50 protein-coding genes (1 of these 50 cut by a window edge) are annotated in these 57429 nt (G+C 74.5%); 31 read left to right on the top strand and 19 right to left on the bottom strand.

Annotation, left to right across the window (positions count from 1 at the left end; translation table 11 throughout):
• Positions 1-28, bottom strand: partial view of a 5-dehydro-4-deoxyglucarate dehydratase gene (locus tag GBN72_RS01835; RefSeq protein WP_151769846.1) — the start only. It extends 965 nt beyond the left edge of the window; 28 of the gene's 993 nt are visible here — the first part of the coding sequence; the start codon lies at positions 26-28; its stop codon lies off the left edge, out of view.
• A 243-nt stretch (positions 29-271) separates the two neighbouring features.
• Here GBN72_RS01835 and GBN72_RS01830 point away from each other — a divergent pair, with 243 nt between their 5' ends.
• Entirely contained in the window at positions 272-1090 is an 819-nt protein-coding gene (locus GBN72_RS01830; protein WP_151769845.1) for an NAD-dependent epimerase/dehydratase family protein, read from the top strand.
• Positions 1091-1180: 90 nt separating this feature from the next.
• Here the strand turns inward: GBN72_RS01830 and GBN72_RS01825 are convergent, their stop codons facing one another.
• Positions 1181-2260 (bottom strand): LacI family DNA-binding transcriptional regulator, encoded by a 1080-nt coding sequence (locus GBN72_RS01825; protein WP_151769844.1) that lies wholly within the window; start codon positions 2258-2260, stop codon positions 1181-1183.
• A gap of 440 nt (positions 2261-2700) precedes the next feature.
• Between GBN72_RS01825 and GBN72_RS01820 the strand changes: the two genes are divergently transcribed.
• From GBN72_RS01820 to GBN72_RS01800, 5 genes are all read left to right on the top strand, one after another.
• On the top strand, positions 2701-3864 hold the full coding sequence (locus tag GBN72_RS01820; RefSeq protein ID WP_151769843.1) for a Gfo/Idh/MocA family protein: 1164 nt from the start codon (positions 2701-2703) through the stop codon (positions 3862-3864).
• Positions 3861-5021 carry a dihydrodipicolinate synthase family protein gene (locus GBN72_RS01815; RefSeq protein WP_151769842.1) on the top strand — a complete coding sequence of 387 codons (1161 nt, stop codon included), beginning with the start codon at positions 3861-3863 and terminating at the stop codon, positions 5019-5021. The genes GBN72_RS01820 and GBN72_RS01815 overlap by 4 nt, the downstream gene beginning before the upstream one ends.
• Complete coding sequence (locus GBN72_RS01810; RefSeq protein WP_151769841.1) at positions 5018-5869, top strand: sugar phosphate isomerase/epimerase family protein; 852 nt, start codon at positions 5018-5020, stop codon at positions 5867-5869. Before GBN72_RS01815 ends, GBN72_RS01810 begins: the two co-directional genes overlap by 4 nt.
• 375 nt (positions 5870-6244) lie before the next feature.
• Positions 6245-7267: a polysaccharide deacetylase family protein gene (locus GBN72_RS01805; RefSeq protein WP_151769840.1), complete on the top strand. Its 1023-nt coding sequence runs from the start codon at positions 6245-6247 to the stop codon at positions 7265-7267.
• An 827-nt stretch (positions 7268-8094) separates the two neighbouring features.
• Positions 8095-8466 (top strand): peptidase inhibitor family I36 protein, encoded by a 372-nt coding sequence (locus GBN72_RS01800; RefSeq protein WP_151769839.1) that lies wholly within the window; start codon positions 8095-8097, stop codon positions 8464-8466.
• A gap of 95 nt (positions 8467-8561) precedes the next feature.
• Here GBN72_RS01800 and GBN72_RS01795 read toward each other — a convergent pair whose 3' ends face one another.
• On the bottom strand, positions 8562-9239 hold the full coding sequence (locus GBN72_RS01795) for a DUF429 domain-containing protein (RefSeq protein WP_151769838.1): 678 nt from the start codon (positions 9237-9239) through the stop codon (positions 8562-8564).
• 331 nt (positions 9240-9570) lie between these two features.
• Between GBN72_RS01795 and GBN72_RS01790 the strand changes: the two genes are divergently transcribed.
• The 3 genes from GBN72_RS01790 (at position 9571) to GBN72_RS01780 (ending at position 13901) form a co-directional block, all read left to right on the top strand.
• Positions 9571-11121 (top strand): flavin-containing monooxygenase, encoded by a 1551-nt coding sequence (locus GBN72_RS01790; RefSeq protein ID WP_151769837.1) that lies wholly within the window; start codon positions 9571-9573, stop codon positions 11119-11121.
• A gap of 106 nt (positions 11122-11227) precedes the next feature.
• Positions 11228-12196, top strand: coding sequence for an AurF N-oxygenase family protein (locus GBN72_RS01785; protein ID WP_151769836.1), 969 nt, complete (start codon positions 11228-11230; stop codon positions 12194-12196).
• Positions 12197-12266: 70 nt separating this feature from the next.
• The gene (locus GBN72_RS01780) at positions 12267-13901 is read left to right on the top strand and encodes an FAD-dependent oxidoreductase (protein WP_151769835.1); all 1635 of its coding nucleotides are present in this window, start codon (positions 12267-12269) and stop codon (positions 13899-13901) included.
• On the opposite strand, the gene GBN72_RS01775 is transcribed toward GBN72_RS01780, so the two are convergent.
• Complete coding sequence (locus GBN72_RS01775) at positions 13892-14596, bottom strand: TetR/AcrR family transcriptional regulator (protein ID WP_151769834.1); 705 nt, start codon at positions 14594-14596, stop codon at positions 13892-13894. The two genes, GBN72_RS01780 and GBN72_RS01775, sit on opposite strands and share 10 nt — an antisense overlap.
• A gap of 196 nt (positions 14597-14792) precedes the next feature.
• On the opposite strand from GBN72_RS01775, the gene GBN72_RS01770 reads away from it, so the two are divergent.
• Entirely contained in the window at positions 14793-16631 is a 1839-nt protein-coding gene (locus tag GBN72_RS01770) for a cholesterol oxidase substrate-binding domain-containing protein (RefSeq protein WP_151769833.1), read from the top strand.
• A gap of 395 nt (positions 16632-17026) precedes the next feature.
• On the opposite strand, the gene GBN72_RS01765 is transcribed toward GBN72_RS01770, so the two are convergent.
• From GBN72_RS01765 to GBN72_RS01745, 5 genes are all read right to left on the bottom strand, one after another.
• Positions 17027-17269, bottom strand: coding sequence for a hypothetical protein (locus GBN72_RS01765; protein WP_174887057.1), 243 nt, complete (start codon positions 17267-17269; stop codon positions 17027-17029).
• Positions 17270-17490: 221 nt separating this feature from the next.
• On the bottom strand, positions 17491-17898 hold the full coding sequence (msrB, locus tag GBN72_RS01760; RefSeq protein ID WP_151769832.1) for a peptide-methionine (R)-S-oxide reductase MsrB: 408 nt from the start codon (positions 17896-17898) through the stop codon (positions 17491-17493).
• A gap of 17 nt (positions 17899-17915) precedes the next feature.
• Complete coding sequence (gene murC, locus GBN72_RS01755) at positions 17916-19319, bottom strand: UDP-N-acetylmuramate--L-alanine ligase (protein ID WP_151769831.1); 1404 nt, start codon at positions 19317-19319, stop codon at positions 17916-17918.
• A gap of 251 nt (positions 19320-19570) precedes the next feature.
• Positions 19571-20062, bottom strand: a complete 492-nt coding sequence (locus GBN72_RS01750; RefSeq protein WP_151769830.1) for an indole-3-glycerol phosphate synthase — start codon at positions 20060-20062, stop codon at positions 19571-19573.
• 231 nt (positions 20063-20293) lie between these two features.
• Positions 20294-21097 carry a pyrimidine reductase family protein gene (locus GBN72_RS01745; protein WP_151769829.1) on the bottom strand — a complete coding sequence of 268 codons (804 nt, stop codon included), beginning with the start codon at positions 21095-21097 and terminating at the stop codon, positions 20294-20296.
• A 37-nt stretch (positions 21098-21134) separates the two neighbouring features.
• On the opposite strand from GBN72_RS01745, the gene zapE reads away from it, so the two are divergent.
• The 7 genes from zapE (at position 21135) to GBN72_RS01710 (ending at position 29806) form a co-directional block, all read left to right on the top strand.
• A complete protein-coding gene (gene zapE / locus GBN72_RS01740) occupies positions 21135-22241 on the top strand; it encodes a cell division protein ZapE (RefSeq protein ID WP_151769828.1) in 1107 nt (368 codons plus the stop codon).
• 186 nt (positions 22242-22427) lie between these two features.
• A complete protein-coding gene (locus tag GBN72_RS01735) occupies positions 22428-23990 on the top strand; it encodes an FAD-dependent oxidoreductase (protein WP_151769827.1) in 1563 nt (520 codons plus the stop codon).
• 112 nt (positions 23991-24102) lie between these two features.
• Positions 24103-24798, top strand: coding sequence for an aminoacyl-tRNA hydrolase (locus GBN72_RS01730; protein WP_246212201.1), 696 nt, complete (start codon positions 24103-24105; stop codon positions 24796-24798).
• A 76-nt stretch (positions 24799-24874) separates the two neighbouring features.
• Positions 24875-25528 (top strand): hypothetical protein, encoded by a 654-nt coding sequence (locus tag GBN72_RS01725; protein ID WP_151769826.1) that lies wholly within the window; start codon positions 24875-24877, stop codon positions 25526-25528.
• 199 nt (positions 25529-25727) lie between these two features.
• Positions 25728-27047 carry an MbnB/TglH/ChrH family RiPP precursor modification enzyme gene (locus tag GBN72_RS01720; RefSeq protein WP_151769825.1) on the top strand — a complete coding sequence of 440 codons (1320 nt, stop codon included), beginning with the start codon at positions 25728-25730 and terminating at the stop codon, positions 27045-27047.
• A 76-nt stretch (positions 27048-27123) separates the two neighbouring features.
• The gene (locus GBN72_RS01715; protein WP_151769824.1) at positions 27124-27894 is read left to right on the top strand and encodes a TIGR04222 domain-containing membrane protein; all 771 of its coding nucleotides are present in this window, start codon (positions 27124-27126) and stop codon (positions 27892-27894) included.
• Between the two features lie 79 nt (positions 27895-27973).
• A complete protein-coding gene (locus tag GBN72_RS01710; protein WP_151769823.1) occupies positions 27974-29806 on the top strand; it encodes an alpha/beta hydrolase in 1833 nt (610 codons plus the stop codon).
• Here the strand turns inward: GBN72_RS01710 and hemQ are convergent.
• Both hemQ and hemG read right to left on the bottom strand, forming a co-directional pair.
• Positions 29755-30474, bottom strand: a complete 720-nt coding sequence (gene hemQ, locus GBN72_RS01705) for a hydrogen peroxide-dependent heme synthase (protein ID WP_151769822.1) — start codon at positions 30472-30474, stop codon at positions 29755-29757. The genes GBN72_RS01710 and hemQ overlap by 52 nt on opposite strands.
• Before the next feature lie 10 nt (positions 30475-30484).
• On the bottom strand, positions 30485-31918 hold the full coding sequence (hemG, locus tag GBN72_RS01700; RefSeq protein WP_151769821.1) for a protoporphyrinogen oxidase: 1434 nt from the start codon (positions 31916-31918) through the stop codon (positions 30485-30487).
• 205 nt (positions 31919-32123) lie between these two features.
• Here hemG and GBN72_RS01695 point away from each other — a divergent pair, with 205 nt between their 5' ends.
• The 3 genes from GBN72_RS01695 to GBN72_RS01685 all read left to right on the top strand — a co-directional run bounded on the left by GBN72_RS01695 (position 32124) and on the right by GBN72_RS01685 (position 35153).
• Positions 32124-33116, top strand: coding sequence for a DUF4349 domain-containing protein (locus tag GBN72_RS01695; protein ID WP_151769820.1), 993 nt, complete (start codon positions 32124-32126; stop codon positions 33114-33116).
• Between the two features lie 156 nt (positions 33117-33272).
• Positions 33273-34670, top strand: a complete 1398-nt coding sequence (locus GBN72_RS01690; protein ID WP_151769819.1) for an FAD-dependent oxidoreductase — start codon at positions 33273-33275, stop codon at positions 34668-34670.
• A 78-nt stretch (positions 34671-34748) separates the two neighbouring features.
• Complete coding sequence (locus GBN72_RS01685; protein ID WP_151769818.1) at positions 34749-35153, top strand: hypothetical protein; 405 nt, start codon at positions 34749-34751, stop codon at positions 35151-35153.
• 90 nt (positions 35154-35243) lie between these two features.
• On the opposite strand, the gene GBN72_RS01680 is transcribed toward GBN72_RS01685, so the two are convergent.
• The 5 genes from GBN72_RS01680 to GBN72_RS35990 form a co-directional block, all read right to left on the bottom strand.
• Positions 35244-36005 (bottom strand): ABC transporter ATP-binding protein, encoded by a 762-nt coding sequence (locus GBN72_RS01680; protein ID WP_151769817.1) that lies wholly within the window; start codon positions 36003-36005, stop codon positions 35244-35246.
• On the bottom strand, positions 35992-37020 hold the full coding sequence (locus tag GBN72_RS01675) for a taurine ABC transporter substrate-binding protein (protein WP_151769816.1): 1029 nt from the start codon (positions 37018-37020) through the stop codon (positions 35992-35994). Before GBN72_RS01675 ends, GBN72_RS01680 begins: the two co-directional genes overlap by 14 nt.
• A gap of 176 nt (positions 37021-37196) precedes the next feature.
• A complete protein-coding gene (locus tag GBN72_RS01670; protein WP_151769815.1) occupies positions 37197-38051 on the bottom strand; it encodes an ABC transporter permease in 855 nt (284 codons plus the stop codon).
• The gene (locus tag GBN72_RS01665) at positions 38048-39157 is read right to left on the bottom strand and encodes an LLM class flavin-dependent oxidoreductase (protein ID WP_151769814.1); all 1110 of its coding nucleotides are present in this window, start codon (positions 39155-39157) and stop codon (positions 38048-38050) included. Before GBN72_RS01665 ends, GBN72_RS01670 begins: the two co-directional genes overlap by 4 nt.
• 161 nt (positions 39158-39318) lie before the next feature.
• Positions 39319-39417, bottom strand: coding sequence for a putative leader peptide (locus tag GBN72_RS35990; RefSeq protein WP_369695866.1), 99 nt, complete (start codon positions 39415-39417; stop codon positions 39319-39321).
• A 447-nt stretch (positions 39418-39864) separates the two neighbouring features.
• Here GBN72_RS35990 and GBN72_RS01660 point away from each other — a divergent pair, with 447 nt between their 5' ends.
• The 6 genes from GBN72_RS01660 (at position 39865) to GBN72_RS01640 (ending at position 46038) form a co-directional block, all read left to right on the top strand.
• Positions 39865-41178, top strand: a complete 1314-nt coding sequence (locus tag GBN72_RS01660; RefSeq protein WP_151769813.1) for a sulfite oxidase — start codon at positions 39865-39867, stop codon at positions 41176-41178.
• A gap of 89 nt (positions 41179-41267) precedes the next feature.
• Entirely contained in the window at positions 41268-41726 is a 459-nt protein-coding gene (locus GBN72_RS01655; RefSeq protein WP_151769812.1) for an RrF2 family transcriptional regulator, read from the top strand.
• 141 nt (positions 41727-41867) lie between these two features.
• The gene (locus GBN72_RS35985) at positions 41868-41969 is read left to right on the top strand and encodes a putative leader peptide (RefSeq protein WP_369695865.1); all 102 of its coding nucleotides are present in this window, start codon (positions 41868-41870) and stop codon (positions 41967-41969) included.
• Positions 41970-42199: 230 nt separating this feature from the next.
• A complete protein-coding gene (locus tag GBN72_RS01650; protein WP_151769811.1) occupies positions 42200-43306 on the top strand; it encodes an ABC transporter substrate-binding protein in 1107 nt (368 codons plus the stop codon).
• Positions 43307-43762: 456 nt separating this feature from the next.
• A complete protein-coding gene (locus GBN72_RS01645) occupies positions 43763-44509 on the top strand; it encodes an SAM-dependent methyltransferase (RefSeq protein ID WP_151769810.1) in 747 nt (248 codons plus the stop codon).
• A 128-nt stretch (positions 44510-44637) separates the two neighbouring features.
• Positions 44638-46038, top strand: a complete 1401-nt coding sequence (locus GBN72_RS01640) for an SMI1/KNR4 family protein (RefSeq protein WP_151769809.1) — start codon at positions 44638-44640, stop codon at positions 46036-46038.
• A gap of 360 nt (positions 46039-46398) precedes the next feature.
• Here the strand turns inward: GBN72_RS01640 and GBN72_RS01635 are convergent, their stop codons facing one another.
• The 3 genes from GBN72_RS01635 to GBN72_RS01625 all read right to left on the bottom strand — a co-directional run bounded on the left by GBN72_RS01635 (position 46399) and on the right by GBN72_RS01625 (position 49452).
• Complete coding sequence (locus GBN72_RS01635) at positions 46399-47553, bottom strand: MFS transporter (protein WP_218042024.1); 1155 nt, start codon at positions 47551-47553, stop codon at positions 46399-46401.
• Between the two features lie 338 nt (positions 47554-47891).
• Complete coding sequence (locus GBN72_RS01630; RefSeq protein ID WP_151769807.1) at positions 47892-48884, bottom strand: Acg family FMN-binding oxidoreductase; 993 nt, start codon at positions 48882-48884, stop codon at positions 47892-47894.
• Between the two features lie 127 nt (positions 48885-49011).
• Positions 49012-49452 carry a hypothetical protein gene (locus tag GBN72_RS01625; RefSeq protein WP_151769806.1) on the bottom strand — a complete coding sequence of 147 codons (441 nt, stop codon included), beginning with the start codon at positions 49450-49452 and terminating at the stop codon, positions 49012-49014.
• A 188-nt stretch (positions 49453-49640) separates the two neighbouring features.
• Here GBN72_RS01625 and GBN72_RS01620 point away from each other — a divergent pair, with 188 nt between their 5' ends.
• The 5 genes from GBN72_RS01620 to GBN72_RS01600 all read left to right on the top strand — a co-directional run bounded on the left by GBN72_RS01620 (position 49641) and on the right by GBN72_RS01600 (position 57380).
• Positions 49641-53375, top strand: a complete 3735-nt coding sequence (locus GBN72_RS01620) for a nitrate reductase subunit alpha (RefSeq protein WP_151769805.1) — start codon at positions 49641-49643, stop codon at positions 53373-53375.
• A gap of 18 nt (positions 53376-53393) precedes the next feature.
• Entirely contained in the window at positions 53394-54956 is a 1563-nt protein-coding gene (gene narH, locus GBN72_RS01615) for a nitrate reductase subunit beta (RefSeq protein ID WP_151769804.1), read from the top strand.
• Positions 54953-55744 carry a nitrate reductase molybdenum cofactor assembly chaperone gene (gene narJ / locus GBN72_RS01610; RefSeq protein ID WP_151769803.1) on the top strand — a complete coding sequence of 264 codons (792 nt, stop codon included), beginning with the start codon at positions 54953-54955 and terminating at the stop codon, positions 55742-55744. The genes narH and narJ overlap by 4 nt, the downstream gene beginning before the upstream one ends.
• On the top strand, positions 55741-56430 hold the full coding sequence (narI, locus tag GBN72_RS01605; protein ID WP_151769802.1) for a respiratory nitrate reductase subunit gamma: 690 nt from the start codon (positions 55741-55743) through the stop codon (positions 56428-56430). Before narJ ends, narI begins: the two co-directional genes overlap by 4 nt.
• Positions 56431-56546: 116 nt before the next feature.
• Positions 56547-57380 (top strand): ribonuclease BN, encoded by an 834-nt coding sequence (locus tag GBN72_RS01600; protein ID WP_164540312.1) that lies wholly within the window; start codon positions 56547-56549, stop codon positions 57378-57380.
• The last annotated feature ends 49 nt before the right edge of the window (positions 57381-57429 follow it).

The following is a 57429-nucleotide window of genomic DNA, read 5'->3' as shown; positions in this document are numbered from 1 at the left end:
CGGGCGAGGTCGGTGAGGGTGAGGTCACGGGACTCCCTGGACGACGTACGGCGGCGCGACAGCGACGTACATGCACCTGACCGATGTTTACATTTCTGAACGCCGGTCACGCTAGGGCAGCCGCCATTCCCGGTCAAGGTACGTGAACACACACTTGACGCTGCGTCGGAGAACTCCCTAGCGTGCCCACGCACGTGAACTCCGTCCACGCATGCGGACCAGAGGTCCGCGCCCGCCGGCCCAGCGCCGCCCCCGACCCGAGGAGAACGCCATGCCCGCTCCCCGCTCCGTCCTGCTCACCGGCGCCGCGGGCGGACTCGGCACCCTGATGCGGGACCTGCTCCCCTCGTACGGGTACACCCTGCGGCTGTTCGACGTCATGCCCGTCGAGGGGGCGCGGGACACGGAGGAGGTCGTCACCGCCGACCTGGCGGACCGGGCGGCGCTGCGCGAGGCCGTGAGCGGCATGGACGCGGTGATCCACCTCGCGGGCATCTCGCTCGAGTCGTCCTTCGAGAAGATCCTGCGGGCCAACATCGAGGGCACCCACCACCTGTACGAGGCGGTCCGCGAGGAGGGCGTCCCGCGCGTCGTCCTCGCCTCCAGCAACCACGCCGTCGGCTTCACCCCGGCCCCGCGCGAGGGCGAACCCCTGATCCCCGTGGACACCCCGCGCCGGCCCGACACCTTCTACGGCCTGTCCAAGGCGTTCGGTGAGGACCTGGCGCAGCTCTACTGGGACCGGCACGGCGTGGAGACCGTCTCCGTCCGCATCGGCTCCTGCTTCCCCGAGCCGACCACGGTGCGGATGCTGTCGGTCTGGATGAGTCCGGCCGACGGCGCACGGCTCTTCCACGCGGCGCTGACCGCCGAGGACGTCGGCCACACCGTCGTCCACGGCAGCTCCGCCAACACCCGCCTGTGGTGGGACCTCTCCTCGGCGCGGGCGCTCGGGTACGAGCCCAAGGACGACTCCGAGCCCTACGCGGCCAAGCTCGTGGCCGAACAGGGCGAGCTGGACCCGTCCAACCCCGAACAGGGGCTCCTCGGCGGGCACTTCACCACCAACCCGCCGATCTGGCCGCACTGAGCGGCGACGCCGCCCGGAGCGCGGGGCGCGGCGCCCGCCCCGCGGCGCCGCCCACCGCGTCCGCGGCGCCGTTCACCGGCCCGGCGCCGCTCACCGCGCCGGCGGCGCGCCCGTCGAGGCCCGGACGACGAGCCGGGCGGAGACCGCGGCCACCCTCCCGGCGGGCGGCTCCTCCGTGCCGAGCGCCAGCCGCCCGGCACGCGCGCCCGCCTCGTGCAGCGGCAGCCGGACGGTCGTCAGGGCCGGGACGGCGTCCGCGCTGAACGGCAGGTCGTCGAAGCCGGCGACCGAGACGTCCTCGGGCACGCGCAGCCCGGCCTCGCGCAGGGCGGCGCAGACGCCGAGCGCCACCGTGTCGTTGGCCGCCACGATCGCCGTCAGCTCCGGGTCGCGGCGCAGCAGTTCGCGCGCGCCGTCGTACCCGGAGCGCCGGTCGTACGGGCCGTGCACGGTCAGCCGCCGGTGGGTGCGGTCGTCGCCGGCGCCCGCGGCGGCCAGCGCCGCCCGCAGGCCCTCCAGCCGGTGGCGGGTGGTGGTGCGCTCGGCGGGGCCCGCGACGTGGCCGATCCGCCGGTGGCCGAGCTCCAGCAGGTGCTCGGTGAGGGCACGCGCGCCGCCCCGGTTGTCGAAGGGGAGCGCGGCCACGACGGCGTCCGGGTGCGCGGCCAGCGGCGGGCGGCCGCAGAGCACCACACGGGTCCCCGCCTCCGCCAGTCTCGCCAGTTTCGCCGCGACCGCGGCCGAGTGGGCGGGGTCCTCGACGGCGTCGCCGGTCAGCAGGACGGCGGCGGCGCGCTGGCGCTGCAGGAGGGTGAGGTAGGTGAGTTCGCGCGTCGGGGAGCCGCCGGTGTTGCAGACGACGGCGAGCTTCTCCCCGCCCGCCCGGCCCGGCCCGGCCGCCTCCCCGCCCCCCATCTCGGACTGGGCGGCCGAGGCCATGATGCCGAAGAAGGGGTCGGCAATGTCGTTGACGAGGATGCCGACCAGGTCGGAGGTGGCGGCGGCGAGGGCGCTCGCGGGGCCGTTGAGCACGTAGTCCAGCTCGTCGACGGCGCGCAGCACGCGTTCCCTCGTCGCTGCGGCGACGGGGTAGTTGCCGTTCAGCACGCGGGAGACCGTGGCGGGCGAGACCTTGGCACGGTTCGCCACGTCCGACAAGGTCACTGGCATGGGGCCCTCCAGGCGCCGGGGGTCACGGTGGTCGGTGGGAAGCGGGGCTCGGGGTCCGCCCCCGCCCGGACCACCGGCATCGTCCCATCATCGCGGCTCCCGGCGGTGCGGGCCCTCGGTCCCGCGGCCCCTGCCCGCCCTCGCCCGTGCCCTCGCCCGTGCCCCCGCACGGCCCTTGCCGCAGCCCCTGCCGCCCCGCCGCCGTCCCGGCCCTCACCCCTGTCCGTGCCCGCGGCCTCTGTACAAGGCACCGCGCGATCGCTAGCGTGCGTCGGCAGAAAGCGCTTTCTACGGCGCTTCCGCGGATCCGGCCACCGGCTCCGCCCGATCCGCGCGCCCGGCGGACGGCCCCGCGACCACAGCCAACGGCCCCGGCCCGCGGCCTGCGGCCCGCGGCCCGCCGGGAAGCGAACCGCCCGCCACTCCTCGAAGGGAAGCACGTGACACGCAGAACAGTGCGCATCGCCATGAACGGCGTCACCGGACGGATGGGATACCGCCAGCACCTGGTCCGCTCCGTCCTGGCCCTGCGCGAACAGGGCGGCCTCGACCTCGGCGACGGCACGGTGCTGTGGCCCGAGCCCGTCCTGGTCGGCCGCCGTGAGGACGCCCTGCGCGAGATCGCCGGACGGCACGGCCTGACCGAGTGGTCCACCGACCTGGACGCCGTCCTCGCCGACGACACCGTCGACGTCTACTTCGACGCCCAGATCACCTCCGCCCGCGTGGAGGCCGTCCGCAAGGCCGTCGCCGCGGGCAAGCACCTGTACGTCGAGAAGCCCACCGCGACCTCCCTGGACGCCGCGCTGGAGCTGGCCCGGCTGGCGCGCGACGCCGGCGTCAAGCACGGCGTCGTCCAGGACAAGATCTTCCTGCCGGGCCTGCTCAAGCTGAAGCGCCTCGTCGACGGCGGCTTCTTCGGGGAGATCCTCTCGGTACGCGGCGAGTTCGGCTACTGGGTCTTCGAGGGCGACTGGCAGGAGGCCCAGCGTCCGAGCTGGAACTACCGCGCCGAGGACGGCGGCGGCATCGTCACCGACATGTTCCCGCACTGGGAGTACGTGCTCCACGAGCTCTTCGGCCGGGTCACCTCCGTCCAGGCCCTGGCCACCACCCACGTCCCGCGGCGCTGGGACGAGAACGGCAAGCCCTACTCCGCCACCGCCGACGACGCCGCGTACGGCGTCTTCCAGCTGGAGGGCGGGGCCGTGGCCCAGATCAACTCCTCCTGGGCGGTGCGGGTCCACCGCGACGAGCTGGTCGAGTTCCAGGTCGACGGCACGCACGGCTCCGCCGTCGCGGGGCTGCGGAACTGCCGCGTCCAGCACCGCTCCGCCACACCCAAGCCCGTGTGGAACCCCGACCTGCCGGTCACCGAGGCCTTCCGCGACCAGTGGCAGGAGGTGCCCGACAACCTCGCGCCGGGGGCCGGGTTCGACAACGGCTTCAAGGCCCAGTGGGAACTGTTCCTGCGGCACGTGTTCCTCGACGAGCCGTACACCTGGGACCTGCTGGCCGGCGCGCGCGGCGTGCAGCTCGCCGAACTCGGGCTGCGCTCCTCGGCCGAGGGCCGCCGCCTGGACGTCCCGGAGCTGACGCTGTGACGATCCTGCTGCCCCGCCCGGACGGGGGGACCGCCCCCTACACGCCGCGCACGACGCCCGCGGACCTCACGGCGGACGGCACGCCGCTCGTCTCCCGCACGGTCCTCGCCGCGGCCCACGTGGTCGCCGACCCGTACGCCGACACCACCCCGGACGGCCCGGCCGTCGTCGACTGGGACGCCACCCTCGCCTTCCGCCGCCACCTGTGGTCCCACGGGCTGGGCGTCGCCGAGGCCATGGACACCGCGCAGCGCGGCATGGGCCTGGACTGGGCGGGCGCCCGCGAGCTGATCCGCCGCAGCGCCGCCGAGGCGAAGGCCGTCGGCGGGCACGTCGCCTGCGGTGTCGGCACCGACCAGCTCACCGTGCCCGGAGCGTCCCTCGGCGAGGTGCGCGCCGCGTACGAGGAGCAGCTCGCCGTCGTCGAGGAGGCCGGCGCGCAGGCGGTGCTGATGGCCTCGCGGGCGCTGGCCGCCGCCGCGAAGGGCCCGGAGGACTACCTGGAGGTGTACGGCGCGCTGCTGCGGCAGGCGTCCGAGCCGGTGGTCCTGCACTGGCTCGGCCCGATGTTCGATCCGGCGCTGGAGGGCTACTGGGGCGGCGACGACCTGGACGCGGCCACCGACGCCTTCCTGGAGGTCGTCGCCTCCCATCCGGACAAGGTCGACGGCGTCAAGGTGTCGCTGCTGGACGCCGGCCGGGAGGTCGCGCTGCGGCGGCGGCTTCCGGACGGGGTGCGCTGCTACACCGGCGACGACTTCCACTACCCGGAGCTGATCGAGGGCGACGAGCGGGGCTTCAGCCACGCGCTGCTCGGCGTGTTCGACCCGCTGGCGCCGCTCGCCGCGCGGGCCGTACGGGTACTGGACACGGGCGACGCGGCGGGCTTCCGGGAGGTCCTCGACCCGACCGTGGAGCTGGCCCGGCACCTGTTCGCCGCGCCCACCCGCTTCTACAAGACGGGCGTGGTGTTCCTGGCCTGGCTCGCGGGCCACCAGGACCACTTCGCCATGGTGGGCGGCCTCCAGTCGGCCCGCTCGCTGCCGCACCTGGCGCGCGCGTACGAACTGGCCGACGGGATCGGCCTGTTCCCCGACCCGGCGCTCGCCGGGACCCGGATGCGGAACCTGCTCTCGGTGTACGGGGTGGACCAGTGACCGACGTCGATCTCTCGAGGTTCAGCATCAACCAGGAGACCGTCAAGCAGTGGTCCCTCCCCGAACTGGTCGAGGGCTGCCGCAAGGCGGGGGTGGCGCGAATTGGCCTGTGGCGCGCGCCCGTCCAGGAGTACGGGGTGGAGCGCGCCGCGCGGCTGGTGCGCGAGGCGGGCCTCACCGTCACCAGCCTGTGCCGCGGCGGCTTCCTCACCGCGACCGGCCCCGGTGAGCGCGCCGCCGCCCTCGACGACAACCGGGCAGCGATCGACGAGGCGGCCGCCCTCGCCACCGGGACCCTGGTCCTGGTCTCGGGCGGGCTGCCCGCCGGGGACCGCGACCCGCACGGTGCGCGCGAGCGCATCGCGGACGCGCTGGCCGAGCTGGCGCCGTACGCCCGCGAGCGCGGGGTGCGTCTCGCGATCGAACCGCTGCACCCGATGTTCGCCTCCGACCGCTGCGTGGTCTCCACCCTGGGTCAGGCCCTGGACCTCGCCGAACGCTTCCCGGTCGAGGAGGTGGGCGTCGTCGTCGACGCGTACCACATCTGGTGGGACGACACGGTGGAGGCCCGGATCCGGCAGGCCGGGGCGGCCGGTCCCGACGGCGGCCGCATCGCGGCCTTCCAGGTCGCCGACTGGGTGACCCCGCTGCCCGCCGGCGTGCTGCTGGGCCGCGGTCAACTCGGCGACGGCTGCGTGGACATGCGCCGGCTGCGCGAACTGGTCGACGCCGCGGGCTACGCCGGACGACCGATCGAGGTGGAGATCTTCAACGAGGGCCTCTGGGCCCGGGACGGCTCCGAGGTGCTCACCGAGGTGATGGAGCGGTACGCGGCCCACGTCCTGTGACGCTCCGGGAAACCCGCGGACATCACTGAACACCCCCGCACGTTCCCGCGTGGCACGGATGCGGCGCCTTTCCGGTTCGAAACATTCGCGCCAATAAACACCGGACGGCGCCGCATACCGCCACGCTTTTCGATCCACCGTGAAATTCGCGCCGCACCCACCGCTCTCACCAGCAACTACGTCTCGTGACGGCACACTTGAGCGAAGCGAAGCTTTCGAATTCCACTCCGAAAGCGTTGACAATCCCGGCGCAGGCCGGTTCACACTGTCGGTGGTTCCGGCGCGCCGTGTACAGCGGCGCGCCGCCGACTCCCGTTCCACGGCCGGGCCATCGGTCCCGGCTGTCCTTCGTCACGGAGAAAGGGACATCCCCCCATGCGTTTCGCACGCGTTCCCGCGCTTCGTTCCACAGCAGGGCTCCGCTCCGCACTGGGCGCGCTCGCCGCCGTCGCCCTGGCCGCGGCGGCCACCACCACGCTGGCCGCCGGCCCCTCCCAGGCCGCCCCGGACCGGGCGACCGCCTGCAACGGCTACGTCGGGCTCACCTTCGACGACGGCCCGTCCGGCCAGACGCCCGCCCTCCTCAACGCCCTCAAGCAGAACGGCTTACGGGCGACCATGTTCAACCAGGGCAACTACGCGGCGTCCAACAGCTCCCAGGTCCGTGCCCAGGTCGACGCCGGCATGTGGGTCGGCAACCACAGCTGGGACCACCCGCACATGACCCAGCTCTCCCAGGCGTCCATGGACTCGCAGATCTCCCGGACCCAGCAGGCCATCGCGAGCGCCGGCGGCGGCACCCCGAAGCTGTTCCGGCCGCCCTACGGCGAGACCAACGCGACCCTCAAGTCGGTGGAGGCCAAGTACGGCCTGACCGAGATCATCTGGGACGTCGACTCGCAGGACTGGAACAACGCCAGCACCGACGCCATCGTCCAGGCCGCGGGCCGGCTGACCAACGGGCAGATCATCCTGATGCACGACTGGCCCGCCAACACCCTCGCGGCGATCCCGCGGATCGCGCAGACCCTGTCGAGCAAGGGACTGTGCGCCGGCATGATCTCCCCGTCGACCGGCCGCGCGGTCGCCCCCGACGGATCGGGCGGCGGCGGCACCACGCCTCCGCCGAGCGGGGGTTGTACCGCGACCCTCTCCGCCGGCACGTCGTGGAGCGACCGGTACAACCTCAACGTCTCGGTCTCCGGCTCGAACACCTGGAAGGTGACCGTGCGGGTCCCGTCCCCGGAGAAGATCGCCACCACCTGGAACGTCAACGCGACCTACCCCGACGGCCAGACCCTGGTGGCCACGCCGAACGGAAGCGGCAACAACTGGGGAATGACGATCATGAAGAACGGCAGCAGCACCTGGCCGACGGTCTCCTGCAGCACCAGCTGACCGTGTACCCCGCGTGAGCCCGGGCGGGCGCGGTGACAGCCGTCACCGCGCCCGTCACCGGCCGTCACCCGCCGTCGCCGGCAGGGGACGGCGGCTCAGCTCTCGCACACCCCGAAGTCCCGCCATCCCGTCGCCGGCAGCCGCCGGTCGTCGTCTCCCGCGTAGCCGGCGACCTCCCGGCGGCTCACACTCACTCCCCCGTCCTCCTGGCGCCCCACGTGCTGGGAGAGCGTCCCGTCCCCGCCCGACTGCCAAGGCCACGGGCATCGATCTCAGCGACCTGGCCGAGCTCAAGCGGAAGCGCCCTCGGTACCCCGACATCCCGTAGCTCGGCACGGCCCCTCGGGGACGGGCCCCGCTCATCACCGCACCACGCAAGGCTGGTCCATGGCCGAATCCTGACCGAGGAGAACGCCTCGGACCAGTGAGTTGTCGGATCAGCCGGTTCCGGTCGGTGATCAGGTGGTCGTCGAGGATGGCGCGGTGCAGCCTGGCCCGGACAGGGTCCGGCTCCAGGGCGCGAAGCGCCGGCAGACCGTGGGCCGCCCGCTGGACCGAACACCGGCGGAAGGTGCCGCCAGGTACAGCCCGATGTGGCCACGCCGGTCCGGGTGGGCGGCCGACGCGATTCCGCCGCCGTTCCGAAACGATCGGGTTGACCGCGAGAAGGCCACGGCTCCCTCCTTTTCGGAGGATTGTGACCATCCTCATCTCCGCGAACCACCTGTGCGCGGGGACCGTCCTACGACCGAATGCCTTCAAGAAACGAACGCTGAAAGCGGCGAAGACGACCGCGCTTTCACGGGCACCACGGGGAAAGGACCCTCATGAGACTGACAGTCAAGGCCGCGACGGTGGCGGCGGCCATCGCCTCCACCCTCGTACTGGCGGCGCCGGGGACCGCGTCGGCCGCCGACCCCAAGGACGGCTTCATCGGGGGGAAGATCTACCTCTTCGACGGCCACAACAACACCGGGGACGTGCTTGCGCTCGAACCGGCGGACATCCTCAACATCGGCTGGGCGTGGAACGACCGGGCCAGCTCGGTGTGGAACCTCAGCAACGATCAGGTCTGCATCTGGACCGACATCGACCACCACGGCTACTACTTCAGCATCCCGGCCGGCGGGAAGCAGGAACTCCTGTTCCTGTACGACAACGCGGTGTCCTCCATCTCGGTCAGCGGCTGCGGAGGCTGAGCCGACCGATGTGACCAACCCGCCGTCCGCCCGCACTTCGAGGGTGGACGGCGGGATGTGGCCGCCCGGCCGGCCCGAGCCGCGGGCGGCACCCGTCAGTACCTGATCTCCACGGGTCGCCCCTCCGCGTCCCGTTCGGGGGTCTCGGGCAGCCGCTTCGCCGTCCCGAGCGCGATCCGGTGCGCCGACCACGCCGCCGCCGCGGCGTCGAGCACGTCGTCGACGGGGACGCGGTCCGCCTCGCCGATCTCGTCCGGCAGCACGATCCCGGCCTCGGCGAGCAGGGCGCGCCGCAGGTTCTGGCCGCGCCAGGTCTTCTTGGCGTACGCCGGCGGCACCCCGTCGGCCAGCGCGCGGAAGGACAGTTCGGGGTGCACCTCGTGCGTCCGCCCGTCCGCGAGCCAGCACGCTCGCGCCTCCAGCAGCTTCGGCCTGAGCGCCCACGCCTGCTGGGTGAGCCGGTTGCCGGTGAGCTCCTGGCAGCGGTCGGCGGCCGCCGTGTAGTGCTGCTCCTGCCACGCCGTCCTCGGCGCGACGAGGAAGAGGCTGTGGCGCCGCACCTCCAGCAGTGCCTTGGCCGCGAGGTCCGCGGCACGCCAGCCCCGCTCCACCAGCCCCAACGGCATGTCGACCGCGACGGCGTCCACGTCGCCCGCGCGCGCCACCAGGCTCTCCAGCCGGAGATCGACCAGGCTGCCCGCGTACGCGCCGTCCGTGAGCCTGATGCCCACCCACCCCTGCTTGCCGCAGGCGTCGACCCCGAGGACGTCCATCCCGCTTCTCCTCCCGCGCACCGGACCGCCGCAACGTAGCAGTCCCCGCCGGGACAGGACCCGGCCAGGTGGCGGCGCGGCCTTCCGCGCCGGTGCCCCCCGGCCGTAGAGCTCCACCGGCTGATGGGTGATCACCGATGACCGGCCATCATGTGACCCGCGTCACGTTACCGGCGGTATCTGAAACAGGGCGTCGCAGGTAAATTGCGAGTACCGCGTGCAGGAGAGCCGCACGGCCACGTGTCCGATCAACCACCGACGCCTCCACCGGCGTTGCGCCTTCCGTCCCTGTCTTCCCAGGGCCCACGAGCGAGAGCGAGGACCTTCCGCGATGGAGCAGCAGCACGTCGACGTCCTGGTCGTCGGCGCCGGCATATCCGGCATCAGCGCCGCACACCATGTCCTGCGCGGCAATCCCGGCGGCTCACTCGTCGTGCTCGAGCGCCGCGCCCGGGTGGGCGGGACATGGGACCTCTTCCGGTACCCCGGGATCCGCTCGGACTCCGACATGCCCACCTTCGGGTTCGGCTTCCGCCCCTGGCGCGACGCGCGCATCCTCGCCGACGGCGCGCGGATCCGGCAGTACGTGGAGGACGCCGCGGCCGACGGCGGCATCCTGGACCGCATCCGCTTCGGCCGCCGCGCGATCAGCGCCGACTTCTCGCGCGACACCGGGCGTTGGAGCGTCGAGGTGGAGGACGAGGGCACCGGCGAACGCGAGTCGTACAGTGCCGGCTACCTCATCGGCGCGACCGGCTACTACGACTACGACGAGCCGTACCGCCCCGAGTTCCCCGGAGAGGCCGACTACCGGGGCACACTCGTCCACCCCCAGCAGTGGCCGGAGGGCCTCGACCACGGCGGCAAGCACGTCGTCGTCGTCGGCTCCGGCGCCACCGCCATCACCCTGCTGCCCGCGATGGCCGGCACCGCCGCGAGCGTCACCATGCTGCAGCGCTCGCCCACCTACGTCCTCACCCTCCCCAAGACCGACCCGCTGACCTCGGTCCTGCAGAAGCTGCGCGCCCCCGACCGGCTGACGTACAAGCTCGTCCGGGGTCGCAACATCGCCCTGCAGCGCGGGAGTTACGCCTTCTGCCGCCGGTTCCCCCGCCTGGCCCGCAGGACGCTCCTCTCTCTCGTCCGGGCCCAGGCGGGCAAGGGCGTCGACATGCGTCACTTCAGCCCCACGTACAAGCCCTGGGACCAGCGGCTGTGCGTCGTCCCCGGCGGCGACCTGTTCAAGGCGCTCAGGAGCGGCAAGGCGTCCATCGCCACCGACCACATCGACACGTTCACCGCCGACGGCGTCCGCCTGAGGTCCGGTGAGGAACTCAAGGCCGACATCGTCGTCACCGCGACGGGCCTCAACGTCCGCCTCATGGGCGGCATGGAGGTGACCGTCGACGGCCGCCCGGTGGACGTCAGGAACCGCGTCCTCTACAAGGCCGTCATGCTCGAGGGGGTACCGAACATGTCCCTCGTCATCGGCTACACCAACGCCTCCTGGACGCTGAAGGCGGACCTCGCCGCCGACTGGACCGCCCGCCTGCTGGCGCACATGCGCCGCCACGGGCACGACATCGCGACCCCGGTGGCCTCCGACGGCGACCGCTCACCGTTCTCCGTCATGGGCGAGGCGCTGACCTCCGGCTACATCACCCGCGCCGACGAGGTCATGCCGCGCCAGGGCACCCGTGCCCCGTGGCGGTTGTGGAACCACTACTACCGCGACCGCGCCATGCTCCGGAGCGCCCCGATCGAGGACGCTCCGCTGCGCTTCACCAAGGCGGTCGGCCGGCCCTCCGGCGCGCAAGCGGCGGACGCGCCGGAAGCGGCGGAAGCGGCCGTCGCCCGGGACGCGGACGCCCGCATCGCCTGACCGCCGGCGGCACCGCTCCCCGCGCCGCCCCGCACCGTCGCACAGACCACTCGACCCCCCACCCGCCTCGCCTCCGGGGCGGCCCGGCCGACAACCGAGGACGAAGATGACCGCGAACCTCAGCAGGAAGGCCTACGACGAGCGCCTGCGGACCCTGTCCGAGGGCTCCGTCAACGTCAACTTCAACCCCTTCACCGACATCAGGTGGGACGACCCCGAGTTCGCCGTGGACACGAGCGACCCCCGCTGGGTGCTCACCTCCGCGGACGCCCTGGGCGCCCACCCCTGGTACCAGGAACAGCCGCTCGAGACCCGGATCCGCATCGGGATCTGGCGCTGGGCGGTCATCGCCAAGGTGGGAATGCAGTTCGAGAACCTCCTCATGCGCGGGGCGCTGGACTACGTCTACCACCTGGGCAATCAGGACGAGGAGTTCAGGTATCTCACCCACGAGATCACCGAGGAGACCCACCACACCCAGATGTTCCAGGAGCTGGTCAACCGCACCGGCGTGGACACCGCGGGCGGGAAGCGCTGGTTCCGCCAACTCAGCCGGATCCTGCCGCTGTTCGGCTCCCTGTACCCCGAGGCGTTCTTCACCGGCATCCTGGCCGGCGAGGAGCCCATCGACCACCTGCAGAAGGGCGCCCTGCGCAGCGGGGAGCCGGTGCACCCCCTCCCGCAGCGGATCATGCAGATCCACATCGCCGAGGAGGCCCGGCACATCTCCTTCGCCCACGAGTTCCTGCGCCTGCGCGTGCCGCACTTCGGCAAGGTCCGTCGCGGCGCCCTGTCCGTCCTCTTCCCGCTGATCATGCGCGTCCTGTGCGACGTCATCATGATCCCCGACAAGAAGTCCGCCGCACTGGCCGGCATCCCCGACCGGGTGATCAAGGACGTCTTCTGGAAGTCCGAGGCGGGCCGGAAGATGCTCCGCGAACTCTTCTCCGACGTGCGGATGCTCGCCGAGGAGATCGGTCTGATGAACCGGGTCTCCCGCCCACTGTGGCGGGCCCTGCGCATCGACGGCCGCCCGGCCCGCTTCCGCGGCGAGCCCGCCCCGCTGACCGAGTAGCAGCCGCCCGGGCCGCCGGCCGGCCCCGCACCACCCTTCCCCCGAACGCCCGAACGGAGACCAGTCCGCCGTGCCGTACGTCGTCACCCGATCCTGCTGCGCCGACGCCTCCTGCGTGCTGGCCTGTCCGGTCAACTGCATCCACCCCGCACCGGGCGAGCCCGGTTTCGCGACCGCCGAGATGCTGTACGTCGATCCGCGCACCTGCGTGGACTGCGGCGCCTGCACGAGCGCCTGCCCGGTGGACGCGCTGAAGCCGCACACCGCCCTCGGCGAGAAGGAGTTGCCGTTCATCGAGCTGAACGCCGCCTACTACAAGGAGAATCCGCACGCCGACCGCGCGCCCATGTACGTCGTCCCCCGGCAACGCACCCTGCCGGAGGGTGAGTTGTCGGTGGCCGTCGTCGGCGCCGGTCCCGCCGGTCTCTTCGCCGCCGACGAGTTGCTGCGCCACCCGGGTGTCCGCGTCACCGTCTACGACCGGCTCCCCACCCCGTACGGTCTCGCCCGGGCCGGCGTCGCGCCGGATCACCAGGACACCAAGCAGGTCACCGAACTCTTCCGGACCATCGAGTCCCAGCCCGGCTTCAGCTACCGTCTCAGCGTCGAGATCGGCACCGCCCTCACCCACGCGGACCTGCTGCGCGCGCACCACGCGGTGATCTACGCGGTCGGCGCCGCGACCGACAAGCGCCTGGGCATCGAGGGCGAGGACCTGCCCGGCAGCGTGTCCGCCACGGACTTCGTCGCCTGGTACAACGGCCACCCCGACCACGCGCACGACGTCCACGACCTCGGCACCGAACGCGCGGTCGTCATCGGCAACGGCAACGTCTCCCTCGACGTCGCCCGCATCCTCACCGCCGACCCCGACGCCCTGGCACGTACGGACATCTCCGACCGGGCGCTCGCGGCGCTCCGCGGCAGCCGGATCCGGGAGGTCGTCCTCCTCGGCCGCCGCGGGCCCGCCCAGGCCGCGTTCACCGTGCCCGAACTCCTCGCGCTGTCCGCCCTCGAGGACGTCGACGTGAGCGTCGAGGGCCGGCCCGGCGACCTGGCGCCGGACGGCGACGAGAAGACCCGGCTGCTGTCCGAACTGGCCGCCCGTACACCGGTCGAGGGCCGCCGCCGGATCGTGCTGCGCTTCCTGACCGTACCGGTGCGGATCACCGGCGAGGGAGGGGTACGGGCCCTGGAGGTCGCCCCGGCCACGCTGCGCACCGACGACGACGGCACGGTGCGTGCCGTGCCCACCGGCGAGACCCGCGTCCTGGAGACCGGCCTGGTCCTGCGCGCCGTCGGGTACCGCGCCCGGCCCGTCCCCGGCCTGCCGTTCGACGAGGACAGCGCGACCGTCCCGCACCGGGCGGGCCGGGTCGAGCCCGGTGTCTACGTCGCGGGCTGGATCAAGCGCGGCCCGACCGGCTTCATCGGCACGAACAAGACCTGCGCCCACGAGACGGTCGAGTCCCTCCTCGACGACTTCGCCGCGGGCCGCCTCACCGCGCCGGTGCCGGGTGCGACCGTGGCACCGAACGCCCTGGACCTCGCCGCCTGGCGGGCGATCGACCGCGCGGAGCGCGCGGAGGGCGAGGCGCAGGGCCGGCCCCGGGTCAAGCTCACCGACACGGAGTCCCTGCGGCGCGCGGCGGCGGGCGTCCCGGCCGTGACCGGCGCTCCGGCGGCCCGGTCCCGTCAGCCGTGAGCGGCCGCGAGCTCCTCGAGGTCCGACACGCGCTGCTGCGGCGACAACTCCACGCCCAGACTCCGCAGTGTCGAGTCCAGGACCGCCCAGACCGACCGGCAGAGCATCGCGCGCAGCTCGTCCTCCGACTGCTCGGGCTCGGGATCACGCATCCACTGGTTGACCGCGGTGTCGACGAACCCCACGATCCCGACCGCGACCGAACGGATCGGCGCCCGCGGCACTCCGAGGGCCTTCAGCACGTCCCCGAACCGCTCGCCCAGCATCAGCGCGATGGCCGTCTTGGTGTCCGCCACCAGGGAGCCGTCCCCCATGGAGTGCTCGGCGACGCCCATGTAGGCGTAAAGGCGCGGGTGCTGGGACACCCAGTCCAGGTGCGCGCCCACGACACGGTGCACGGACTCCTCGATCGTCCCGTCGAAGGCGAGCGTGGGCTCCATGCGCCGCACGAAGGACTCCACCACCCTGCGGCGGATCGACTCGTCCAGTGACGCACGGTCCTTGAAGTGCCGGTAGAGCACGGACCGGGGCAGCCCCATGCGTTCGGCCAGGCGCTGCATCCGGAAGTGCGCGCCCTCCTCCTCGATGAGCGCGACCGCCCCGTCCACCAGCTCGCCCTGACGCTGTTCCTTGTGCTTGTGCCAGCGGGTGGAGCGTCCGTCCGTCTGCGGCTCGTCACCCGTTCCGTCCACCATCGCGCCAGGATATCGGCCGTTCGAACAGGCGAGCGTCCCCGAGCGCGGCGGCATCCGCGCGCACCGTCGCGGGACGCGGCGGTCACCACGTGAGGAAACCGCGAAGACCCGGGCACCCGGGGTCCGTCGGCGGATAGCGTGTGCACCCGTCCGGCCCGGCACGGCCGGGTCCGGTGGGACAGGGGAGGTCTCCGGCATGGCGGACGTATCTTCGGTTCACGGCGACGGGCTGTCGCGGCGCCGACTGCTCGCGTCGTCGGCCGCCGCGGGCGGCGCGGTGTGGCTGCTGCGCGGGCTGGTCCGGCCCGGCGGCGCGTACGCCGCCGACGCGCCCCCGCCGCCGCCGGGTTTCCCGGCCGGACCCGACGTCTACCGCCGCGTCTACGAGAACTGGGCCGGCGAGATCCGCACCGACCAGTTGTGGACGTGCGCCCCGCGCCACCCGCAGGACGTGCTCTCCATCGTCAACTGGGCGCACGGCGCGGGCTGGACGGTACGCGCGCAGGGCAAACGGCACGGCTGGGCGCCGCTCACGGTGGCCGACGGCACACCGGCCGCGACCCGGGTCGTCCTGCTGGACACCACCGCGCACCTCACCGCCATGTCGCTGGAGCGGCGGGCCGCCGACGGCTCGGCCGAGGTCAGGGTCCAGACGGGCGCCACCCTGGAGGACCTGCTCGCGTTCGCCGGCGCGGCCGGTCACGGAGTCACCGCCGCGCCGGCGCCCGGGCAGCTGTCGGTCGGCGGCGCGCTCGCCGTCGGCGCGCACGGTACGGCCGTCCCCGCCACCGGCGGGAGCACGCCGCCCGGCCACGGCTACGGCTCGCTGAGCAACCTGGTCACCGAGCTGACCGCGGTCGTCTGGGACCAGGGCACCGGCCGCTACGTGCTGCGGACCGTCGGCCGGACGGACCCCGACTGCGACGCGCTCCTCGTCCACCTCGGCCGTTCGCTCGTCACCGAGGCCGTCCTGCGCGTGGGCGCCGACCAGAACCTGCGCTGCCAGTCCCTCCTGGACATCCCGGCCGCCGAACTGTTCGCCGCCCCCGCCGACGCGGCCGGGAAGCGGACCCTGGCCGGCTTCGTCGACCGGACCGGCCGGGCGGAGGCGATCTGGTTCGCCTTCACCGACAAGCCCTGGCTGAAGGTCTGGAGCGTCGCTCCGCGACGGCCGCTGGGCTCGCGCGCGGTCGACGAGCCGTACAACTACCCGTTCTCCGACTCCCTCCCCGAGCCGGTGGCCCGGCTGGCCGGATCCCTGGTCTCGGGGGCCTGGGCGAGCGCGCCGCTCTTCGGTCAGGTGCAGTACCTGCTCGCCAAGGTGGCGCTGACCGGCGACATCACCGACGTCCTGCTCTCCGGCGACCTCGTGCGGGACCTGCTGACCGGTGACGTCCTGACCCACCTGCTGGCGGGCGGGCTGCGGTCGGACCTGTGGGGCGCCTCCCGCAACCTGCTGCAGTACATCCGGCCCACCACGCTGCGCGAGACGGCCAACGGCTACGCCGTGCTCGTCCGCCGCGCCGATCTGCAGTGGGTGGTCAGCCAATTCGCCGACTTCTACCGCACGCTGCTCGCCGCGTACGCGGCGCGCGGCGAGTACCCGGTCAACGGCCAGGTGGAGATCCGCGTGACCGGCCTGGAGGACCCGTCCGTGTGCGGCGTACCCGGCGCGCGGCCACCTCTGCTGTCCGCCGTGCGGCCGCGCCCCGACCGGCCGGACGTCGACACCGCCGTGTGGATCGACGTCCTCTCCCTGCCGGGCACGCCTGCTCTGCACCGCTTCTACCGGGAGCTCGAGCAGTTCCTGTTCGCCCTGGACGGGGACCGGGCGACGGTCCGGGCGGAGTGGTCCAAGGGCTGGGCCTACACCGACACCGCCGCGTGGTCCGACCCGGACGTCCTCGCCCACACCGTCCCCGCCTCCCTGCGCGCCGGGGGCGGCCCGGGCTGGGACGAGGCCGTCGCGACCCTGGAGCGGCTCGACCCCCACCACGTGGTGTCCGGCCCCTTCGTCGACACCCTGCTGCGCTGATCCCGCGGGCGTGCCGGTGCCGGTGGGGGCCCGCCCCACACCCTCGTCACGGGACTCCCCGGCCGTCGGCCGGTGTTCGGAACAAGATCCAGGAAGAACTGGCCTTCGGGCGCGTCGAGTTGAGAGGATGCCCGAGAGCCTTTGGCCAACGCGCCACGGGCTGTCACGCCGACATGGAGGGGATCAGCCGCATGGACGACATCTTCGGGGAGTTCATCGAGGAGATCGTGGAGGAGACGGCCGAGGAGTTCGTCGAGGAGGCCGTCGAGGACGCCGTCGAAGGCTTCTTCGGCTGACGGGCGGGCCGTCCGACGCGGCGACGGCCCGCTCCGCCGCCGCGTCCCCACCGCCGCCGACGTCCCCGGCGTCGCCGCCGGGGACGTCCACCTGGCCGGTCATACGGCGTGCCCGTGCGCGTCCGGCGGGTTCGGCACCTCAAGCCCCAGGGTGACGGTGCGGGAGCCCGGGGAGAACGCGGCGAAGGACTGTTCCCAGCTCTCCCCGGACCAGCGGTAGGTGACGCGGCCTTCCGCCGGACGGCAGTGGGCCGTGTACACCGTGCCCAGCCGCTGGTCGTACGCGCCTTGGTGCAGCGGCGGTCGCAGCATCGCCGCCGGGTCGACGCCCGCCGCCCGCACGGCGGCCGGCCGCTCCTGTGTCCGGGTGAGGCGTTCCTGCTCGTCGGGAACCGGGGGTGCTGATGGTTGGCGGCGCGGGAATCCTGCGCCTCGGTCAGCGGGATGTCGGGGGCGTATGACGCGTACTGCCGTCCGGCCGGCGACGGCCGCGCGGCTCCCGACGCACCGGGCCCCGGCCGACGTGCGACCGGGGCCCGGGCGGCAGGGGGGACGAGGACGGCTCAGTCCTGCGCCGGCTCCAGCCGCAGGGAGATCGAGTTGATGCAGTACCGCTGGTCCGTCGGCGTCGGGTAGCCCTCGCCCTCGAAGACATGACCCAGGTGGGAACCGCAGCGCGCGCAGCGGACCTCGGTGCGGACCATGCCGTGCGAGGTGTCCTGGATCAGTTCGACCGCGTCGGAGTCCTTCGGGTCGTAGAAGGACGGCCAGCCGCAGTGGGACTCGAACTTGGTGCCCGAGGTGAAGAGTTCGGCCCCGCAGGCGCGGCAGGAGTAGACGCCCTTCGCCTTGGTGTCGGTGTACTCGCCGGTGAAGGGGCGCTCGGTGCCGGCCTGGCGCAGGACGGCGTACTCCTCGGGGCTGAGTTCCGCGCGCCACTGCTCGTCGGGCTTGTCGATCTCGTAGGCCATGGTGTGCGCCTCCCCTTCTACCGGTTCTGCTCTGCGAGACGGTCCAGGATCAGCGGGCCGAGGTCGGTGACGTCGCCCGCTCCCATGGTGAGAACGAGATCACCGGGCTTGGCCATTCCCGCGATCACCCCGGGGGCCTCGGCCTTGTCGTGGACGGCGGTGACGTCGGCGCCGGTCTCGCGGGCGGCGTCGATGATCAGCTCGCTGGTGATGCCCGGGATCGGGTCCTCGCGGGCCGGGTAGATGTCGAGGACCACGGAGGCGTCGGCGAGGGCGAGCGCCTGGCCCATCTCGGTGCCGAGCTCCTGGGTGCGGGAGAACAGGTGCGGCTGGAACAGAACCAGTATCCGGCCGCCCACGGGAAGCCCGGCGCGCATCGCCTCGAGGTCCGCGGTCATCTCGGTCGGGTGGTGCGCGTAGGAGTCGATCACCTGGACCCCGGCCGCCTCGCCCTTGAGCTGGAGCCGCCGCTTGACGCCCTTGTAGGCGGCGATCGCGGGCGCCAGCTCCTCGGCCGGGATGCCGAGCGCCACGCCCGCCGCGAGGGCGGCGACCGCGTTGTGGGCGTAGTGGCGGCCGGGCACCGAGACCGTGAAGGTGAGCGGCGCGTCGTCGATCTGCACGGTGACGTCGCTGGTCAGGCCCTTGGCGACGACGGCGCCGACCCGGACGTCGGCGTCCGGGGACTCGCCGTAGGTCACCGTGCGGATGCCGGTGCCGGCCAGGCGGGCGGTGAGTTCGCGGGCGCCCTCGTGGTCGGCGGAGATCACCAGCGTGCCGCCGGGGACGATCCGGCCGGCGAAGATCCGGAAGGAGTCGTAGATCTCCTCCATGGACGCGTAGTTGGCGTGGTGGTCGAGTTCCACGTTGAGGACGATGGCGACCTCGGGGGCGTACTTGTGGAAGCTGCGGTCCGACTCGTCCGCCTCGGCGACGAAGATCTCGCCCGAACCGTGCGCGGCGTTGGACCCCGGCACGTCCAGGTCGCCGCCGATGGCGTACGACGGGTCCAGGCCGAGGGCGCTCAGCGAGACCGCCAGCATGGAGGTGGTGGTGGTCTTGCCGTGGGTGCCGGCCACGGCGATGGGGCGCAGGCCGTCCATCAGGCGGGCCAGCGCGTCCGAGCGGTGGACGACCGGGATGCCGAGCTCGGCGGCGCGGGCCAGCTCCGGGTTGTCCTCGCGGATGGCGGAGGAGACCACCACGCAGGTCGCGTCGTCGGCGAGGTGGGCCGCGTCGTGGCCGATGTGGACGGTGGCGCCCAGGGCGCGCAGCGCCTCGGCGGTGGCGGAGTCCTTGGCGTCGCTGCCGGCGACCTTGGCGCCCCGCTGCGCGAGGATCTTCGCGATGCCCGACATACCGGCGCCGCCGATGCCGATGAAGTGCGGTCGGTCCATGGCGGTGGGCAGGCCGGGTGCCATGCGTGTCTCCCTGCGGTGGTGCGGTCGTGTCCGCGCACAGCCTAGTACCGACGACCGGCACGGCCCCGGACGGCCGCACCGGGCCGGTACCGCGGCAGGACCGCCGAAACGGCCCGCGGCGCGCCCGCGGTGCCCGCACGACACGGGCCGCCGTCGGACGCTCGGACGCCGTCGGCCGCCGTCCCCGCGGCGGGACGCCCGCGGCGGGCCGCCGTGGCGCGGGCCCGTCCGCCGCCGCGCGGCCCCGCCGCTCAGGTCGCGGACTGGCCCTGGGTCCTGCTGTGCGAGAAGAGCTTGAGGACCGGCACGCCCACCTTGTGGCGGGCCCGCGAGGCCCAGTCGCGGTGGAAGAACTCCTCGACGTAGTGCGGGTCGGTCAGCACGATCACCTCGTCCGCGCCGACCTCCTCGACGACGGATCTCAGCGCGTCCAGCGGGTGGTCCTCGATCAGCCGCCCCTCCGCCTCGCTCCCGGCGGCGCGCAGCGCCACCAGCGAGATGTCGAGGGCCTGGCGTCCCTGCTCGGCGGCGTCCTTGCCCTCCGGCTGGGCGGCCTCCCGGGCCGCCTCGTCCAGCGCGCCGAGGGCGATGTCGTCGATGGCGCGGAGCAGCCGGTCGGCCTGGTCTCCGCGGGGCTGGAGGAGGACATGGAAGGAAACCGGCTCGTCGCCGTGCAACGTGGTGACGAACTCCACGTCGGCCGAGGTCAGAGCCTTCTCGATCATCAAAACGCTGGTGAACACGTCAGGCGCCCCTTTTCTCCACTCACGGACCTGAGGGGCCCGCTGTCGTCCGTGGCCGGGCAGCGGCGCCGCATGCCGCTGCTGAAACCATCCTGCCCGTTCGCTCCGGCGCGGACCGAGGATTTCCGTCGGCTCGGGCCGGGCCCGGAGGATCTCCATGTTCCACCGATCCCGCGCCTCAATCCCGGCCGAACGGGCGCCTCCGGGCCGGTCGGAGCCTGTCCGGGCCGGTCAGGGCCGGTGGTAGCGGCTGAACAGGAAGCCGTCCTCCTCCAGCAGCGAGCCCAGCACGAAGCGGTGCGGCACGGCCACGGAGGGGCCGCCCGCGACGCGCTGGGCGTCGCCGGCCGTGAGCATCGGGGCGACGGTGAGGCACAGCTCGTCCAGCACGCCCGCGGCGACCATCTGGCCCAGCAGCCGGGGTCCGCCCTCGGTGAGCAGCCGGGTGTGGCCGAGCCCCGCCAGCGCGTGCACCGCGCGGGCCGGGTCCACGCCCATGCCGTCGCCCGCCACCACCACGCGGGCGCCCGCCTTCTCGGCGGCGGCGACCCGGTGCGGGTCGGCGGCGGCGCCGGTGAGGATCAGGGTGGGCGTCGTCGGCGAGGTGAACAGCGGCAGGGAGAAGTCCAGCTCCAGGCCCGCGGAGACGACGGCTATCGCGGGCGCGGGCCCCTGCCCGGACGCCTCGCGGCGGGCGGCGAACTCCTTGCGGGCGCGGGCGGGCCGGTACCCCTCCTGCCGGACCGTTTCGGCACCGACCACGACGACGTCGGCCAGGGCCCGCAGCGTGCCGAAGATCCGCATGTCCGCGGCGCTGGAGATGGGGTGCGAGCGGCCGTCGTGCTGGGCCGCGCCGTCGAGGGTGGAGACCATGTTGGCGCGCAGCCAGGGCTCTCGGCTGCCGGGCCCGCCCTGCGGGTCGGTGGGGTGGGTCGGGTACGCGTAGGCGTCGGCCAGTTCGTCGAGGGTCCACTCGCGGTCGGCGGCGGCCGGGGCGGTGGCTGTCTCTTGGGTCACAGGGAACAGGCGTCGCATGACACGCAGTGTGACATGCCGCTTAACATGGGGAAGCGTGTCGCCTTCCCCCTCCGCCGCCGGTCGCGGACCCATAGCCGAAACGGCCCCGCAGTCCCTGTGCGCCCGTGAACCCCACGTTCCCGCCGACCGCCTGGTGGCGGAGATGGTGCCGCCGCCGCGTTTCGGCTCGGCCCGCTTCGGGACGTACATACCGGACCCGAACCAGCCGAGCCAGACCGAGGCGGTCCGCGTCCTCGAGGGGTTCGCCGCCTCTCTCGACGGGGCCCCGGCGGACGGCGGCGGCGGTGCGATGCGCCGGCTGTTCGGCCGCGGCAGGGCGAAGCCGGCCGCCCCGGCCGGACCGCGCGGCGTCTACCTGGACGGCGGGTACGGCGTCGGCAAGACCCACCTGCTCGCGTCGCTGTGGCACGCCACCCCGGCGGAACCGGCGCTGAAGGCGTTCGGCACCTTCGTCGAGCTGACCAACCTGGTGGGCGCGCTGGGCTTCCAGCAGACCGTGAAGACCCTCTCCGGGCACCGGCTGCTGTGCATCGACGAGTTCGAGCTGGACGACCCGGGCGACACCGTGCTGGTGTCCACGCTGCTGGGGAAGCTGGTGGAGGCCGGGGTCGCGCTGGCCGCCACCTCCAACACGCTGCCGGGCAAGCTGGGCGAGGGCCGGTTCGCGGCGGCGGACTTCCTCCGCGAGATCCAGGGCCTGTCCGCGCACTTCCGCGCCCTGCGCATCGACGGCGAGGACTATCGCCACCGGGGCCTGCCGGAGGCGCCGCCGCCGTTCTCCGACGAGCAGGTGCGGCGCGTCGCCCAAGCCACGCCGGAGGCCACCCTGGACGACTTCCCCGCGCTGCTCGACCACCTCTCACGGGTCCACCCCAGCCGGTACGGCGCGCTGACCGACGACCTGGCCGCGGTCTGCCTCACCGGTGTGACGGCCGTGCCGGACCAGTCCACGGCGCTGCGGCTGGTGGTCCTGGCCGACCGGCTGTACGACCGTGAGGTGCCGGTGGTGGCCTCGGGGGCGCCGTTCGACGAGCTGTTCAGCGCGGAGATGCTGGCCGGGGGGTACCGGAAGAAGTACTTCCGGGCCATCTCGCGGCTGACGGCGCTGGCCCGCGACGCCAAGCCGCTGGTCGAGGCCTGACCGTCCCGCCCGGGCGGGACCCGGCCGACGGCCGCCGCGCCCCCGGGCCCGCCCGGGCGGCCCGCCCGCCCGGGGCGACTCGAGCGGGACGGTCCGAGCGAGGCAGCACCGTTCGAGGACGGCTCGGGCGGACCGGCGTCGATCGGACCGGCACTGATCGGGCGGGCCCGGGGTACCCGGCGCGGCATGAGCACTCGTTACCCTCCGCTCGGACCGTCCTACTGGATGCGGACGGCCCCCGGCGACGAGCCGTATCCCTCCCTGGCCTCCGACGTGGACGTGGACGTCGCGATCATCGGCGCGGGCATGGCCGGTCTCAGCACGGCCCACGAGCTGATGCGCGCCGGCCGGACCGTGGCCGTGCTGGAGGCGGGCCGGCTGGCCGGCGGTGTCAGCGGGTACACCACCGCCAAGCTGACCGCCCTGCACGGCATGGTCTACGCACGGCTGCGCAGGACCCGCGGCGCCGAAGGGGCCGGCCTGTACGCGCGGTCGCAGACCGAGGCGGTCGAGCACGCCGCGGCCCTGGTCGAGGAACTCGGCATCGACTGCGACTGGGAACCCCGCAGCGCGTACTCCTACGTCACCGACCCCGCCCGGGCCGACGAGGCCAAGGCGGAGGCGGAGGCGGCCCGGGCGGCGGGACTGCCGGCCGTGTTCACGCAGGTCACAGGACTGCCGTTCCCGGTGGCCGGGGCAGTGCGGGTCGACGGGCAGGCCCAGTTCCACCCGCGTTCCTACCTGCTGGCGATCGCCGCCGACCTGGCCGCGCAGGGGGCGCTGATCCTGGAGAACACCCGCGTCACCGGCCTCACCGAGGGCGAACCGCACCTCCTGGAGACGGACACCGGCAACGTGGTGCGCGCCCGGGACGTCGTGGTCGCGACCCACTACCCGGTCTTCGACCGGGCCCTGCTGTTCTCCCGGCTGAAGCCGCGCCGCGAGTTCGTGGTGGCCGGGCGGATGCCGGACTCCCTGGACCCGGACGGCATGTACATCACCTCCGAGGAGAACACCCGGTCGGTGCGGACCGCGCCGCTGGACGCCCCGGGGAAGCGGCTGCTGATCGTCACCGGCGAGCACGTCCTGCCCGGCACCGGCGACCCGGAGGAACGTTTCCGGCGGCTCGCGGACTGGGCGGTGGCCAACTTCCCCGGCGTCGAGCCGGCGTACGGCTGGGCCACGCAGGACACCGACGCCACCGACACGGTGCCGCTGGTCGGGCCGCTCCACCCGGGGGCGCGGGGGCTGTGGGTGGCCACCGGGTTCCGCGGCTGGGGCATGAGCGGCGGCGTCATGGCCGGCCGCCTGCTCGCCACCTTGATCGACGGCGGCACCAGCCCGTGGGCCGCGCTGTACGACCCGCGCCGGGTGCTGCCGGTGGTCCGGGAGGCGCCACGGTTCCTCCGGACCCAGACGGAGGTGGCCAAGCACTTCGTCGGCGACCGGCTGGCGGCGGCGTGCCGGCCGACGCCGGTCGAGGACATCGAGCCGGGGGACGGGGCGGTGGTGCGGGTCGGCGGTGAGTCGCTGGCCGTCCACCGGGACGACGAAGGGGCGCTGCACGCGGTCTCGGCCCGCTGCACGCACCTCGGCTGCCTGGTCGGGTTCAACGCCGCCGAACGCGCGTGGGAGTGCCCGTGCCACGGCTCCCGCTTCGCCCCCGACGGCTCCGTCCTCCAGGGCCCGGCGACCCGGCCCCTGGCCCGCCGCGACCTCCGCCACCGCCACGACACCCCGCCTTCCTGACGCCGATCCGGCGCCCCGGGGCGCCGGCCCCCTCCCGCGGCCGCGGGAGGGGGCCTCGGCCGGAGCACCACCTGGGCCGGAGCACCACCTGGGGGTTTGGCAGACTGTCCCCGTGACGACGTCGCCCTTCACCATCACCACCGATCCCCGGGACGAGAAGCCCCAGTACGTGCTGCCGCTGGTGGTGCGGCTGGAGAAGACGGATCCCCCCGCCCGCACCGACGCGCTGGAGACCTCGGCCCGCGCGGTGCTGACCGTGCTGGACGACCCCCGCTCGAGCGGCGACGGCGAGTGGGCGGAGGCGGTCGATGCCTGGCAGGACGCGCGGATCCGCAAGGTGGTCCGCCGCGCCCGGGGCGGCGAGTGGCGCAAGGCGCAGACGCTGCCCGGGATCACCGTGACCGGGAGGTCGGCCGAGGTGCGGGTGTACCCGCCGGTCCCCCTGGACGGCTGGCCCAGGGAACTCGCCAAGCTCCAGGTCTCCGGCACCGACCTGGACGACCCGGAGCCCCCGCCGCCCGCCGGCCCCGCCACCCCGGTGCTCTGGCTGAACCCGGAGGTGCACATGTCGGCCGGCAAGACGATGGCCCAGACCGGCCACGCCGCCCAGCTGGCCTGGTGGGAACTCTCCGACGCCGACCGCGCCGCCTGGCGGGACTCCGGTTTCGCCCTCGCGGTCCGCACCGCCTCGCCCGAGCGCTGGGCGCGGTTGCTCCGGTCGGACCTCCCCGTGGTCCGCGACGCCGGTTTCACCGAGATCGCGCCGGGCTCGTGCACGGTGATCGCCGGCCACCCCGCGCTCCTCTAGCGCCGGGCCCGGCGGGCCCGGCGAAACCGCCACCGCGCACGGCTCGCGGCGTCCGGCCCGCCGCCATACTGTGCGCATGCGTTCCGGAATGCTCGAAGCGGTCCTGTACTGCCTGCAGTTCAGCCGGAGCCTCGGCGACGAGGAGGTCGAACGGATCTGCGGCATGATCCTGGAGCAGCCGTTCCACGACCTCGCCGTGGAGGACCAGTACGCCGGGATCGAGGCCGAACTCGCCGCCGGCGTGTGGCGGACGGACCTTTCCTGGCAGCCGCACGACGAGTCGGCGGTCCGGGACTTCCTGCGGCGGGTACTGGCGCGCCTGGACGCGTCGCGGCCGTGGCGGGAGCCGCCGTTCCGCCGTCTCGGGACGGACCGCTGGGAGGAGTTCAAGGCCGGGACGCCGCTGGCCCGCGTCCGGCTGGTCTCCCCCGCGCGGGACCGGATGCACGCGCGCCTGCGGGCCGTGCCCGGGGACGAGCACGGGCTGCGGGGGCTGGTGCTGCGTCTGCGCTCCGGGGACGAGGTCGCCCTGGTGGCACCGCCGTCGCGGGACGGGGACGAGGCGCTGCTGACGGCCGTGCCGCCGCACCGGCCCGCGCACGCCGTGATCGACGCGTTCGTGACCCACACCGGCCACCCGCGGGAGCGGGTGTCGCCGGTGGTCCGGCGGTGGTGGGGACTGCGCGGCGGTGGCGCGCTTCCGCCGGGGGTGCGGCCGCGGCGGGGATGAGCGGGCCCGCGCGGCCGACGACCGCGCCACACCGCGCCGTGCCACAACACCCGGCACGGGGCACCTGGCACGGGCCACCCGTCCCGGTCCGTTAGCTCAAATCCAGCTCTGAACACGGCCGAACGCGATTCGGCACACCCGCTTCGGGGCCAAGACTCCCTCACACGGGCACGTACACGGCTACGAGGGGAGGGCCACGATGGCGCACCTGGGGACGGGGATCGGCTGGCGGCCGGAGATCGCGGACGCCGTGGAGGCGATGCCCGGCGTCGACTGGGTCGAGGCGGTGGCGGAGAACCTCTGCGCCGGTCACCTGCCCGCCTCGCTGGCCCGGCTGCGCGAGCGCGGCGTCACGGTGGTGCCGCACGGCGTCTCGCTGGGGCTGGGCGGCGCCGAACGCCCCGACGAGCGGCGCCTGGCCGCGCTGGCGGAGCGCGCGCTCATGCTGGACGCGCCGCTGGTCACCGAGCACATCGCCTTCGTCCGCGCGGGCGGCGCGCTCACCGCCTCGCCCGCGCTGGAGGCGGGACACCTGCTGCCCGTGCCCCGCACCCGCGACGCCCTGGACGTGCTGTGCGAGAACGTGCGGATCGCCCAGGACGCGCTGCCCGTGCCGCTGGCGGTGGAGAACATCGCCGCGCTGCTGGCCTGGCCGGGCGAGGAGCTCACCGAGGGTCAGTTCCTGTACGAGCTGGTGGAGCGCACCGGCGTGCGGCTGCTGATCGACGTCGCCAACCTGTACACCAACCAGGTCAACCGGGGCGAGGACGCGGCGAAGGCGCTGGACGAGCTGCCGGTGGAGGCGATCGCCTACGTCCACGTCGCCGGCGGTGTGCTCAAGAACGGGGTCTGGCACGACAGTCACGCCCACCCCGTGCCGGAGCCGGTGCTGGACATCCTGGCCGACCTGGCCTCCCGGGTCTCCCCGCCCGGTGTGCTGCTGGAGCGCGACGACGACTTCCCGCGCGCCGCCGAGCTGGAGCGGGAACTGGGGGCGATCGGCGCGGCGGTGGCCCGCGGGCGTGCGGCGGGCGCGGGCACGGGTGCGGGGACCGCCACCGCCGCCACCGGCGACCGCCCCGCGACGGCCGCGCCCGCGTCCGCCCGGTCCCGGCAGCGCGTCGCCGTCGCCCAGGCGTCCCTGCTCTCCGCCCTGGTCGCCGACGGCCCCGTGCCCGAGGGCTTCGACCGGGCGCGGGTGGGCGTCCAGGCCCGGGCGCTGGCCGCCAAGCGGGCGGGGATCGTCGCCAAGCTCGCGCCCGAACTGCCCCGGATCCTGGGCGACTCCTACCGTCCGCTGTTCCTCGGGTACGCCCTCGGCCGGCCGCCGGGCGGCGGATACCGCCAGGACGCGCTGGACTTCGCGGAGCACCTGCTGCTCTCCGGCCGACCGGAGAACGCCCGGCGGCGCAACCGGCTGCGTGCCTGGTGGCTGGAGCGCTCCGGTCCCGCGCCGCTGCCGAGTTCCCCGGCGGCCCGCGTCGCCCGCGCCACCCGCCGGGTGCTGCTGGGCGGTTGAGCCCCAGGTGGGAACATGTGTCCGTATGGTGAACGACCCATGGTGCGACGACGCCCCGGTGACATAGAAACACCGCATGCTCTGGGTCTCTCTCCTGCTGGTCGCCTGGGTCCTCGTGGGAGTGGCCTGTTTCCACCTGTGCCGTGCGGCGGTCGCCGCGACGGCCGCCGAACGGCTGGACGACGGCCGTGCGTCGCTGAGCCTGTACGAGACGGCGTTCCTGGCGGGCGGCCCGGTCCGGGTCGCCGACCTGACCCTGGTGGCAATGGCCCGGGAACGCCGGCTGCTGCTGGCCCACACCGGGTGGGCGACGGTGGTGGATCCACGGGGCCGCGACGAGGTCGAGGGCTCGGTGATCGCCGCGATAGGGCCCGGGGGACAGCGGCGGATAGCGCCGGTGCGCGCCGCGGCCGCCGCGGCCGAGGCGGTGGACCGGCTGGCGGACCGGCTGGTGGCGGCGGGACTGGCCGTGCCGGAGCACGCGGGCACCGTCGCGGACGGGGTGCGGCGGGTGCGGTCGGCCGCCGTGGCGGTGGCCGTCCTGGGCGCGGTGGCGGTGGTGCTGCCGGGCGAGGAGGGCGGGCCGACGGCCGCGCTGACGGCGGCCTGGTTCGCCGCGCCGCTGGCGATGGCGCTGGGCACCCTGCTGATCGCCCGGATGGAGGCCCACCCGTACCCCCGGCGCGCCTCGCCGGCGGGGCAGCGGCTGGTGGCCTCTCTCGGGCACCGCGTCGACGAACTCGACGAGGACCTGCGCCATCTGACGGCGGTGGCGCTGCACGGACTGCGCGCGGTGGAGGAGCCCGCGCTGCGGGCGGCGTTCGCGGCGGGCGCGGACGAGGAGTAGGACACGGCGCGGCGCGCTTGCCCCGGCGGACCGCCGGGCGAAGCATCCTCCGGGAGACCACACGCCCGAAGGACCCCGTATGCGCCCTCTCGTCCTGTTCGCCGCCGTGGCCGCGTTGGCCTCCCTGGGAGCCGCCGCCGCTCCCGCACCGTCCGGTGCCGCTCCCGGACCGTCCGCCGCCGTTCCCGGGCCGGCGGCGACGGCGGAGGCACGCGGGGTCGCCCGGGCCGCCGCACGGGCCGCGCGCGAGGGCATCCGCTGGGGCCGGTGCACCGGCCAGGACGCCATGCCCGGCACGGCGCGCTGCGGCACCGTCACCGTGCCGCTGGACTACGCCCGCCCCGGCGGCCCGGCCGTCCGCCTCACCGTCAGCCGCTCCCGCGCGACGGGCACGACCGGCACGGCCGGCGCGACCGGCGCGACCGGCGCGACCGGCGCGACCGGCGCGACCGGGGGCACGGGCAGCACGGCCGGCACCACCGCCCCGGTCCCCCGCCAGGGCGCGCTGGTCCTCGGCCCCGACGGTCCCGGCGCCTCCGGCATGGCCTTCCCCGCCGTCGCCCTGCTCCCGGAGTGGAAGCCGCTCGCCGCGGCCTACGACCTGGTCGGCTACGCCCCGCGCGGCGTGGGCCGCTCCACCCCTCTGCTCTGCGCCGATCCCGCCGGCCGTCCGGCCGGCCCCCGCCGGGCGCCCACGCGTCCCTCCGAGGCGTTCAAGCGCGAGCGCCGCGCCGAGGCGCAGCGGTACGCCGAGGCCTGCGCCCGCCGTGGCGGAGCCGCCCTTCGCCACCACACCTCGCTGAACAACGCCCGCGACCTGGAGGTGCTCCGTGCCGCGCTCGGCGAGCCCCGGCTGACCTTCCTGGGCACCGGGTACGGCGGTTACCTGGGCGCGCTCCACGCCGACCTGTTCCCCCACCGGGTACGGCGGATGGTCCTGGACTCACCGGTGCGTCCGGACCCGGCGGGCGTCTGGTACCGCGACGTCCTCGAACGGTCCGCGGCCTTCGAGCGCCGCTGGGCCGACTTCCGCGCATGGACGGCCCGGCACCACGACGCCCACGGCCTCGGCACCGACCCCCGCGCCGTGGCGCGCGCCTACGCGCGGACGGCGGCGCGGCTGTCCGCACGGCCGGCCGCCGGGACCGTCGGGCCGGAGCAGCTGCACGCGGCGATGCTCGCCGCGCTCCGCTCCGACGACCTCTGGCCGCACCGCGCCCGGGCTCTCGCCGACCATCTCCTCGGTGACGACCGGCAGTTGCTGGCCCAGGCCGGCCCTCTCCCGGAGGCCGGGGCGCAGGCGGCGCGGGCGGCCGCGGAACAGAACTCGAGGGCGGTGTACACGGCGGTGAAGTGCAACGACGCCCCTTGGCCCACCGACTGGAAGGTCTGGGACGCCGACGGCACCCGCCTGGCCCGCACCGCGCCGTTCGAGACCTGGCACGGCGTGTGGGCCCACCTGCCCTGCGCCTTCTGGAAGGGTCCCCGGCAGGAACCCCGGGACGTGCGCACGGCGCCGGGCGAGCTGCCGCCGGTGCTGATCCTGGCGGCGGAGCGGGACGCGGCGGCGCCGTACCGGGGCGCCCTGGAGCTGCGGGGGCGGCTCGCCGGGGCGGCGCTGGTGACCGAGCGGGACGCCGGCTCGCACGGCCTGGCCGACGGGCGCAACGCCTGCGTCGGCGGCCACCTGCGCGACTACCTGCTCCTCGGGCGCCTCCCCGTGGGCGGCGAGGCCGCCTGCGCCCCGCGTCCCGGGCCGCGTCCGCGCCCCGGCCGGGCGGCCAGGGGCACGGAAAGGGCGACGGCGCCGGCGGTCGGCGGACCGCCGGCGCCGTCGGCCGGACCTCGGGGCGGGGGTCCTCAGGCGAGGCCCTCCACCAGCTCGGCCACGCTCTTGCGGCGGCCGGTGTAGAAGGGGATCTCCTCACGGACGTGCAGCCGCGCCTTGGAGGCGCGCAGGTGGCGCATCAGGTCGACGATGCGGTGCAGCTCGTTCGCCTCGAAGGCGAGCAGCCACTCGTAGTCGCCGAGCGCGAACGAGGCGACCGTGTTGGCGCGGACGTCGGCGAAGCCGCGGGCCATCTTGCCGTGCTCGGCGAGCATCGCCCGGCGCTCCTCGTCCGGCAGCACGTACCACTCGTAGGAGCGGACGAACGGGTAGACGCAGACGTAGTCGCGGGCCTCCTCCTCGGCGAGGAAGGCCGGGATGTGGGCGCGGTTGAACTCGGCGGGGCGGTGCAGCGCCATGTTGGACCAGACCGGGTCGAGCGAGCGGCCCAGCCGGGTGCGGCGGAAGAGGTTGTACGCCTCCTGGAGCTGGTCGGCGGTCTCGGCGTGCCACCAGATCATCACGTCGGCGTCGGCGCGCAGGCCGGACACGTCGTAGGTGCCGCGGATGGTGACGTCCTTGGCGGCGAGCTGGTCGAACAGCTCCTGGACCTCGTCGGCGTAGCCGGCGCGGTCCTCGGGGAGGACGTCCTTCAGCTTGAAGACGGACCACAGGGTGTAGCGGATGACCTCGTTGAGGTCCTTCGCCTTCTTGCCGATGTTGGGGATCTTGGCGGGGGCTTCGTCACTCATGACCCTATTCTCACTTTCCGGTTCCGAGGCCGAGCACCGGGTCGGCACTCAGTGCGTCGACGGCCGCGTAGGCACTGGCGATGGTGGCGGGCACCCCGACACCGTCGTACGCGGCGCCGCAGACGGCGAGGCCGGGGACGGCGGCGATCTGCTCCCGGATCCGGGCGACCCGGGTGTGGTGGCCCACCGGATACTGTGGCAGGCCGTCGTCCCATCGGGTGACCGTCGTCGCGACCGGTTCGGCGGTCAGTCCGGTGGCCTCGTGCAGATCATGCCGTGAGACCTCGACCAGTTCTTGGTCCGAACGGCCCAGGATCGCGGTCTCCTGGTACCTGCCCACCGAGGTGCGCACGACCAGGACCCCGGGGTCCTCGTCGGCGATCCACCCCCACTTGCGGGAGGCGAAGGTGGACGCCTTGATGGTCCGGCCGTCGACCGGGGGCACCAGGAAGCCGCTGCCCTCCGGCAGCTGGGCGTCCGCCTCGGAGCGCCGGAAGGCGAGGCTGATCAGGGCCATGGAGGCGTACTCGACGCCGTCCAGCCCGGCGGCGGCGCCCGGCGAGACGTCCCGCAGCACCCGGGCGGCCGCCGCGGCGGGGGCGGCGACCACCACGGCGTCGGCCCGCACCGGCCGGCCCCCGGCCAGCGCCTGCCATCCGTCGGCGTCGCGGCGCAGCGCGGTGACGGGGGCGTCGAGCAGGATCTCGCCGCCGCGCGAGCGCACCGACCCGGCGACCGCGAGGGGGAGCCGGCCGACGCCGCCGGCGATCCCGGCGAAGACCGGGCCGGTCCTCGGGTCCGCCGCCGTCTTCTCCTGGAGCGCGCGCACACCCTCGGTCAACGACGTGTGGTTCCGGGCCACTTCGAACAGCTGGGGCACCGCGGCGCGCATCGAGATCTGGTAGGCGTCGCCCGCGTAGACCCCGCCGAGGAGGGGCTCCACCAGGCGGTCCACGACCTCGCGGCCGAGCCGTTCGGCGACGTACGCGCCGACGGCGATGTCCTCGCCGACCTCGGTGCGGGGCAGTTCGGCGTCCTGCTCGATGCGGCGCAGGCCCTCCTCGGAGAGCACGCCGGCCAGCGCCCCGGCGGTGCCGGGCACGCCCATCACGTGGCCCTTGGGCATCGGGCGCAGGGCGCCGCGGGTCCAGAGCGCGGCGGTGGCGGTGGCCGGGGGCTGGAGGTCGTCGGCGAGGCCGGCCGCACGGGCGAGTTCCACGGCCTCGGGGCGGCGGGCGAGCAGGGACTCGGCGCCGAGGTCGACGCGCACGCCGGCGATCTCGCCCGGCAGCAGCTTGCCGCCGACGCGGTCCGAGGCCTCGGCCACGGTCACCGTGGCGCCCCTGTCCAGCAGCCGGTGGGCGGCGGCCAGGCCGGCGACACCGGCTCCGACCACGAGGACGTGCGGGGAACGGGCGGTGCCGTGGTGGGTCCCAGTTGCCATGATCCCACTCTCTCAAACCGCCCGTCCGGCACGACGCCGACCCCCGGCCTGCCGTTCGGAGACCGGACCGTGACCGCATCGCGACCTGGGGGGCCAAACGCGGCGGCCCTCTGCGGCGTCGAAGAGGCGAAGGCAAGGACAAGGACAAGGGCGAAGGGGCGGCCGAGCGCCACGCCCACGACCCACACGATCCGGGGGGACCCACATGGCCCGCAGAACCCTGGCAGCGATGCTTCTCGCCGCCTCGCTCGCCCTCGCCGGCTGCGGGGCGGGCAGCAGTTCCGAGCTCAGCTCCGCCGCCGACGACAAGTCCGTCTCCCGCGACAACGCGAAGGCCGCCGCGCCCGAGGGGGCGGCGGGGAGCGCGGCCGACGACGGGGCGGCCAAGAAGGGCGACCCGGGGCGGTCCGGCACCGCCCTGGAGAACGCGCACATCATCCGCACCGCCCAGCTCTCGGTCAGTGTGAAGGACGTCGACGACGCGGTCGCCGAGGCCCGCCGCGTCGCCGGGAGCGCGGGCGGCTACGTCGGCAAGGAGGAGTCCCACTCCTACGACTACGACCGCACGGACGAGACCGAGGTCGTCCTGCGGGTTCCGTCGGAGAAGTACGAGGCGGTCCTGAAGGACCTCAAGGGCACCGGCCGCGTCTACTACCACTCGGCCCAGGCGGAGGACGTCACCGACGAGGTCGTCGACGTGGACAGCCGGGTGAAGTCCCAGCGGGCCGGCGTGGAGCGGCTGCGCGAGCTGATGGACGAGGCGACCAAGCTCACCGACGTCGTCGCCCTGGAGAGCGAACTGGCCTCGCGGGAGGCCGAGCTGGAGTCGCTGCTGGCCCGGCAGGCGTCCTTGGAGGACCGGACCTCGCTGGCGACCATCACCCTGACCCTCACCGACGAGGACCACCTCGACGAGGAGAACCGGGAGGATCCCGACCCCGGCATCCTCGACGCCCTCGAAGGCGGCTGGGACGCCTTCGTCTCCACCCTGCACTGGATCGTCCTGGCCGTCGGCGCCGCCCTGCCGTTCGCCGTCGTGCTCGGCTCCGGCCTGTGGCTCTGGCTGCGCCGGCGCCGCCGCGGCGGTGCCGCGCGCGGCGCCCGGACCGGTGGGCAGGCTTCCCCGCAGTCCGTGTCGTCCCGTGCACGCCAGGAGGCCGAGGAGACCCGGGAGCCCCGGGGGTCGCAGGAGTCCTGAACCGGGCTGGGGACCTGAACCGGGACGAGGGGACCTGAACCGGGACGGGGGGACCTGAGGCGGGACGGGGGGACCTGAGGCGGGCTGGGGGCCTGCGGCGGGCGGGCCCGGTCACCCCTCCGCTGCCGGTCCCGCCCCCGGCGCTAGGTTGGCTCCATGAGCAGCGGCGCGAGGCGGGACCGGGAACGACTGGTGGTCATCGGCGGCGACGCGGCGGGCATGTCCGCCGCGTCGCAGGCCCGCAGGATGAAGGGCGCCGAGGAGCTGGAGATCGTCGCCTTCGAACGGGGGCACTTCTCCTCCTACTCGGCGTGCGGCATCCCCTACTGGGTCGGCGGCGCGGTCGGCGACCGCGAGCAGCTGATCGCCCGCTCGCCCGAGGAGCACCGCGCCCGCTCCATCGACCTGCGCACGCGCACCGAGGTCACCGCGATCGACCTCGGGCGCGAGCGCGTCCGGGCGCGCGACCTGGACACCGGCGAGGAGTCCTGGACCTCCTACGACAAGCTGGTGATCGCCACCGGCGCCACCCCGCTGCGCCCCGAACTGCCCGGCATCGACCTGCCGGGCGTGCACGGCGTGCAGACCCTGGACGACGGGCAGGCCCTGATCGACACGCTGTCGCGCACCGCCGGACGGCGCGCGGTGGTGGTGGGCGCCGGCTACATCGGCGTCGAGATGGCCGAGGCGATGATCAACCACGGCTTCGAGGTCACGGTGGTCAACCGCGGCAAGGAGCCGATGTCCACCCTCGACCCGGACATGGGCCGGATGGTGCACACCGCCATGGAGGGCCTCGGCATCACCATGGTCAACGACACCGGCGTCACGGCCGTGCTCGCCGGGGAGGACGGCCGGGTCCGCGCGGTGGCGGCCGGCGACCGCGAGTTCCCGGCGGACGTCGTGATCCTGGGCATCGGGGTCCGGCCGCGGACCGACCTGGCCGAGGCCGCCGGTCTCCCCCTCGGCGCGAGCGGCGGCCTCCTCACCGACCTGGCCATGCGGGTCCGCGGCCACGAGAACGTCTGGGCCGGCGGTGACTGCGTGGAGGTCCTCAACCTGGTCTCCGGCCAGCAGCAGCACGTGGCGCTGGGCACCCACGCCAACAAGCACGGCCAGGTGATCGGCGCGAACGTCGGCGGCGGCTACGCCACCTTCCCCGGTGTGGTCGGCACCGCGGTGAGCAAGGTCTGCGACCTGGAGATCGCCCGCACCGGCCTGCGCGAGAAGGACGCCCGGCGGGTGGGGATGCGGTTCCACGCGGTCACGATCGAGTCGACCAGCCGGGCCGGCTACTACCCCGGGGCCTCCCCCATGACGGTCAAGATGCTGGCCGAGGAGCGCACCGGGAAACTGCTGGGCGTGCAGATCGTGGGCCGGGAGGGCGCCGCCAAACGGGTGGACGTGGCGGCGGTCGCGCTGACGGCCGGGATGACGGTGGAGCAGATGACGGCCCTGGACCTGGGGTACGCGCCGCCGTTCTCCCCGGTCTGGGACCCCGTGCTGGTGGCGGCCCGCAAGGCCGCCGCGGCGGTGCGGCCGCGCACGCCCTGACCGCCGCCACGCCCCTGGGATCCTGTGCGGCACCCCGGAACGCGGCGGGTTCCCGGATCCTGCTGCTTAAATGCAGATGTGATCGAACTCGTGATCGGCCTGACGGCGGGCGGACTGACGGCCTGGCTGCTCCGCCGGAAGGTGAGGCGCCGCGCGGTCCGTGCCGCTCAGGGCGATGTGATCAAGGTGCCCTGCCTGCTGCGGCATCCCTCGCTCGAAGGCCGGTGGCTTCGCGGGCGGTTGGTGGCAGGCCCCTTCACGGTGGCCTGGGAGCCCCGCACCAGGGCTGGGGCCGCAATGTCCCTTCCGGCGGGAGTGCGGCGGGTCGGCCTGCGGTCACCTTCGCTGCGGGAAGCGATGAAGATCAACGGCGGCTCCACGATCGTCGAGTGCGCCTCCTCCGAAGGTGCTGTTCTCATCGCCGTGATGCCGAACGAGCTGGATCACGTGCTCACCGCCCTGAGCAGGAACGGAGCCGGGTGAGGGTGCCGTACTCGGGGTGAGCGGCACGGACGCGGGCGCGGCGGGCGTGGTGAGCGCCCGCCGCGCCCCGCGCGGGCGGCGTGGCCGGTGTCAGGCGGCGGTGGCGGCGCGGGTCACCGCGGCCAGTTCGGCGCGCAGGGCGGCGAAGCGGGGGTCACCGCGCAGGGCCGCAGCGTCCGTCGCCGTCCCGCGCGGGAGGGGCACCGCCACCTCGTCGACGATCCGGCCGGGACCGGCCGCCATCACCAGGACCCGGGACCCGAGCAGCACCGCCTCCTCCGCCGAGTGGGTCACGAACAGGACCGTCGTGCCGGTGACCTCGGCCAGCGTCCGCACCTCCTCCTGGAGCCGTTCCCGGGTGAGGGCGTCCAGGGCGGCGAACGGCTCGTCCATCAGCAGGATCTGCGGTTCGGTGGCCAGCGCCCGGGCGATGGCAACGCGCTGCTGCTGACCGCCCGACAGCTCCCAGGTGCGCCGCCGCGCCGTGCCGGCCAGACCGACCAGCGACAGCAGTTCCTCCACGCGGCCGGGCCGGTCGGCCCGTGCGACACCGTTGCGGGCCAGCGCGAAGGAGAGGTTGCCGCCCACCGTGCGCCAGGGGAAGAGGCGTGGCGTCTGGAAGACGACGCCGGTCCTGCGGCGCACCTCGACGGTGCCCTCCGCGGGCCGCTCCAGCCCGGCGACCAGCCGCAGCAGCGTGGTCTTCCCGCATCCGGACGGCCCGACCAGCACCACGAACTCCCCCGGCAGCACGGTGAGGGAGACATCGGCGACGGCGGTGACGGGATGCCGCGCGGTGCCGTAGCGGACGCTGACGTCCCGCACCCGGACGTCGGGCTCAGCCGGTGACACGGGCCAGCTCCTCGACGGCGAGGGCCTTCTCGAAGACGGACCGCTCGGGGACGGCGTCGACGGCCTTCTGCGAGGCGAGGAACTCGGCGGCGTCGTGGAGGTTGCCGGCGAGCCCGCCCGGTGCGCCGGGGGTGCCCAGGTGGTCGGCCGCGGCCTGCTCCTCGGCGGTGAGCAGGACCAGCTGGCCGAGCTGCTCCTCCGCCTCACCGGCGCTCAGGCCGAGTTCGGCGCCGATGGCGGCGGCCGCCTCGCCGGGGTTCTCCCGGGCGAGTTCCACCGCCTGGTTCTCCGCCTCGAGCCAGGCGTCCACGATGTCGGGGTGCTTGTCGGCGAAGGCGTCGGTGACGATGCCGAGGTCGGCCGTGGGCCGGCCCTGCTCGGCGATCTCTCGGCTGCTGACGAGGACGGTGCCGTCCTTCTTCAGCTCGGTGAGGGTGGGCGTCCACACGTAGGCGGCGTCGATGTCGCCGCGCTGCCAGGCGGCGAGGGCGTCCTGCGGCTGGAGGTCCACCAGCGTCACGTCCGACTGCTTCAGCCCGGCCGACTCCAGCGCGGCCAGCAGGGAGTAGTGGGTGGTCGACCCGAACGGGGCGGCGACCTTCCTGCCCTTGAGGTCCTTGACGGAGGTGATGCCCTTCCGGGCGACGAGGGCCTCGTTGTCACCGATCACGTCATGGATCCAGAGGACCTTGTAGGGGATGTTCAGAGGCTCCGACAGCCCCTTGGCGACGGCGCTGGACCCGGCGAGGCCGAGGTCGACGGACCCGGCGATCACCGCCGTGTTGACGTCGGCCCCGGAGTCGAACTTCACCCACTTCACGTCGGCGTCCGGGAGCGCCTTCTCCAGCAGCCGCTGGTTCTTGACCACCAGGTCGGCGTTGGGTATCGCCTGGTAGGCGATGCGCACCTGGGTTCTGCCCCCGCCGTCGGCGCCGGAGCCGCAGGCGGTCGCGGTGAGGGCGGTCAGGGCGGCGGCGGAGGCGAGGAGGAGGGTGCGGCGGGCGAGCAGGGCCATGACGGTTCCTTCGGGCGAGGCGGCGCGGGGGCGCGCGGCGGAGGGGAGGTGCGGAGCGGGGCGGGAACGGGGGTCGGGCGCGGGGCCGGATCGGGCGCCGGAACGGAGGCGGGACGGAAGGCGGCCCGGAAGGCGGGTGTGACGGCGAGGGCGCAGGCGACGGCGAGGGCGCCGGATCAACGGCGGCCGCGCCAGGGCACCGTCAGCCGTTCCACCCCCCGGAACAGTGCGTCCAGGACGATGCCGGAGAGGCCGATGGCGATGATCCCCGCGATGACGACGTCGGTCTGGTTGTATCGCTGGGCGTCGCGGATCATGCCGCCGATGCCCGGCACGCCGTTGACGGTCTCGGCGGCGACGACCGAGGTGTAGGCGACGCCGAGGGCGATGCGCACGCCGGTGAGGATCTCCGGGAGCGCGGCCGGCAGGCGCACGGACAGCAGCAGCGTCACCGGGCCCGAGCCCAGGGTCCGCGCCGCCTCGACGAGGTCGCCCGGCACACCGCGCACCGCCGCCGCGGTGGCCGCCGCGATCGGCGGCAGCGCGGCGACGACCAGCAGCCAGATCTTCGGCGACTCGTCGATCCCGAACCAGATGACCAGCAGCGAGAGGTACGCCAGCGGGGGAAGCGTCCGCAGGAAGGTGACCGCGGGTTCCAGCACCACGGCGAGCGGTTTCACCACGCCGATCAGCAGCCCGAGCGGAATGCCGACCAGGGCCGCGTAGCCGGTGCCGGTGCCGATCCGGCGCAGCGACACCGCCAGGTGCTCGGTCAGCAGGTACCCGCTGTGGCCGCGCACACCGTCGTGCACGGTCGAGGCCTCCACGAACGCGTGCCACACCTCGGCCGGGGACGGGACGAGGACGCGCGGCCACACCCCGGCGGCGACCACGGCCTGCCAGGCGGCGAGCAGGACGGCCAGGGCCACCAGCCGCAGGGCGGTCCAGCGCAGGACCGCGGGCGGGCGACGCCTCCTGGGGGCCGCGTCGGCGGGCGGCGCGACGGGCGGTGTCCGTTCGACGAGGGTCACCGGGCCGCCTCGGTGAGGGCGCGCAGCCGGGGGGCGACCTCTTCGCCCACCCGGTAGGCCTCCTCGAGGTGCGGGTAGCCGGAGAGGACGAACTCGTCGATGCCCGACTCGCGGTACGCGAAGAGGCGTTCGGCGACCTCGTCGTGCGAGCCGACCAGGGCCGTGCCGGCGCCCTCGCGGACCAGGCCGATGCCCGCCCACAGGTTGGGCGCGACGGTCAGGTTCTCCGCCGTGCCGCCGTGCAGTGCCGTCATACGGGCCTGGCCGGCGGAGTCCATGCGGGCGAACCGCTCCTGGGTGGCGCGGACCGCCTCGGGGTCGAGGCCGTCCAGGATGCGGTCGGCCTCGGCCCACGCCTCGGCGGCGGTGTCACGGGTGATGACGTGCAGCCGCAGCCCGAACCGCACGGTGCGGCCGGCGGCCGCCGCCCTGGCCCGGAGGCGGTCGACGCGTTCGGCGACGGCGGCCGGGGGCTCGCCCCAGAGCAGCTGGACGTCGGCGTGGTGCGCGGCGACGTCCTCGGCGGCCGGCGAGGCGCCGCCGAAGTAGAGCGGCACCGGGGTGGCGACGGCCGGGTTCTCCAGCCGGGCCCCCGTCACCCGCACGTGGTCCCCCTCGTGGTCGACCGGCTTGCCCGCCAGCAGGTCCCGGATCACCCGCATGAGTTCACCGGTGCGGGCGTAGCGCTCGTCCTTGGACAGGTGGTCGCCGTAGGCCCGCTGCTCGACCGGATCGCCGCCGGTGACCACGTTCAGCGCGATGCGGTCGCCGAACAGCCTGCGGAAGGTGTCGGCCTGCTGGGCGATCAGCGTGGGGCCGGTCAGTCCGGCGCGGAAGGCGACGAGGAAGCCGATCCGCTCGGTGACCGCGGCGACGGCCGACGTCAGCACCCAGGGGTCCACACAGCCCAGACCCACCGGGGTGAGCAGCTTGTCGAAGCCGGCCCGCTCGGCCGCACGGGCGACCTGGGCCAGGTACCCCAGGTCGGCGGGACGCCGGGTGGCCGACCGGGACCGCGACTGGACGGCGGTCACCCCGCCGGGATCACGGCCGTCGCCGCCGGTGGGCAGGAACCAGTGCAGGACGGGGGCAGGACGCGCAGACATGCGAGTGGACCTCTGGGAGGGGTGAGCGGGCGGCGCCCGGAACGGGGACCGCGGGAGGGGGCTGCGGCGCGCGGACGCGCCGTCACCGAGGTGCGGAGAGGAGGGAGGTGCGCCGCCGGGGCGGGAAGGCTTCCGTCAGCGCGGCAGGCGGGTGCGCGCGGTCAGCGACAGGCGGCGCGGCACCGGCGGCCGGCCCGACACAGCATCCCGGCGACACGCAGAAGATCCACGTGGCGACGGGAGACGAGGAAGGGGGCCATGGGCGGATTCTGGCCCGCCCGTTGCGCGCACATCAAGCCAAGTCCGCGATGCGGACGCCGATCTCTCCTGTCGGACACCTCCCGCGTGCGTCCGCGGTCCGTTGACGCCCGGGGTGCCCCGTGCTTCCATCGCCCCATGCCGCACCGGAGGCTTCTGACCCGCCGTCGCGCCGTGGACCTGGTCCGCGTCGCGGCCGCGCTGTGTCGCCTCGACGGCTGACCGGACGCCTCCCCGCTCCGCGCCCACCGGCCCACCCGCTCCGGGCCCGTACCCGCCGCCGTTCCGGCCGGTGCCGTACCCGAGGCCGGTTCCCCGCCGGACGCCGGTTCCGCACCGGACGCCGGTGCGGCGCAGGCGGCGGACCCGCAGCGGCGGGTGCCCCGTTCCGTCCTTCCGTCGTTCGCCCCCTCGGCGTCACGCATCCCGACGTTCCCGCGAGGAGCACCATGCCGCCCCTTCCGCCCGCACACCGTGACGAGACCTCCTACGACCGGCGCAGACTGCGCCAATGGCTGGCCGGCGAGGCCAGGGCCGACGTCTCCCGCCGCCACCTGCTGACCCTGCTGGCCGCGACCGCGGCCGGTACCGCCCTTCCCGCCGCGGTCCCGGGCGGCGAGGCCCACGCCGCCGAGCCCGCCGCGACCGCCGGCGGTGCCACGGCGGCGGCCGCCGACACCATCGTCAAGCCGCTGCCGCCGGAGTGGTTCGTCCGGCACGGCACCAACGCGGAGACCCGCTGGGAGGCGTTGCGCGGCGTCGGCCGCACCACCCCGAACGAGCTGTTCTTCGTCCGCAACCACACCTCGACGCCGCAACTGGACGCAGCCGACTGGCGGTTGCGCCTGTGGGGCGACGGGCTGCGCGGCACGCCCGCCGAGGACCGTCCGGTGGAGTTCGGCTACGACGACCTGCGCGCGCTGCCGTCGGTGTCCCGCACGGCGTTCGTGGAGTGCGCGGGCAACGGCCGGAGCTTCTACGGCGTCCAGCAGGGCCAGACGGTCAGCGGCACCGCCTGGGGCCTGGGCGCGGTCGGCGTCGCCCGCTGGCGCGGCGTGCGCCTCGCCGACGTGCTGCGCCGCGCGGGGCTGTCCCCGTACGCGGTGGACGTCCAGCCGCGCGGCCTGGACGCCGAGTACGTCAGCGGCGGGCAGAACCTCGGCCGGGTGCGCCGCCCGCTGCCGCTGTCCAAGGCCCTGGACGACGTGCTGCTCGCCTACGAGATGAACGGCGAGCCGCTGCCGCCCGACCACGGGTTCCCGGTGCGGGTGCTGGTGCCGTCGTGGGTGGGCATCGCCTCGGTCAAGTGGGTGGGCGACATCGAGGTGTCGGCGCAGCCGCTGTTCTCGCCCTGGAACACCACCTTCTACCGGCTGTTCGGCTCCGCGCACGGCGACGGCAGCGCGCCGATCACCCGTCAGGCGGTCAAGAGCGCCTTCGAGCTGGCCTCCGGCGCCGTCTTCCGCGCCGGGGAGGGGCAGGTGCTGCACGGTCGTAGCTGGTCCGGGGCCGGCGGCATCGCCGAGGTCGAGGTCAGCACCGACGGCGGGGCGACCTGGCGGAGGGCGTCACTGCACGACCGTCCGCGCGCCGGAAGCTGGAGCCGCTGGTCGGTGCCCTGGCGCCCCGCGTCCCCCGGCGCCACGCAGCTGCTGGCCCGCGCCACCGACACCGGCGGCCGGAGCCAGCCCGACGAGGCGGTGCACAACACCCAGGGGTACTTCTTCGACGCCGTGGTGCGGCATCCCGTCACCGTGGTGTGACACGGCGGCGGCCCGGGGGCGGCCGGCCCGCCCCCGGGCCGCCCGCCCCCGGCCCGCGGAGCCCGCCGGCACGGCGGGACAATGGGGCCATGCGCATCTCAGCCAGGGCGGACTACGCGGTACGGGCCGCACTGCAGCTCGCCGCGTCCCGGGACGACGAGCCACTCAAGGCGGAGGCCATCGCCGACGCCCAGGGCATTCCGCACAAGTTCCTCGAGGGCATCCTCAACGACATGCGCCGGGGCGGACTGGTGACGAGCCGGCGCGGCGGCAACGGCGGCTACCGCCTGGCGAGGCCCGCCGAGTCCGTCAGCGTCGCCGACGTCATCCGTGTCGTGGACGGTCCCCTGGTCTCGGTGCGCGGCGTACGGCCGCCGGACCTGACCTACAGCGGCCCGGCGGAGTCGCTGCTGCCCCTGTGGATCGCGCTCCGTTCCCATGTGCGCGAGATCCTGGACGGGGTGTCGCTCGCCGACCTCGCCAACTCTCAACTCCCGGACAATGTAACGGCGTTGGCGGACTCCCCGGACGCGTGGGAGAACCCCTGACCCACCCGGGCCACCCCTTCTCGTCCCAGCATCCGAGAAGACCCCGTCCAGAATGTGAAAGCAGTCTTGGTGTCGGCCTGGCTTTCTGCCACGATCCCCATCATTCAGGTAGGAAAACTGGGAATCGAAACGAGGGGTGACATGCGTCCGTCCGACCGCGCCACCCTGTCGTTCCTCCTGCTGACCTCGCGTCGGCACGTCGATCTCGGCCGCACCTCGAGCGCCATCTGTCGCTCCTGCTGAGCCGCCCGGAGGGAACCCTCCGGGACGGCGGCACCGCCCTTCTCCGGGCGTGCGCACCACCCGCGCCCCATCACTCCGCCCCCTGACCCACGACGCCCCTCAAGGCCGGGTCCGGCGGCGGGGTCGCCGACCGGGAGTTCCGGCGAACCGGCACATCCGGGTTCCGCCCCCGCGTTCCACGCCTTCCTCGATCAGCCCTTTGATCAGCCCTTTCCCGAGAGGACACCTCCGTGTCTGCCGTCAGACCGCTCAGCGCCCTGCGCGCCCTTGCCGCCCTCACCGCGCTCCCCCTCCTGCTCACCGCCTGCGGCTACGGTTCCGACGCCGCCGACGACGCCAAGAAGACCGAGGTCTCCGCGGACGCGAAGAAGCTCTCCGCCGACGAGGTGAAGATCGGCTACTTCCCCAACCTGACGCACGCCACCGCCCTGGTGGGCGTCCAGGAGGGGCTGCTGCAGAAGGAACTCGGCGGCACCCGGATCAAGGCGTCGACCTTCAACGCCGGCCCGTCCGAGATCGAGGCGCTGAACGCCGGCTCCATCGACATCGGCTGGATCGGCCCCTCCCCCTCCATCAACGGATTCACCAAGTCGGACGGCAAGAGCCTGCGCATCGTCAGCGGTTCCGCCTCCGGCGGCGTGAAGCTGGTCGTCAACCCCGACAAGATCAAGACCCTCGACGACGTCAAGGGCAAGAAGATCGCCACGCCGCAGCTCGGCAACACCCAGGACGTGGCGTTCCTCAACTGGATCGCGGAGAAGGGGTGGAAGGTCGACGCCCAGAGCGGCAAGGGCGACGTCTCCGTCTTCCGTACCGACAACAAGATCACCCCGGACGCCTACAAGTCCGGCTCCATCGACGGCGCCTGGGTCCCCGAGCCGACCGCCTCCAAGCTGGTCGCCGAGGGCGGCAAGGTGCTGCTCGACGAGTCCGACCTGTGGCCGGACAAGAAGTTCGTGATCACCAACATCATCGTGTCGCAGAAGTTCCTCAAGGAGCACCCGGACGTCGTCGAGGCCGTGCTGCGGGGCTCGGTGAAGACCAACGAGTGGATCAACGCCAACCCGGACGAGGCCAAGGCCTCCGCCAACGCGGCGCTGAAGGAACTGTCGGGCAAGGAGCTTCCGGCCGAGGTCATCGACCCCGCCTGGGAGTCCATCACCTTCCTCGACGACCCGCTGGCCGCCACCTTGAACGCCCAGGCCGAGCACGCCGTCAAGGCCGGTCTGCTGGAGCAGCCCAGCCTCACCGGCATCTACGACCTCGCGCCGCTGAACAAGGTCCTCGCGGCCGCGGGCAAGGAGAAGGCCGACGACGCCGGCCTCGGCGTCAAGTGACGGATTCCGCTCCCTGACCGATCCCTGGGAGGCCGCGGCGCCGGTGGCGCCGCGGCCTTCCCGTGCGTACCGGGAGACCGCGCCCCGCACAGGGGTGCTACGGTGGGAGCGCGGCGACGACCATGCCGCCCGGAGAGACCAGGAGAAGGTGAGTTGATGACTGTCGTGGAGACCACCGCTGTGCGCGGTGCCCGGACCATCCTCACCTTCCGGGCCTCGGCCTGACCCTCGCCTGCCCGCCTTCCTCCTCGCGGAGGTCGGCCCTGGCACGCCTGCCGTCCGGCACGGGGCCCCTTTCCCAAGGACTCCACGTTGTCTCGTCAGCCAGCTTCACACCGACCGACCCTCCCGTCCTCCGAGCGCGGGATCACTCCCTCCGGCCCCCGCCCGGACGCCGGCCGTGAGCGTTCCGACGCCCCGCCGCCGGCCGACGGTCCCACCCCGAGCACGCCGGTGGTGGACCTTCCCCGCATCTTCACCGTCCGCGAGGGCGGTCACCGGATCCACAATCCGTTCACCCACGCCAAGTTGGCCGCTCTCGGCGAGGCCCTCCGCCTGACCCCGGGGACGCGGGTGCTCGACCTGGCCAGCGGCTCGGGCGAGATGCTGTGCACCTGGGCGCGCGACCACGGCGTCACGGGCACCGGGGTGGACATCAGCACGGTCTTCACCCGGCAGGCCCGTGTTCGCGCCGCCGAACTCGGTGTCGCGGACCGGGTCGCCTTCGTCCACGGCGACGCCTGCGGGCACGTCGCGGACCGTCCCGTCGATCTGGCGGCCTGTGTCGGCGCCACCTGGATCGGGAACGGGGTCGCCGGGACCACCGAGCTGCTCGGCCGCAGCCTCCGCCCCGGAGGCCTGATGCTGATAGGCGAGCCGTACTGGCGGCGGACCCCTCCGGACGAGGAGACCGCCCAGGCCTGCCATGCCACCCGCATCGCCGACTTCGCCGAACTCCCGGACCTGATCGGGCGGTTCCAGGACCTCGGGTACGACGTCGTGGAGATGGTGCTGGCCGACCAGGACAGCTGGGACCGGTACGCCGCCGCCCAGTGGCTCAGCATGCGCCGCTGGCTCGACCGCAACCCGGACGACGAACTGGCCCCGCAGGTACGGCAGGAACTCACCACCGAGCCCGCCCGCTACGCGCGGGGCACGCGTGAGTACCTCGGCTGGGGGGTCTTCGCCCTGATGGAGCGCTGATCACCCGTCCCGTGCGGGGCCCGGAGGTCACACCGTCCGGGCCCCGCGCGGGGCGTGCCGACGCCGCGGCACGGCACGGTGTCGGCGCCCGCGGCACGGTGTCGGCGCCGCGGCATAGGGTCGGCGGCATGAGCGAACCGGCCTCCGCCCCGTCCCTCCTGGCGCTGACCTCCTTCCCGACCTGGGCGCCGCTGCTGCGCGCCTGGACACAGGGGATGGAGGCCAAGGGCGCGGACGGGGTCCTGCACCTGGCCGGTGCCATGGGCCCGGACGGCACGAGGGCGTCCGGCGGGGTCCCGGCCCGCGCGCGGGACTCGGCCGCCGCCCGGGAGGCCGCCGCACTCGTGCGGGAGGCCCTCACGGCGGCCGCCGCCGGGTCCGTCACCTTCTCCGCACGGATCGAGCCGTCGGGCCGGACCCGGCTGCGGATGACCGGCCCGAGCACCGCCGTCGAGCAGGAACGGTCGGACGGCACGACGCTGCTCCTCGCCGAGGGCGCCGTGCCCGAGCCCTGGCGGAGGCCGCCCGGGCGGTTCGCCGGGGCCCGGCCCGCCAGGCCGGGGGACGCGGCGGCGCTGGAGCGGTGGCTGCTGGAGCGGATACCCGGCCCCGTGGGGGTGGAGGAGGCGGAGTTCGCCGCCGTCGAGGAGCGTCTGGGCCTGAGGCTGCCCGACGATCTCAAGGCCCTGTACCGGGTCGTGGGGGCGCGCCCCGAGGACTGGGACACGCCGGTGTACAACCACCTCCGCATCGAGCTGTTCCCGTTGGCGGACCTCCGTGCCGCCGACGCCGCGTCCCGGCCCGCGCCGTGGCGCTACGCAGCCTGCGAGGCGGTCGCCTCCCGGCCGGACGCCGCCGTCCAGGGGCTCGTCGGCTCCCCGGGCTGGATCGCGTTCGGCGACAACGGGTGCGGTGACGTCCTCGCCCTCGACCTGACCCCGGGGCCCGCCGGCCGGACGGGCCAGGTCGTGGCGATCAGCCACGAGGCTTTCATCCGAGCGGAGTTGGCGGCGGACTCGCTCCTCGACCTGGTGCGGGACATCGAGCCACCGGACGAGCCGGCCGGGGAGGGCGGCAGGCACCCGGCCGTGGCCCACGTCGGACCGGGCGGTCCGCACGGCGTCGACGCGGTCGCGTGCCCCGAGCTGGAGGTGCTCTGCGTCGCGGCGCCGGCCGGCTCGCGGCCCCCGGTGGACCCGGTGGACCCGGTGGACCTCGCCCCGCTGGCGGGCCTGCCGCGCCTGCGGACCCTCACGGCCGACCCGGGCACCCTCGCCGACCCCCGGCAGGTCGGCCGGCTCGGCGGGCTGGAGTACCTGGAGCTGGGGCCGGCGGAGTGGCGGACCCTGCTGGACGCCGGTGCGGTCCCCCGCGGCCTCGCGGCGGCCGCCGTCACCACCCGCGGCCTGCGCGACCACGAGCCCCTGGTGGGCCTGTGCAACGAGATCCTGGCCCTGTGGGGCCGGCCGCCGGTCGTCCGGGCCGTCATCGACGGGGACCTGGGGCCGCTGCCGCATCACCGGCCATGACCGCGCCGGACGTCGTCCGGGGCTCCGCGGCGTGACCAGGCCCGACTCGTGGGCGAACACGACGAGTCGGACGCGTCGCGGGCGCGCGGTCCGGCCATGGCGCGGTCGACGTGCGTCTTGGCGATCGGCCGGGCCGGTGCGGCACCGACGACCGCGGGGTCCGGCTGGGCGACGTACCGGGCGATCAGCCGGCGGGTGAGCGAGGAGCGAGCGGGGCGTCGCCCCGGGGTGCGCCGGGGCCGCCACCCTCGCGGACGTGCCCGCCACGCGCCTCGGAAGCAGCCGCTGGGCGCACACCCCGCCCCGGGGCCCGGTTCGTCCCGGGCCGCGGTGGCGGCCCGGGGCGGCGCCGGGTCCCGGTCAGTGGGCGCGCAGGGCGTTCCGCACGCCGGTGGTGGTGAAGGCGAGGGCGGCGACGGAGACGAGGACCAGCAGGGCCAGGCCCAGCGCGTAGGAGCCGTAGGCGCCGTACAGGGCGCCCATCAGCAGCGGGGGGACGAAGCCGCCGAGGCCTCCGGCGGCTCCCACCACCCCGGTGACCGAGCCGACCCGGTCCGCCGGGGCCAGCAGCGCCACCAGGGAGAACACCGCCCCGCTGCCCGCGCCGAGCGCGGCGGCCATGGCCAGGAAGGCGGCGGTCCCGCCGGGCATCAGCTCCGGCTCCAGGGCGAGCGCCAGCGCCCCCGCGGCCACCACGCCGAGGCTCGCGTCGAGGACCCGCACCGGTCCGATCCGGTCCGACAGCCAGCCGCCGAACGGCCGCGTCACCACCGCGAGCAGGACGAAGCCGGCCATGCGGCTGGAGGCGTCCGCGGCGTCCAGGCCGTAGCCGGTCCGCAGGTAGGTGGGCAGGTAGACGGAGAGCGCGACGTAGCCGCCGAAGGTCACGGCGTACAGCGCGGACGCCTGCCAGGTGACGCCCAGCCGGAACGTGCCGGCCAGCCCGGGCAGGAACGGCTCGCCGGGTGCCGACCGTCCCGGCGCGTCCCGCAGCACCAGCCCCGCGAGCACCGCGTATCCGGCCAGGACGCCCGCGGTCACCAGGAACGGGTTCGCCATGCCGTGCGCGTCGACCAGCGGCACCGTGGTCAGCGCGCTGATGGCGGTGCCTCCCATCCCGGCACCGAACACCCCGATGGCCAGGCCGCGCCGCCGGGGCGGGAACCAGGCGCTGACGAAGGGCACGCCGACCGCGAAGGCGGTGCCGCCGATGCCCAGCAGGAAGCCGCCGGCGAGGAGGGCGGCGAACGAGGAGTGGCCCCACAGCCCCAGGTGGAGCACCGGGACGACGGTGACCGCCGAGACCAGCGGGAACATCACCCGCCCGCCGAACCGGTCGGTCAGCGCGCCGACCGGGACCCGCCCCACCGAGCCGACCACCACCGGCACCGCGACCAGCAGCGACTGCTCGAACGAGGTGAGGCCGAGGCCGTCCTTGAAGCGCGGGCCCAGCGGGCTGAGCAGCGCCCAGGCCCAGAAGTTGACGGCGAATCCGAGCGTGGCGAGCCCCAGCATCAGCCACGCCCGGCCGGCCACGGCGCCCGGGGCGCCCGGGGCGTGCGGCGGTGGGGCCGGGGCCTTCGGGGTCCTGGTGTCTTCCGGCATCGTGGTGTTCCTCCCTGGCCGTGGGCGGACGGGCCACCACGGCCCGCCCGGCCGCATCCACGGGCCCACGCCGGTGGCGGGGCCCCGCTCAGGAGGATGGATCGGCGGCCCTGCGCCGGGAGTGGGCCGTGCGGCCCGGGCCGCCGGGCCGAAGGGGCAGACGGCGGGGCACGGGAAGGGACGTCCGGCGGCCGTCGGTCCCGGACCCCGGGCGCGGGCCGGCGGGGACCGCCGGGACGCCCGCCAGGTCAGCGCTCGAGCGCAACGGGCGCCCGCGGCGTGGGCGCGCCCTCGGGGCCGTAGCCGAACCGCACCAGGATCTGCGGGCGCACGCCTCCTCCGCACAGGGCGGCGACCGCGCCGCGGGTGTCGGGCCACTCCATCGCCTGGTGCAGCGGCGCGGTGCGCACCCCGCAGGCGGTGGCCGCCAGCAGCACCCGCTGGAGCGCCTGGCCGGCCAGCAGCCGGTCGCGCCGCTCGTCCAGGCGCGTGCACAGCACGGCGAGCTGGACGTGCCGTTCGAACCGGGCGGGCGGCGGGCGCAGCGCGGTCACCGGGCCGGTGAAGTCCCGTGCGGGGACCCGTCCGGAGAGGTCCGGCGGGCCGAGCGCCGTGACCGGGATCCCGTACGGGCCGCCGCCGGGCGGCAGGAGCCAGGCACGGGACTCGGCGAGGCGGCCCGGGTCGCGGTGGTTGCGGGCCTCGGCCACCGCGGTCAGCCGCAGCAGCCGGCGGGTCACCGCGTACGGCGGCACCAGCAGGCGCGCGCCGCGCGCGCGGGCCGCGGCCGCCATGCGCGCCGTCACGGTGTCGGGCACGGGGCGGCCGGTGAACGGCAGGCGGCTGGTGCGGCGGCGGGCGACCGCCCCGTACAGGTCCAGGTCCGCGAGGGGGTCCTGGCCCTGCCGCTCCCCTCGCCGCTCGGCCGTGTCGACGACGGCGAGCAGGTCCTCGTCGCGCGGGTCGGGCAGCAGCCGCACCGCGGGGACGAGCCCGAGGTGCTCGGCGGCCAGCCGCGCGTTCTCCAGGGCGGCTCCCACGGAGACCAGCCGGGCCCGGTGGTCCGGGTCCGTGCGGGGCAGCGCGCGCCGCCGGGCGAGGCGGACCTCCAGCGCGCCGGTGACCGGGTGGAGCCGGAACAGCCAGGGCTGGGTGTTGTGCACGGACGGCGCGGCGGCCGCCGCCGTGAGCATGGCGTCGAGCGCCGTGGAGCCGGGTCGGGGCACGGGGACGGACCGCATGCCTGCCTCCTTCGGGTTCGGGGTCGGCGGGGCTGCCGCCCTTCCTCGGGACGGCGAAGGGGGGCTGCCGCCCTTCCTCGGGACGCCGGGGCTGCCGCCCTCCCCTGGGGCCGGCACGCACCGGCCGTCAGGTCGCGGGCAGCGCGCTCGCCGCCAGGACGACGCCGAGCGACCCGACGAGCGAGGCGACGGCCAGTGCGCGCGAAAGCCGGGCGCGGCCCCGGGAATGGGCGATGCCGTGACCGGCGGCGGCGAGCATCACCGCGCAGAACAGGGCGAGTTTGACGGCGAGGGTGCGCCCGTAGCCGGGTTCCGACAAGGAGGCCCAGGTGACCCCCTTGTGCCAGGCGACGGCCCAGCCGGTGGTGAGCTGCACGGGCAGGAAGACCGCGACGGTGAGCAGGCCGAAGCGGCGTCCGGCCGCGGCCGCGAAGTCGGCGACCGCCTCCGGGGCCAGCCGCCGGCGGGCCAGTGGCAGGATCACCAGCGACAGCAGCATCTGGCCGCCCACCCACAGCAGGGCGCCGGTGACGTGCAGGAACCGCACCAGGGTCCACAGTCCGAGCATGCCGGTCAACCTTCCGTTCGATCATCGGACAGGATGCGCTCCGCGCCCCTGCGGCCGCCTGTGCCCTTCGGTCCGCGGGCAGGGGCCGAAGGGCCCGGCCGCGCCCGGCCGGGCAGGGACCGGTGGAGGCCCCCACGAGGTCCTTCGGCCCAGGGTGGGCGGACGGCGCGCGGCCTAGCTTCGGGGCCATGGCAGAAGATGAGGCAGGCAGGCCCGGCGGCCGCGACTGGCCCCTGGCCGGGCGCCGGCTGCTGACGCGCCGCGAGACGTCGGCCGACGGACGGGCCGTGTTCGAGGAGGGCGCCGGCGGGGGCGACGGCCCGTACCGCGAGCGCTGGGCCCACGACAGGGTGGTGCGCTCCACCCACGGGGTGAACTGCACCGGGTCGTGTTCCTGGATGGTGTACGTCAAGGACGGGCTGATCACCTGGGAGCACCAGGCCACCGACTACCCGTCGATCGGCGCCGACTGCCCGGAGTACGAGCCGCGCGGCTGTCCCCGGGGGGCGTCGTTCTCCTGGTACACCTACTCCCCCAGCCGGGTCCGCTACCCCTACGTGCGCGGCGAGTTGCTGAAGCTGTGGCGGGAGGCCCGCCGCAGGCTGGGGGATCCGGTGGCGGCCTGGGCGGAGATCACCGGTGATCCGGCGAAGGCCCGCGCGTACAAGCGGGCGCGCGGCAAGGGCGGCCTGGTGCGGGCCGACTGGAACGAGGTGTCGGAGCTGGTCGCCGCCGCCCACGTGCACACGATCCGGCGGTACGGCCCGGACCGGGTGGCGGGTTTCTCCCCGATCCCGGCGATGTCGATGGCCTCCTTCGCGGCGGGGGCCCGCTTCCTGTCGCTGATCGGCGGCACCCTGCTCTCCTTCTACGACTGGTACGCGGACCTGCCGATCGCCTCGCCGCAGGTGTTCGGCGACCAGACGGACGTGCCGGAGGCCGCCGACTGGTGGAACGCCGGCTATCTGGTGATGTGGGGCTCCAACATCCCCGTCACCCGCACCCCGGACGCGCACTTCCTCACCGAGACCCGGTACAACGGCACCAAGGTCGTCGCGGTCAGCCCGGACTACGCGGACAACGTGAAGCACGCCGACGAGTGGCTGGCCCCGCACCCCGGTACCGACGGGGCGCTGGCGATGGCGATGGGCCACGTCATCCTCCGCGAGTTCCTCGTCGACCGGCGGGTCCCCTACTTCCGCGACTACCTGCGCACCTGCACCGACGCCCCGTTCCTGGTGACGCTGCGGGAGCACGGGGCCGGGCTGGTGCCCGACCGGTTCCTGACCGCCGAGGACCTGGGGCTGGGCAGTCAGGAGGAGAACGCCGCTTTCAAGACCGTCCTGGTGGACGACGCGACCGGTGAACCGGTCGTCCCGGCGGGGTCGTCGGGGCACCGCTGGGACAAGGAGCGGCCCGGCCGCTGGAACCTGGACCTCCAGGGGGTGGAGCCCCGGCTCTCCCTGCTGGACGGCGCGGACGGCCCGGGCGGCGGGAACGGCGCGGACGGTGCCGGCGGCGCCGTGGAGACCGTCGAGGTGGTGCTGCCCCGGTTCGACGAGGGCGCCACCGAGGGCGGCTCGACCATGGTGCGCGGGGTGCCGGTCCGCCGGATCGGCGGCCGGACGGTCACCACCGTCTTCGACCTGCTCCTCGCCCAGTACGGCGTCCCGCGGCCCGGGCTGCCCGGGGACTGGCCGTCCTCCTACGAGGACGCCTCCCGGCCGTACACCCCGGCCTGGCAGGAGACGGTCACCTCGGTGCCGGCCGAGCAGGCCGCCCGGATCGCCCGCGAGTTCGCCCGCAACGCCGAGCGCACCCGGGGGCGTTCGATGATCGCCATGGGCGCGGGCACCAACCACTGGTTCCATTCCGACACCATCTACCGGGCGTTCCTGGCCCTGACGACCATGACCGGATGCCAGGGTGTCAACGGCGGCGGCTGGGCGCACTACGTCGGGCAGGAGAAGATCCGCCCGGTCACCGGCCTGCAGCACCTCGCCTTCGCCTTCGACTGGCAGCGCCCCACCCGGCACATGGCGGGCACCTCCTACTGGTACCTCAACACCGACCAGTGGCGCTACGAGGCGTTCGGACCGGACGAACTGGCCTCCCCCACCGGTGCGGGCCGGTTCCGCGGCAAGGGGTTCGCCGACTGTCTCGCCCAGGCGGTGCGGCTCGGCTGGACGCCCGGCCACCCGGGGTTCAACCGCAACCCGCTGGACCTCGCCGACGAGGCCGCGGCGGCGGGAACGCCGGTCGCCGACCACGTCGTCGGGCAACTGACCTCCGGCAAGCTGCGGTTCGCCGCGGAGGACCCCGACGACCCGGCCAACTTCCCCCGGGTGCTGACCGTCTGGCGGGCCAACCTGCTCGGCTCCTCCGGCAAGGGCAACGAGTACTTCCTGCGCCACCTGCTCGGCGCCGACAGCGCCGTCCGCAGCGAGGAGACCCCGCCGGAGCGGCGGCCCGAGGAGGTGGTGTGGCGCGAGGAGGCCCCGGAGGGCAAGCTCGACCTGCTGGTCGCCATGGACTTCCGGATGACCTCCACCGGTCTGTTCGCCGACGTGGTGCTGCCGGCCGCGACCTGGTACGAGAAGGACGACCTGTCCAGCACGGACATGCACCCGTTCGTGCACGCCTTCACCCCCGCGATCAGCCCGCCGTGGCAGGCCCGCACCGACTACGACGCCTTCCTCACCATCGCCGACCGGTTCTCGGAGCTGGCGAAGGACCGTCTGGGCAGGCGCACCGACGTCGTCGCGGTGCCGCTGCTGCACGACACCCCGGACGAACTGGCGCAGCCGGGCGGGGTGGTGCGCGACTGGAAGGCGGGCGAGTGCGACCCGGTGCCCGGCCGCACGATGCCCAGGCTGGTCACGGTGGAGCGGGACTACGGGGCCGTCGCGGAGAAGATGCGCGCGGTGGGCCCGCTGCTGGACACCCTGGGCACCACCACCAAGGGCGTGACGGTCCGTCCCGACCGGGAGATCGAGGACCTGCGGCACCGTCTGGGCACCGTCCCGGACGGCGTGGCGGCCGGCCGGCCCTCGCTGGCCACGGCCTCCGACATGTGCGAGGCGATCCTCGCCCTGTCCGGCACCACCAACGGCCGTCTGGCCACCGAGGGTTTCCGGGAGCTGGAGCGGCAGACGGGCGCGAGGGGGCTGGTGGAGCTGGCCGCGGAACGGGAGGCGGAGCGGATCACCTTCGCCGACACCCGGGTCCAGCCGCGGGCGGTGATGACCTCCTACGAGTGGTCGGGCAGCGAGACCGGCGGGCGGCGCTACTCGCCCTTCGTGATCAACGTCGAGCACCGCAAGCCCTGGCACACCCTGACCGGCCGCCAGCACTTCTTCGTCGACCACGACTGGATGACCGAGCTGGGCGAGCAACTGCCCGTCTACCGCCCGCCGCTGGACGCCCGCCGCCACTACGGCGACGAGCACCTGCGCGACGGGGCGGCCGAGGTCACGGTCCGCTACCTGACTCCGCACTCGAAGTGGTCCATCCACTCCGAGTACCAGGACAACGCCTACATGCTGGCGCTCTCCCGGGGCGGCCCGGTCATCTGGATGTCCACCCAGGACGCCGCGAGGATCGGCGTGAAGGACAACGACTGGATCGAGGCCTACAACCGCAACGGCGTGGTGGCGGCCCGGGCGGTGGTCTCCCACCGGATGCCCGAGGGGACCGTGTACATGTACCACGCCAAGGACCGCACGGTGAACGTGCCGAGGACCGAGGTCAGCGGCAGGCGGGGCGGCATCCACAACTCGCTGACCCGGCTGCTGCTCAAGCCGACCCATCTGGCGGGCGGTTACGCCCAGTTCACCTACGCCTTCAACTACTACGGCCCCACGGGCAACCAGCGCGACGAGGTCACCGTCGTCCGCAGGCGCAGCACGCCGGTGGAGTACTGAGATGCCGGAGAACCTGACATGCGCGTGATGGCACAGATCGCCATGGTGATGAACCTGGACAAGTGCATCGGGTGTCACACCTGCTCGGTCACCTGCAAGCAGACCTGGACCAACCGCACCGGGGTCGAGTACGCCTGGTTCAACAACGTCGAGACCAAGCCCGGCATCGGCTACCCCCGCCGCTACGAGGACCAGGAGCGGTGGAAGGGCGGCTGGGCCCTGGACCGGCGCGGCCGGCTGGTGCTGCGGTCCGGGGGGCGGGTGCGGCGGCTGCTGTCGCTGTTCTCCAACCCGGACCTGCCGGCCATCGACGACTACTACGAGCCGGTCACCTACGACTACGACAACCTGGTGAGCGCCCCCGCCGGGCGGCACGTGCCGGTGGCCCGGCCCCGCTCGGTGCTCACCGGCGAGCCCACGGCGATCACCTGGGGCGCCAACTGGGAGGACGACCTCGGCGGTGCGGCCGAACACGCCGCCGGTGACCCGAACCTGACGGGCCAGCTCGCCGAGAAGGTGCGGTTCGAGTTCGAGCAGACCTTCATGTTCCACCTGCCCCGGCTGTGCGAGCACTGCCTCAACCCGGCCTGCGTCTCGGCCTGCCCGTCGGGGGCGATGTACAAGCGGGTGGAGGACGGCATCGTCCTGGTCGACCAGGACCGCTGCCGGGGCTGGCGGATGTGCGTCACCGCCTGCCCGTACAAGAAGGTGTACGTCAACCACGCCACCGGCAAGGCGGAGAAGTGCACCTTCTGCTTTCCCCGCGTCGAGGCCGGCCTGCCCACCGTGTGCTCCGAGACCTGCGTGGGCCGGCTCCGGTACCTGGGCCTGCTGCTGTACGACGCGGACCGGGTGGGCGAGGCCGCGGCGACGCCGGACGAGAAGGACCTGCTGGACGCGCAGCGCGGGGTCTTCCTCGACCCGCGCGACCCCGGGGTCGCGGCGGCGGCCCGGGAGTCGGGCATCCCCGAGGACTGGCTGGAGGCCGCCCGCCGCTCCCCGGTGTACGAGCTGGTGGTCCGCCACCGGGTGGCGCTGCCGCTGCACCCGGAGTACCGGACGCTGCCCATGGTCTGGTACGTGCCGCCGCTCTCCCCCGTGCTGGACGCCGTCGGGCAGGCGGGCGGCGAGGCGGAGAACCCCGACCACGTCTTCGCGGCCGTCACCCGTCTGCGGATCCCGCTGGAGTACCTGGCCGGCCTGTTCACCGCCGGGGACGCCGACGTGGTGGCGGGGGTGCTGATGAAGCTGACCGCCCTGCGTTCCTTCATGCGCGGCCGGGCCCTGGGCGGCGACGGCGATCCCGCCCTGCTGGAGCCGGTCGGGCTGACCGCCCGCGACGCCGAGGACCTGCACCGGCTGCTCGCCGTCGCCAAGTACCAGGACCGTTACGTGGTGCCCGCGGCCCACCGGGAGGACGCCGCGGCGCTCTCCGCGACGGAGACCCGGTGCCCGGTGGAGTCCTCCGGCTCCCCCGGCGCGCCGGGGGGCGACGGACGCCGGGTGGCGCTGGGGATGCCCACCCTGCGCACCCGCACCCGCGCCCGCGCCCGCGCCCGCACCGAGGGAGGCCACCGGTGACCCCGTCGCCCTCCGCACTGTCCGGCGCCGTCCGCGCCCGGGTCCGCCCGGCCGGCCGCCGCACCCGCGGGCCCGAGGACCCCGGGCAGCGCGCGCTGCTGCTGCGTCTGCTCTCGCTGTCGCTGCAGTACCCGGACGCGGAACTGACCGCGGCGCGGCCTGCGATCGCCGCGTCGGCCGCCGCCCTGCCAGGCTCGGGGGCGGCCCGCGGCCTCGCCGCGTTCGCGGCCTGGTTCACCGCCGAGGACGCCGACGCGCTCCAGCGGCACTACGTCGAGACCTTCGACCTGCGCCGGCGCAGCAGCCTGTACCTCACCTACTACCTGCACGGCGACACCCGTCGCCGCGGCATGGCGCTCCTCGCCCTGGCCCGGCGCTACCGCGCGGCCGGCTGGGACAGCGACGGCGGTGAGCTCCCCGACCACCTGCCCGTGGTCCTGGAGTTCGCCGCCCTGGCCGGCCCGGGCCGGGGCGAGGCGCCCCTGCGTCAGCACCGGCGCGGCCTGGAGCTGATCCACCGTTCGCTGGCCGAGGCGGACTCCCCCTACCGGCACCTGCTGGGCGCCCTGCTCTCCCTGCTGCCGCCGGCGACCGGGGAGGACCTGCGGGCGGTGGCCGAGCTGGTCGCCCAGGGGCCGCCCGGGGAGGAGGTCGGCCTCGACCCGTACGGTGCGCCGGGGCCGGGCCCGGCGGTCTTCGCGCCGCCGGGCGCCTTCGTCCCGCCGCCTCCCGCCCCGCCCTCGCGCGTTCTCCCGCTGATTCCTGCGAACGAGGAAGGCCGCCCATGAGCGCCCCGAACCTCCTGCTGTGGGTTGCCCTGCCCTACGTCTGCCTCGCCGTGTTCGCGGCCGGGCACGTCTGGCGCTACCGCCACGACCAGTTCGGCTGGACGTCCCGCACCAGCCAGCTCCTGGAGCACCGGTGGCTGCGCCGGGGCAGCCCGCTGTTCCACGTCGGCGCCTTCATGGTGATCGCCGGCCACGTGGTGGGCCTGGCCGTCCCCGCCTCGTGGACCGAGGCGGCCGGCGTCGACGAGCACACGTACCACACCGTGGCCGTCTGGGCGGGCTCGGTGGCCGGCCTGGCCATGGTGGCGGGGCTCGGCATGCTCTGCGCCCGCCGGGTGCTGACCCGGCGGATCCGGCCGACCACCAGCCGCAGCGACAAGCTGCTCTTCCCGCTGCTGGCGGCCACCGTGCTCCTCGGCATCGCGGCGACAGTGGCGCACAACGTGCTGGGCGGCGGCTACGACTACCGCGGCACGGTCTCCGTCTGGTTCCGCGGCCTGTTCGTCCTCCGGCCCCGGCCCGAGGCGATCGCCGGCGCGCCGCTGCTGTTCCGGCTGCACGCGCTGACCGCCTGCCTGCTGTTCGCCGTCTGGCCCTTCACCCGTCTGGTCCACGTCTGGAGCGCCCCGATCGGGTACCTGGTCCGCCCCTACGTGGTGTACCGCCACCGCGCGGCGACCAGGTGACGCCCGCTCCCCGGGGGTGACGGCCGTCCCCCGGGGAGCCGGCCGTCGCCCGCGCCCGGTCCCCCGGCTGCCCCGGTGGGTTTGTCGCGGCGCGACCGGTCGCGGAGGGTCGTGACATGAGGCGTCGAAGCACCAGGGCCGCCGAGGACCGGCCGGGGCCACTGCACCGCGCGTGGCGGCGGCTGGCCGCGACCGCCCTGATCCGTCAGGCCCGCGACCTGGAGCTGATGCACCGTGCCCTCGGCTTCGCCACCCTCGCCCTGGTCACCCTCGCTCCGCTGCTGATCGTCGTGGCCGCCGCCGACCCGCTGGGACGGGGCGGTTTCGCCTCCTGGCTCGCCGACGGGATGGGGCTGCCGCAGCGGTCGGCGGAGGTCCTCACCGACATCTTCAGCCCGCCCCCCAAGGTGGTCGGCTCCACCAGCGTGCTCGGCGGCATCACCCTGGCCCTGTTCGGGGTGGCCCTCGGCGGCAGCGTGCAGAACGGCTACGAGCGGATCTGGGGCCTGCCCTCCGGTCCCTGGCACCGCGTCTGGCGGCAGATGGTGTGGCTGATCGCGCTGACCGCCTACCTGTACCAGGAGGTCCTCACCCGCGACCTTCCCGGCGGGGTGCGGATCGCCCTGAGCTCGGCGGTCGGCACCGTGTTCTTCTGGTGGGGGCAGCACTTCCTGCTGGGCGGTCAGGTGCCCTGGCGCCGCCTGCTGCCGGGCGCCCTGTCCACCATGGCCGGCCTGATCGGCCTGCGCGCCTTCTCCTACTACGTCTTCACCCCGCTGATCGTGACCAACGCGATCAGCTACGGCGCCGTCGGCATCGTGCTGGTCGTCGAGTCCTGGCTGATCGGCGTCGGGTTCGTGTTCCACGGCGGGGCGCTCTTCGGCCACTGGCTGGTCCACCACCACGGCACCGGACGCGAGCGGCCTCCCCGGCGGATCCGGGTGCTGTGACCCGCGCCGTGCCCTCCGCGCGGGCCGCGGCACCGCGCCCTCCGGTGCC

The organism is Streptomyces abyssomicinicus (genome assembly GCF_008974245.1).
GTDB classification, from domain to species: domain Bacteria; phylum Actinomycetota; class Actinomycetes; order Streptomycetales; family Streptomycetaceae; genus Streptomyces; species Streptomyces abyssomicinicus.
This window is presented reverse-complemented; position numbering and strand designations above follow the sequence as displayed.

Coding starts and splice junctions, on each gene's coding strand:
- GBN72_RS01720 (WP_151769825.1), top strand. CDS start 25,728: ATGGCGCACCTGGGGACGGGGATCGGCTGGCGGCCGGAGATCGCGGAC.
- GBN72_RS35985 (WP_369695865.1), top strand. CDS start 41,868: ATGCGTCCGTCCGACCGCGCCACCCTGTCGTTCCTCCTGCTGACCTCG.
- GBN72_RS01710 (WP_151769823.1), top strand. CDS start 27,974: ATGCGCCCTCTCGTCCTGTTCGCCGCCGTGGCCGCGTTGGCCTCCCTG.
- GBN72_RS01690 (WP_151769819.1), top strand. CDS start 33,273: ATGAGCAGCGGCGCGAGGCGGGACCGGGAACGACTGGTGGTCATCGGC.
- GBN72_RS01745 (WP_151769829.1), bottom strand. CDS start 21,097: ATGCGACGCCTGTTCCCTGTGACCCAAGAGACAGCCACCGCCCCGGCC.
- GBN72_RS01770 (WP_151769833.1), top strand. CDS start 14,793: ATGGCGGACGTATCTTCGGTTCACGGCGACGGGCTGTCGCGGCGCCGA.
- GBN72_RS35990 (WP_369695866.1), bottom strand. CDS start 39,417: ATGGCCCCCTTCCTCGTCTCCCGTCGCCACGTGGATCTTCTGCGTGTC.
- GBN72_RS01625 (WP_151769806.1), bottom strand. CDS start 49,452: ATGCTCGGACTGTGGACCCTGGTGCGGTTCCTGCACGTCACCGGCGCC.
- GBN72_RS01695 (WP_151769820.1), top strand. CDS start 32,124: ATGGCCCGCAGAACCCTGGCAGCGATGCTTCTCGCCGCCTCGCTCGCC.
- GBN72_RS01785 (WP_151769836.1), top strand. CDS start 11,228: ATGACCGCGAACCTCAGCAGGAAGGCCTACGACGAGCGCCTGCGGACC.
- GBN72_RS01775 (WP_151769834.1), bottom strand. CDS start 14,596: ATGGTGGACGGAACGGGTGACGAGCCGCAGACGGACGGACGCTCCACC.
- hemG (WP_151769821.1), bottom strand. CDS start 31,918: ATGGCAACTGGGACCCACCACGGCACCGCCCGTTCCCCGCACGTCCTC.
- GBN72_RS01805 (WP_151769840.1), top strand. CDS start 6,245: ATGCGTTTCGCACGCGTTCCCGCGCTTCGTTCCACAGCAGGGCTCCGC.
- hemQ (WP_151769822.1), bottom strand. CDS start 30,474: ATGAGTGACGAAGCCCCCGCCAAGATCCCCAACATCGGCAAGAAGGCG.
- msrB (WP_151769832.1), bottom strand. CDS start 17,898: ATGGCCTACGAGATCGACAAGCCCGACGAGCAGTGGCGCGCGGAACTC.
- narH (WP_151769804.1), top strand. CDS start 53,394: ATGCGCGTGATGGCACAGATCGCCATGGTGATGAACCTGGACAAGTGC.
- GBN72_RS01620 (WP_151769805.1), top strand. CDS start 49,641: ATGGCAGAAGATGAGGCAGGCAGGCCCGGCGGCCGCGACTGGCCCCTG.
- GBN72_RS01825 (WP_151769844.1), bottom strand. CDS start 2,260: ATGCCAGTGACCTTGTCGGACGTGGCGAACCGTGCCAAGGTCTCGCCC.
- GBN72_RS01830 (WP_151769845.1), top strand. CDS start 272: ATGCCCGCTCCCCGCTCCGTCCTGCTCACCGGCGCCGCGGGCGGACTC.
- GBN72_RS01660 (WP_151769813.1), top strand. CDS start 39,865: ATGCCGCCCCTTCCGCCCGCACACCGTGACGAGACCTCCTACGACCGG.
- GBN72_RS01795 (WP_151769838.1), bottom strand. CDS start 9,239: ATGGACGTCCTCGGGGTCGACGCCTGCGGCAAGCAGGGGTGGGTGGGC.
- GBN72_RS01790 (WP_151769837.1), top strand. CDS start 9,571: ATGGAGCAGCAGCACGTCGACGTCCTGGTCGTCGGCGCCGGCATATCC.
- murC (WP_151769831.1), bottom strand. CDS start 19,319: ATGGCACCCGGCCTGCCCACCGCCATGGACCGACCGCACTTCATCGGC.
- narI (WP_151769802.1), top strand. CDS start 55,741: ATGAGCGCCCCGAACCTCCTGCTGTGGGTTGCCCTGCCCTACGTCTGC.
- GBN72_RS01600 (WP_164540312.1), top strand. CDS start 56,547: ATGAGGCGTCGAAGCACCAGGGCCGCCGAGGACCGGCCGGGGCCACTG.
- GBN72_RS01800 (WP_151769839.1), top strand. CDS start 8,095: ATGAGACTGACAGTCAAGGCCGCGACGGTGGCGGCGGCCATCGCCTCC.
- GBN72_RS01630 (WP_151769807.1), bottom strand. CDS start 48,884: ATGCGGTCCGTCCCCGTGCCCCGACCCGGCTCCACGGCGCTCGACGCC.
- GBN72_RS01735 (WP_151769827.1), top strand. CDS start 22,428: ATGAGCACTCGTTACCCTCCGCTCGGACCGTCCTACTGGATGCGGACG.
- GBN72_RS01715 (WP_151769824.1), top strand. CDS start 27,124: ATGCTCTGGGTCTCTCTCCTGCTGGTCGCCTGGGTCCTCGTGGGAGTG.
- GBN72_RS01675 (WP_151769816.1), bottom strand. CDS start 37,020: ATGGCCCTGCTCGCCCGCCGCACCCTCCTCCTCGCCTCCGCCGCCGCC.
- GBN72_RS01640 (WP_151769809.1), top strand. CDS start 44,638: ATGAGCGAACCGGCCTCCGCCCCGTCCCTCCTGGCGCTGACCTCCTTC.
- GBN72_RS01665 (WP_151769814.1), bottom strand. CDS start 39,157: ATGTCTGCGCGTCCTGCCCCCGTCCTGCACTGGTTCCTGCCCACCGGC.
- GBN72_RS01635 (WP_218042024.1), bottom strand. CDS start 47,553: ATGCTGGGGCTCGCCACGCTCGGATTCGCCGTCAACTTCTGGGCCTGG.
- GBN72_RS01655 (WP_151769812.1), top strand. CDS start 41,268: ATGCGCATCTCAGCCAGGGCGGACTACGCGGTACGGGCCGCACTGCAG.
- GBN72_RS01725 (WP_151769826.1), top strand. CDS start 24,875: ATGCGTTCCGGAATGCTCGAAGCGGTCCTGTACTGCCTGCAGTTCAGC.